Genomic DNA, 56,239 nt, shown 5'->3' with positions numbered 1-56,239 from the left:
GCGACGTCGAAGAGGATGCGGGCGTCGGGCGAGCCGTGGCGGATCTCCAGCGGGGCGGTGACGGACTCGTTGATGTCCCTGCCGCGGAGGTACCCATGGCTGACCAGGGGGTAGCCGTTGAGGTCGGCCGGTGCACGGTTGAGGGAGCGCAGGGCCTGCTCGAAGCGTTTCAGGCGGGTGTGCGAATCGATGGTGAGCGTGAGGATGTCGGGTTGTGCCTGGTCCTCGAGTTCGCGCAGGAGGGCCTTCATCTCCTCGTGGCCGCCGACGCCGCAGCGCGGCTGGATGGCCACCCGGCCCGCGTCGCGGGCGTCCATGAGGACGCGGGCGGCCGTGGGCTTGCCGAGGGAGCGGACGTAGTCGACGGACTCCGCGAGGGGCGGCAGGGCGTCCGTGCCGGGGCTTCCGGAGTGCCCCGGCAGATAGCTGACCTTCGTCATGAGGCCACGGGCAGACGCTGCCGGTCGGCCGTGCGGCCCGACCGCAGCTCGTCGAGTGCGGGCAGGAGCTGGGACGGGTCCTCGAGGATGAGGTCGACGCCCAGGTCCTGGAGGCGCTCCAGGTCCCTGGGGTCCTTCTTGCTGCCGACGGAGAGGTTGCCCCCGACGATGACGGGGCAGGTGATGCGGCCGGCTTCGCGTGCGGCGGGCAGGTCGCGCAGGTCCTCGTGGACGTGGCCGTTGAGGCTGCCGATGATGACGGCTTCGGCCTCGGGGTGCTGCTCGCAGGCCTGGGCGAACTCCTCGACGGGCGTGCAGGTGCCGAGGTTCTCGACCTCGAAGCCGAGGCCGCGCAGGGCGTGCGCGATGAGGTGGTTGGCGACAGCGTGGCTGTCGCTGGCGGCGACTCCGAGGATGACGAGACGGCGTTCGCTGTACGACATGGGATTGCTGCTCCTTCGGGGGGTGACGATGCCGAGCGTGGTGGGGGCCCGCCGCTGGGCCGGGCCGGAGTCAGTCGTCGAAGGCGGCGAAGAGCTCGCGCTTGCTGACCGAGCGCAGCCGGGTGACGTCGTACTCCCCGGCATCGGCGGCCGCGAGGGAGTCGAAGACGTAGTTGATCGCCGGGATCAGGCCCCACACCTCGTGGTACGGGGGCCAGCCGGGGTGCCCCGCCTCGGCGTCCTGCTGGCGGGCGAAGAGGTAGTCGGCCCAGGTGCGGCTGGAGGGCGCGCGGTGGTGGTAGTCGTGGACGACGGTGTCGCCGGTGAGGACCAGGTAGCGCGAGGGGGCGTGGACGAACAGCATGCGCAGGGTCCAGCGGGCCCAGGCCAGGGTGCGCCGCCCGGCGGGGAGGGCCCGGTCGGGGGCGGCTTCGCCGATGAAGATGGCGTTGGTCAGGGACGCGAAGTACTCGCGGCCGCGCCGGACTTCGGTGCCGGCCGGGGGGAAGGTGTGCTTGACGCACAGGCGCAGGGTGTTGCTGACCTGGAAGAGCGGGATCAGCGGGACGAACCAGATGACGAGCAGGGCGTCCCAGGTGCCGGTGGCGATCGTGGCGGCGGCCGCGGCACCGTAGAGCGCCACGGAGGTGACCTTCTCACTCGTCGCCGACTTGTTCCAGAAGGAGCGGGTCCGGGCGACGGCGAAGGCGAGGTGGAAGCGCGGTGAGCCGAGCTTCGCCAGTACGCGGCGCCACATCTGACGTCGCGTCATGCCCGGGTGCAGGCCGAGGCTGACGAGGAACGCCTGCACGGTGGGGTCGCGAAGGGTCATGTGGTGAGCGGCGTGGTGGTCGCTGACGTGCTCGCGGCTGTACCGCTCGAAGTTCTGGATGATCAGCAGGCTGGAAGTGGCCCGGCCGATGGCGGCGTCGAGGGTGCGCTTGCGGTACATGTTCTTGTGGGAGCACTGGTGGTAGACCATCATGCGCAGGTTGCGCATGCCGTGCAGGGTGAGGGCCCACCCGGGCAGCAGCAGGAACAGGAACCAGGACCCCAGCGCCCACCCGGTCGCTCCGACGGCGGCGCCCGCGACCATCGCGGCGACCGCGGCGACGAGGTGGTAGGTCGGCGACCAGCCGAACGGGGCCTGTCCGGCCAGGGGTTTGCCCGTGAAGACGGTGAGCGGGGACTGGAGGAGCCCTGGCAGGCTCCTCATGGTCTCTCTCGGGTCGGGGGACTCGGCGGTGGCCGGGCCCGCCTGCCGCGGATGGGCATCGGTAACGGACACGTACTCTCCTGGATCGATCCGGGTCTGTCATTCCTGGACTTCCTGGAATGGCCCTCCGGCGCCCTCCGGAGGACGGACAAGGGCGGCGGCCGTGGGAATCGACGTCGCGGAGCATGAGCGACGCCCCCGGCCCCGATATCGATCGGGACCGGGGGCGGAACGTCCGGCCGCCGCCTGGAAGATTTCTATCGAACCTCGCAGCCGGCGGCCATTGGACTTTCGTTGAAGAGCTGGTGCGCGTAGGAGACCAGCCCGGCCTGGAGCCGGGACTCGACGCGGAGCTTGCCGAGAATCTGCGCCACGTGCGCCTTGACTGTGCCCTCGGTCACCTGAAGTCGTGTGGAAATACTGCGGTTTGAATGACCGGCCCCCAGCAGCAAGAACACCTGGCATTCCCGGTCGGTCAGCAGGCCGATACGACGACGCTGTTCGAGCCACGATTCCTGCTCAACGGTTTCAGTGCCGATCATGCCTTCCACTGCAACAACACCCCCATTTAAGCGCAGCATCCGAGCACCTACGGATGAAAGAATAACCAGCCTACAGTTCGAGAACTCTTTGCCTCGACAAAAGCCTCGTAAAATGTGTGCCCCATGCATGGACATTTCACCTGATTGCCTGCGATAGGCGTACCTAACGTCGGCGAAAACTCCGGGGTTACCCACTGGGGGAAAGTTGAAACTAATCCTTAGTTTCAACTTTCCAGCCGCCTTTCAACCGGCTCGGTGACCGGTTTTCCCGCCGATCACAGAAGGTCGACCCACGCACACACAGCGCAACGGTGAGCGGGAAACGGCGGCCGCCCCGTACGGACCTCACCGGCGCATTCCGAAGACTCTTCACCGGCCCGGACGGGAGCCGATCGATCGATGCTGACCGAGCACTCCGACACCACCGCATTCCACGGCCCGGCGCCGCCCCGCCCGCCGGCATCCCGGTACAGCAGCACTCTTCCCCTCTTCCCCCGGGCGCCACACCTCCGGAATTCATCCGGAAAATTCAGGGAAATTCATGGGGGAAATTCTGTAGCACCCGCCCCCCGGGAGAAGCCGTTATGTGCCGCGGGCAGGCTCTTCACTCAGGACCAGATCCAGCAGGCCGGGGAAAGCCGCGTCGAACTCGGGCCTGCGCAGCCTGTTCAGACGGCGTGAGCCCGCGTCGCGCTGCTCGACGACCCCGGCCTGGCGCAGCACCGCGAAGTGGTGGCTGCGCGTCGCCTTGGTGACCGGCAGGTCGAACGTGCCGCAGGCCCGGCTCCAGTCGGGCCCGCCCGCGAGCTCCCTCACGATGGTGCGCCGCACGGGATCGGCGAGGGCCGTGAGCGCGTCGCTCAACGTCACGTCGGCGGGATGGACGTGCGAAAGGCTCCGCGCCCGCCGCGACCGGGCACGCCCTCCGGCCGAAGCGGACCCCTCGCCCGCGCCGTACTCCTCACCCGGCGGGCGGGGAGCGGGACTTGACGAAGTGTTCGACTCGGGTCTTACATTCATAGTGATCGACCTCCGTCTAACACTTTATGTCGTCCCAGGAAGCACGGTGGTGTGTCATGCCCGGCCGTTCGCCGTCCCGCCAGGTCGCGGCCGCCGGGAGCGAACCCCCGGCCGCCGTCTCCCGGCCCACCGGCCCCTTCGCCCTCTTCGCCGTCTGTCTCGGCTTCTTCATGGTCCTCATGGACAGCAGCGCCCTCAACGTCGCGCTGCCCGCCGTCCGGGAGGATCTCGCCGGAAGCCTGACCGGCCTGGAGTGGATCCTCAACGGCTACACCATCACCCTGGCCGCCTTCCTGCTCAGCGGAGGCTCGGTCAGCGACCGCTGGGGCGCCCGGCGGGTGTTCGGCGTCTCCCTGCTGGGATTCGTCGTGACCTCGGCGGCGTGCGCGGCGAGCCCGGACCTGGGCTCGCTGGTCATCGCCCGGGTGCTCCAGGGCATCACCGCCGGCGGGCTGCTGCCCGCGTCCCTGGCAGTGATCGCCGCCATGTACCCCGACGCCGCCCGGCGGGCCAGGGCGCTCACCGTCTGGGGCGGGGTCAGCTCCCTCGCGCTCGTCTTCGGCCCCGTGCTCGGCGGAGTGCTGACCACGGCCGTCGGATGGCGTTCGGTCTTTCTGATCAACGTGCCCATCGGGCTGCTGGCCTGGTGGCTGACCAGGCGGCAAGTGCCCCTCTCCGCCACCCGGGAAGCGTCCCTCGACCCGGCCGGTCAGGCGCTGGCCGTCCTGGTCGTCGGCTGCGGCATCGGCGCGCTGATCGAGGGCGGCGACCGGGGCTGGACCGACACCGTGACCTGGGTGCTGCTGGTGGTCACCCTCGTCGCGGGCGCGGCGTTCGTCGCGGTCGAGCGCCGCGTGGCGGCCCCCGTACTGCCCCTGGACCTGCTCGCCCGGCCACGGTTCGCCTGCGGCCTGGTCATCGGCGCGCTGTTCCAGTTCGGTGCCTACGGTGCGCAGTTCGCCCTCTCGCTGCGGCTGCAGAACGCCTGGGGCCTCGACGCGCTCGGCGCGGGGCTGTCGTTCGTGCCCTTCGCCGGGATGTGGGCCTTCGCCTCCTTCTTCCTGGCCCGCGCGGTCACCCGCACCGGCCCGCGCCCGCTGCTGATCGGCGGCGCGCTGGCCGCCGCGGCCGGCGCCTGCGCGCTGCTGCCGCTCGGCGGAGAACTCAGCTGGTGGGTCTTCTTCTGCGGCAGTGCCCTGCTCGGGCTCGGTGCGGGACTGATGGGGCCGAGCCTGCCCGCCGTGGTCCTGGGCGCACTGCCTGCCGACCGCTCGGGCCTGGCCTCCGGCGCGCTCAACGCGCTGCGCCAGATCGGTGGGGCGGTGTCGATCGCCCTCTTCGGCGTCCTGCTCGACGGCTCCCCGGGACCGGCGGGGCTACGGATCTGCCTCGCCCTCGTCGCCCTCGGATTCCTGGTCGTCGTCATCGCCGTACCCGCGGCGCTGCCCTCGCCCTCCCGCGCCCGCACCCCGCGGACCAGCCGTCCCTGACCCCGCCCTCCCTGCATACCGACCCGGAAGGAATCATGCGCGCTGTCGTCGTCACCCAGTACGGAGGCCCGGAGGTCCTCACCGTCGCCGAACTGCCCGGTCCGGTGCCCGGGCCGGGCGAGGTGGTGGCCCGTCCCTCGGCCATCGGCGTCAACTACAAAGACGTCTACGAGCGCGAAGGCCGTGCGAAGCCGGCCCCGCCCTTCACCCCCGGGTCCGAGGGCGCGGGCACGGTGACGGCCGTCGGCGAGGGCGTGACCTCCCTCGCGCCGGGCGACCGCATCGCCTGGTGCGCGGCCCCCGGCAGCTACGCCGAGCAGGTCGTGGTGCCCGCGCGGGCGGCCGTCCCCCTGCCGGCGGACATCACGGACGAGGACGCGGCGGCCCTGCTGCTCCAGGGCCTGACCGCCCACTACCTCACCACCTCCACCCACCCTCCGCACGAAGGCGGGACGGCGCTGGTCCACGCGGCCGCCGGAGGCGTCGGCCGCCTGCTGACCCAGCTGCTCACCCGCCGCGGCGTCAAGGTCATCGCCACCGTCTCCACCCCGGCGAAGGCCGCGGCCGTCCGGCCCCTGGGCCCCTGGCGGACCCTGGTGACCGCCGGTGGCACCGGCATCGCCGCGCAGGTCCGCGACCTGACCGGCGGTCGCGGCGTCGATGTCGTCTACGACGGCGTGGGCCGCGACACGTTCGAGGCGGGTCTCCAGTCCCTGCGCCCGCGGGGCACGTTCGTCCTCTTCGGCGAGGCCTCGGGCCCCGTGCCCGCCTTCGACCCCCGGTTGCTCGCCTCCCACGGCTCTCTCTTCCTCACCCGCCCCACGCTCAACGACCACGCGACCGACCCGGCCGAGCTCCGAGAACGCTCGGCGGAGCTGTTCGCCTGGCTGCGCGGCGGGGAGATCGACGTCTCCGTCGGCGGGCGCTACGGACTGGAGGACGCGGCCCGGGCCCACCACGACCTCCAGCAGCGCAGGACCACCGGCAAGCTCCTGCTCCAGCCGTAGCGGAGGCCGGCGGTCAGCTGCCGTGCAGCTCCTCGATGACCGGGGCGAAGGCCTCCATGCCCGGTTCCAGGACCGTGATGTACGAGAAGCCGTACCGCTCCCGCTGCTCGCGCAGTTGCCCGGCCATCTGCGCGGTCGTGCCGACGAGGAGGATCGGGACCTCCAGGGCCTCGTCCTCGGTGAGGTGCGGGACGCGCTGGAGGAACGAGCGGATCACAGCCCTGCGGTGGCCGGTGGGCACGACCATCTGGATCAGGAGGTTGAGCTCGGCGGGTTCGGCGCGGCCGGCAGCGAACCGGCGGTACGCGGCGACGCGCTCCTCCAGTTGTGCGGCCGTGAGCACGGTCGGGATGCTGCTCGGGGCGCCGGGCTCGGTGCGGGCGCCGGAGAAGGCCGCGACGTCCGCGTGCGCGGCCATCAGCTTCAGCACGCGGTCGCCGTTGCCACCGATCAGATAGGGCGGGCGGGGCCGCTGCAAGGGCCGCGGCCGGTGGCCGGGGAAGGCGAAGAGGCGGTCCAGTTCATCGACGGTGCGCCGAAGATGCGACACGCGCTCGCCGGGCGTCCCGAACGGCAGGCCAGCGGCGTCGTGTTCGGCCTTCGCGTAACCGGTGCCGAGGCCCAGCTCCAGGCGGCCGTCGGTGAGCGCGTCGGTCGCGGCCGCCTCACGGGCGAGCAGCGCGGGGTTCCAGAATCCGGCGTTGAGCACGAACGTGCCGAGCCGCGGCCGCTCGGTCGCCTCGGCCGCGGCGACGATCGCCGGGAAGGGCGCGGGCATGCCGAGGTGGTCGGGGAGCAGGATGACGTCGTAGCCGAGCTCCTCGGCCCTGCGGCACTTCTTGCGCCACTCGCCTCCGTCGGAGGGGGTCATCAAGTTGACACCAAAGCGGAATGGGCGGGTCATGGCCTCTCCTCAGGGACGACGGGCGTTCAGGGGCCAGGTGTCGGCCAGCCGGTCCACGGCGGCGACGACCGGGGCCGTCCCGTCCTCCGCGCGGATGCGGGTGCCCAGGGCACGGGCCCGCTCCCGGTAGGACGGGTCGGTGGTGACGCGCAGCAGGGCGGCGGCCAGGGCGTCCGCGGTGAGGCGGCGCAGCGGTACGGCCGGGGGCGCGACGCCCAGGGCGGTGAGGCGGCCGGCCCAGAAGCCGGTGTCGAGCTGGAGGGGGAGCACCACGGCGGGCACCCCCGCGCGCAGGGCCGCCGCCGTGGTGCCCGCGCCGCCGTGGTGCACAACGGCGGCGGTCTCCGGGAAGAGCGCGGCGTGCGGGAGTTCGCCGACGGTGAGCATGTCGTCGCCGTCGGCCTCCAGTCCGCTCCAGCCGCGCTGGACCACTCCGCGCAGCCCGGCCGCGCGCAGGGCCCGTACCACCGTTGCGCCCACCCGCGCCGGATCGCGCACGGGGATGCTGCCCAGCCCGACGAAGACCGGTGGCGGGCCTGAGTCCAGGAAGTCCCGGACGTGCGGGGGCAGTCCGGTGCCGGGCGGGTCGTGCTGCCACCAGTAGCCGTCGACGGTCAGCTCCGGGCGCCAGTCGCGGGGGCGGGGGACGACGAGCGGGCTGAAGCCGTGCCGGACGGGCCAGCGCTGCCGTTCGCGGGTGCGGCGGGCCGCGCGGGTGCTGCTGGGCGGCAGGCCGAGGCGAGCCCGCAAGGTGCGGGCGGTGCCGGAGTAGACGGCGTCCACGACGGAGTTCACGGCCCGCGCGGCGATCCGGTTGCCGGCCGGGCCCAGGGAGCGGGTGCTCAAGACGCTCGGGGCGAACTCGCGGGTGGCGTGGAGGGGCTGGAGGTAGACGCCCATGCCGGGCAGCCCGAGCCCCTCGGCGAGGGTGTGGCCGAGGAGTTGCAGGGAGCTCGACACGAGCAGGATGTCGGCCTGCTGCGCGGCCGCCAGCAGGCCGTCCGCCATCTGTCGCGCGCCCTGCCGGGCGAGCAGGAAGGCCCGGGCCCGCTGCTCGACGTCGGTGGCACTGCCCCGCAGCGCGCGCCCTCGCGGGGTGTCCAGCTCCGCCCGCGGGTCCACCGGCAACGGGTGGAAGCCGATGCCCGCGTTCTCGGCGAGGGACGCGAAACGGGCGTGGGTGACCAGGGTGACCCGGTGCCCGGCCCGCTCCAGAGCGTGCCCCAGCCCGGTGTAGGGAGCCGCGTCACCGCGCGAGCCGGCGGTCAGCAGAGCCACTCTCATCGGTCCGCTCCCCGCTGGTGACGCCTCGACGCGGTGAGCATGATCTCCCGGACCCGGTCGAGGTACTTGGGCACGCCCGCCGCGGCCGCCGGGGTGTCCGGCATGCTGACCACCAGGTCGGCCCGGTCGGGAAGCCAGTTGAACCACATCGACACGCCACTGGCGTTGTCGGGGCCGGTCAGGATCGTGGCGTCCGCGTGGAGGTAGTCACGGGAACCCGGCGCCGCCCGCCCGTCCAGATAGGACGCCATGGGCGGGATGGCCGGGATGTCGCCCTCGTCCAGCAGCAGTTCGAGCGCCCGGTGCACCGGCACGTCGTACGCCGCGCGGGCGCGCTGGAAGCCTTGCTGTGCGGCGGTGATCGCCCCGGCGAAGGCCGGGGAGGCGGGCAGCCGGAACAGCAGCGGCGCGAGGTTGACCAGCCAGCCGTGGACGTGGAGCAGCCGGGGGTGGGCCCTGGTCGACACGGCGGTGAGCACGCGGTAGACGTCGTTGCCGGTGAACTCCCACTGCGCGAGGGCCAGCGCGGCGAAGGCGCCCGCGCCGAACCCTCCGCCGTGGTGGGCGCAATACGCGCGGAACGCGCGTGCCTGTGCACCGGTGAGCACGGGGTACTGGATGCGGGTGCCGGGCAGCAGTTCACCGGCATCGTTGCCCAGCCCGACCGGAAAGCCGGGGAAGCCGCCGTCCCCCGCGGCCAGGAACTCCGACCACACGGCGAGCTCCGGCGCGGTTGCCGTCAGCGAGGCGGAGCGCTCTTGCTCGCGGCGGTTGTAGTCCAGGTAGCCGGGTGCCGGTGGCAGGTGGACCGAGGTGTTGCCGCGGGCCGCCTGGTACCGGGCGCGGACCTCGTGGAACAGCAGCGCCAGGGAGTGCGCGTCGGTATAGGCGTGGTCGATCGCGAAATACACCGTGGAGGTCGTGTCCCGGCGGATCACTCCGGCGAGGAATCCCAGCCGGCTCGCCGTGGCCTGCTCGTCGATCCGCCGGTGCAGGTGGGCGCGCAGGTCGTCCGCGCTCGTGAACTCGCCCACGCGCACCGGACGCACCGTGAGGGAACCGGGCTGCAGGCGGAAACCGGGCAGGTTCTCGCTGTCCGGCTCGTACCAGGTGTGGAACGCCTCGTGTCTTCGCGCGAGCCCTTGCCACGCGCCGGTGAGCGCGTCGAGATCGGCCCGGCCGTCGAGCTCGAACGCCAAGGCCACCCAGGGCGACTGTCGCCGGCCGGCGGCGCGGTTGGCGGCCGTCGACTGCAAGTGGGCCCGCTGGAAGTACGACGCGGGCACGTCGTGCCGTACGGGCTCCCGGCCGACGGCCGGTTCGAACTCGACCACTTCGCCCGGCTCGGGTCGCCAGTCGAGGATCTGGGTCATACGCACGGTGAGTCTCCTCCTCCAAGGAACGTCCGGTCCTGAGCGGTCTTGCCGACGTGCGGTGCGGGTCCGCGCCCCGAAGGGGCGCGGGGAACTGCCCGACCAGCCCCCGGCCCGCAGATGACGCACCCCGCTTCCCGCGGAGCGCTGAGAGGCGCTCGGCTACGCGGGCATGGGCACGGCTTCGGCACGGTGGCCGTCCGCGACACGGGCGGCGGCGTGCGCGGCGGCCACCACGAAGCGGCCGACGTTCGCGCGGGCAACGGCCGTGTCAGGGAAGCGCGCTGACACGTGCACGCCGCGGTCACTCCTGGTCAGCCACACGTACACCTCGGCATGGCCGTGGATGCGGCTGCGCAGCATCACGTCGTCCGGCCGGGGCGGGGCGCCCGGCACGCGGCGTACGTCGAGGTAGGACACGACGAACCTGGGGTGGATCTCCCTGCGCAGCATCCGGCTGATGTGGGGCAGCGAACTGCCCGGCCCCGGCCTGTGCCTGCGCAGTTCGGCGGCGGCGAGGGCGACGGTGCCGGCGAAGGCCGCCCCGGGAGCCGCCGGGATCCGCACCGGGTGCAGCCCGACGAACCAGCCCGGCGCCGCTCGCCACCGGTCGGGCCGGGTGTTGGCCAGGTTCACCACGGACAGGTGCCGCTCACCCGAGACCTCCGCCGCGGCGAGCGCGAGGCAGGCGAGCAGCCCCGCGGCGGTGCTGCCTCCGCCCGCGCGTGACGCGGCGGCGAACCTGGCGGCCGCCGGCCCGTCGAGAAGCCGGCGGTAGGTGCTGCACTGCGCGTGCGGCCCCTCCGAGGCGCCGAGCGGCAGCGGGAAAGCGGGAGTCCGGCCGTGAGCGCCGCCCAGCAGGGCCCGCCAGGGGGCCGTGCGCTCGGGCCCCACCGGCAGCCGGCCGGCCAGGCTCCGTTCCTCGGCCCCGAAGTCCAGGAACGTCGGACCGGGCACGTCCTCCGCGCTGCCTGCCAGGCGGTCGCGGACCTGCCCCGGGATCATGGCGAGCGTGTAGCCGTCCACGACGCCGTGGTCCGCCCCCGCGAACACCGTCACTCCGGCCGCGCCCTCGACCGTCGCGAAGGCCACCTGCGGCCAGCCCAGGGGGCTGACACTGCGGTCGAAGAAGGCCTCTATCTGCCGCCGGACCGACGCGCCGTCGGCGAAGTCACCGACGTCCTGCCGTCGCAGCGTGACCGCACTCGCAGGGAGCGTGCGGCGTACGCAGCGCCCCGGGGCCGGCACCAGCTTGCTGCGCAGGTGCTCGTATCCGCGCAACCAGGCCGAGAACGCGGAACCCACCCGGTCCAGGGCGGCACGCCCCACGCCGAACGACACCCCGACCCACGCCGGATCCACGTGCCGCGGCCCCCGTGCGGCCGCGGCGCGCACGTGGTGCTCGTGGACGAGCGCGGGCGCCCGCGGGTCGTCCGCCCAGGCCGAGGCCGGGGCGGACGGTGTCCAGAACACCAGCCGGCCGGCGGGCACCGTACTGTCACCCAATTCTGTGAATTCCAAGACTTCACCGGCCCGAAACAGTGCGACGCCGGCCCCGAATCACCATCACGATGCTCTCCTTATGACACCTCGGTGCGGCCGCTGAAGCTAGCGGACGGCGATGAAACCAAGATGAAAGAGAGCCCTCTTGTTGCTCATGGAATGCGCTGGTAGCGTCCGCTCCCGTCAATTCGTTCAGCGCTACGCCGGCTTCTTGGCCGGCCGGCGGAGGGGGAATTCATGAATTCACCGGCAGACACCGGATCATTACCGGCCGCAGGCAGTGCGGAACCGTCCACGGACTACGCCGCGCTGCGCCGCGACCCGGAATACGCCGAGCTGAACCGCGCGCTGCTCGACCTGGTCCCGGTCGGCTCCGGGCCGGCCGTCCTCGACCTGGGGTGCGGAGACGGAGCCGTCAGCGAGCAGCTGCTGCTGCGCGACCCGGCCATGTCCCTGGCCGCTGTCGATCCCGACCCGGCCCTGCTCGACGCGGCACGGGCCCGCCTGGGTGACCGGATCCGCTTCGCCGTGGGCGACGCGGCCTCCGTCTCCCGGCTGTTCCCGCCGGACGCCTTCGACACCGTCGTCCTGGCCAACTGCATCCATCTCGTCCCGGACCTCGGCGAGGCGCTCGGTGCGATCGGGCGGGTCCTCACCGGCGGCGGCCGCCTGGTGTTCAACTCGGCCTTCTACTCGGGCGCGGAGACCGCGGCCGACCTGCCGGCGTACGCCGAGCTGGTCGGCACGGCCCGCCGCCTCGCCCGCAAGCGCGGACTCCCGCCGGCCCGGTCGGCCGGCGGCCGCCCCGCGGGGCTGCGCAGGAGCGCCGCGGACTACCAGGCCGCCCTGGCCGCGGGTGGTTTCACCGGCGTGGTCACCACCGAGCGGGTGTTCACCCTCGGCCGGCGCTTTCTCGCCGCACTGTGCTCGACCCCGATGTTCGCCACCGCGGCCCTGCCCGGCATCGACCGGCATACCGCCGCGGAACTGCTCGCCGAGGCGCTGGAACAGCAATACGAGCGGGCCCCGTTCACCATCACGCGGCGCTGTGTCTACTTCTCCGCGACCAAGCCGTAGAAAATACCGGGAAAGGAATTCACCATGACCGAGGTACTGGACGTCGTCACTCAGGCCATCATCGATATCCGGCCGGACCTGGCCGCATCCCGGACGGAAATCACCCGCGAGTCGGCACTATTCTACGCCGCTGATCCCGGCCGGCCGATGCTGGGACTCGACTCCATGGAAGCGCTCGAACTGATCGCCGTACTGGAAGAGGAATTCGGGATTCAGCTGGGGGACACCAAGATCAGAATCGTCGACCTCCGCACGGTCGGAGACGTGGTCGACGCCATGTCGGCGGCGTTGTGACGTCCGGAGCGCCGGCGCGCAACCGCGTCCTCGTGACCGGCATCGGCATCGAGTCGTGCGCGGGCGGCACACCGGAGGAGTTGTGGGGCGCCCTGTCCGCGGGACGCCCCGCGACCTCGGCGCTGGAACTGGAGCAGCCGCTGCCGTGCCAGGTCGGCGGCGTGGTCCGGGGGTTCGACCCCCGGGAGCACATGTCCGTCCAGCAGGCCCGCCGCACCTCGCGCTTCCAGCAGTTGTTCTTCGCCGCGGCGATGAAGGCACGGGCGGACGCGGAGCTGCGCACGGCGCCGGGGGCGGTGTACGCCGGCACCGGCGGCGGCGGGCTCGATGAGGCCGCGCAACTCGTGACCACGCTGCGCCGGAGCGGGTGGCAGCAGATGAACCGGCTCGGCCTGCTCCGCCTCCTGCCCAACCAGGCCGCCGGGCTCGTCGCCCAGGAACTGGGCGTCACCGGACCGGTCATCACCCTCTCGACCGCCTGCGCGGCCTCGACGGACGCCATCGGAGCCGGGATGCGCGCGGTGCGCGACGGCACGGCCGACGTGGTCCTCGTCGGCGGCGTGGAGAGCTGGCTGGACGTGCCGGCCCTGGCGTCCTTCGCCCTGCTGGACGCGCTCTCCCGGCGGCCGGCGGCGGAGGCGGCGGCCGCGTCCCGGCCGTTCGACCGCGACCGCGACGGCATGGTGCCGGCCGAAGGCGCCGCCGTACTCGTGCTGGAGTCCGAACGGTCCGCGCTGCGCCGCGGCGCCGGCGTGTACGGCGAGGTGCTCGGCGCCGCGTCCACCTGCGACGCCCACCACCCCCTGGCTCCCCGGGAGGACGGCGCGATAGCGGCCAGGACGATCCGCACGGCCTGCGCCGACGCCGGCCTCGACACCGACGCCGTCGACCTGGTCAGCGCGCACGGAACCTCGACACCGCTCAACGACCGGGCCGAAACCGCGGCCGTCAAGCTCGCGTTCGGCTCCCATGCCCGGAACCTGGCGATCACGGCGCCCAAGTCGGTCATCGGCCACGCCTGCGGCGCGTGCGGAGTGCTGGAGAGCGTCGGCCTACTGCTCGCCATCCGCGAGAAGTTCGTGCCGCCCACCGCGAACCTGGACAACCCCGACCCCGACTGCGACCTGGACTACACGCCGCTCGTGGGCCGGCCCGCCGCGATCGACGTCTGCGTCAAGCAGAACTTCGGCTTCGGCGGCCACAACTCGGCGGTGGTGTTCGGCGCCGCGTGAGCGGCCGGGGCGCCGGCACCGCAGTCATCGCGCGGGCGCCGCTCCGCCGGGCCCGGCCGGCTGCCGGGCGCCACTGGACGCCCGGTAGGTACGGGCGAGGTGGGCCTGCAGGCGGGCGTGGCGGAACTGGTAGACCGCGCCGGCCTGGCGGAGCACGCCCCGCTGGTATGCGTCCTGGAGGAAGGCGACGACGTTCCAGGGCAGCCGGCCGGTCAGCGGCAGCCAGATCCGGGCGAAGACCACCCACTGGCCCCAGGCGGTCAGGCTGAGCCCGTAACCGAGGCCGCCGCCGATGCCGCTGATGAGGCCGAGCTTGACCGAGGACGGAACGTTCCACACGAGCGGGCCCAGGAGCGGCGACAGGGGCCGGATCATCGCCCAGGCTCCATAGCCGACCAGGAGGCCGAAGACGGGTGCCCAGACGATGAACTGCGCGGTGATCGTTCTGCGGTTCGTGCGCAGCAGGCCGGCCGGATTGACGGCGGACCGGATGTCGAGGGGAGTTTCGAGGAGGGCCACGAGCCCGAAGACGGGGCCGGCCGCCAGCGCGAACACGATCCCGAAGAACGCGCCGTTGGCAAGTCCGGCGCGCAGGGAGGCCTGGAGGCCGATGAGGTTGAGGAGCGCGACGATCCCTCCCTGCAGAAAGCCGTAGCCGAAGCCGAGGAAGAGCCCGAGCAGCAACCCGATCAGGCAGCGGGCGGCGGTTCCCCGCCAGGCCGTCCCCCTCGCCCCGCTGAAGATCCTCATGCCCATGTCGGCCGGCCGCACCACCGTGTCCCGGGCCGCGACCATGAACCAGTACACGATCCCGAACATGCCCCCGGAGACGGCCCCCACCACCAGCCCCTCCGCGAGCAGGAATCCGACGGGGTCGATGAAGACGCCGACGGCGAAGTGGACGAGCTCCATGGTCAGGCAGACCACCAGCGCGGTCACCAGCGTGCGGGTGGCACGGGGCAGTCCCGAACCGAACCGCCACCACTCCAGGTCGGGGGTGTCGAGCCGGGTCAGGTGGCGGGCGAGGTAGCCGAGCCAGTCCTGGGCGCGTTCCGGGTCGAAGCCGCGGCGCGAGCCGCCGGCCGGGCGGTGCTCCGGTCGGCGCCGGTAGGCGGAGGCGGTGAAGTTGTCGAGGAGGTGGTCCTCCAGCTCCTCGGGGCCGCCGAACCGCCGGGTGTCCAGAAGGACGGCCGGGTCGCGGCCGGGGGTGTCGCTGTAGACGGCCCGGGCGAGCGTGACCATCAGCGGCGTAGAGAGCACCGCGGCGAGGCCGGCACCGGCCCGGCTGCGCGGCTGCCCGCTCAGCTCCTTCAGTACGGGGTCCCACGCGGTGGTCATCGGATCCCCGCCGCGGGCCTTGCGCGTGGCGCGCGGCAGGTAGTCCGCGAGGTCGCTCAGGGCGAGGTCGGCCAGCTCCACCGCGGCGGCGGAGGTGAGCACGTCGGTCTCCGCCACCGCGGCGGCGTACTCCGCCGGGCGGCTCGTCAGCAGCAGGGGAAGCGTGGTGGCGTTGAGCGCCTCCAGGGCGGAGCGGTGCAGTCCGCCGGCGATCTCGTCGAAGCCGTCCAGCACGGGGAGCACCCGGCCGGTCTCGACCAGGGCGGCGGCCAGGCTCAGCCCGCCGGGCGCCGGGGCGGCGAGACCGGGATGATCGCGGGTCAGTTGTGCGGTCAGCCAGTCCCGCAACGTGATGGCGGTGGGATCCCAGCCGCCGATGCTGAAGATCACCGGTACGGCCTCGGTGCGGGCCCTCGACGTCAAGTAGTCCAGGACGAACCGCATGGTGAGGATCGTCTTCCCCGAACCGGGCCGGCCCAGCACCACCAGCCGCCCGGACGGGATCCGCCGGTACACGCCCACGATCGCGTCGAGTTGCCCGCTGAGGTCCAGCGGGCCGTGCTCGCCCCCGGCGGGCAGACGGCGGATGTTGGCCCAGTGGTCGGTCAGCTCTTCGGGAACCGGCTGCCAGCGCACCGGCAGCGGGTAGGGATCGTGCACCTGCCGCTGCTCCTCCTCGCGCTGCCAGCGGGCGGCCACCGCGTAGGCGAGTTGCTCGGCGACGTCGGCCAGGGTCTCGCGCAGGGCCGAAGCCGGCTGCCCGGTGGCCGGACCGGGGGCGCCGGCCGGTCCGGCGGGGCCCGCCGAGGTGCCGCGCGCTGCTGAGTCGTCGCGGGCTGCCGACTCGCCGGGCCCGGTCTCGTGCGCGCCCCGGCGGACGGCGGCCGCCAGCAGCTCTTCGCGTTCCGCCGGTCCCAGCCCGAGGGCATCGGCCAGCAGCCGCACCGTGGTCACCCTGGGGTCGGCGCGCTCTCCGGTCTCCAGCCCGCGAATGGTCCGCACGCCCACCCGGGCGCGCTCCGCCAGGGTCTCCTGGGTCATTCCCGCGTCGTGCCGCAGCCGCCGTAACAGCGTGCTGAACTCACTGGCCACAGGTCACGGCCTCCCCCTCGAATGTGTTGTTCCCCCAGCTGAGGGACTCTAGCGCGGCCACCGGCCGCATACGGCCGGTCTTTTGGCCTGTCCGTTGTCCGGTGCCGGGGCCAGCGTCGGCGGCATCCACCAGACCCGCCGGACAGGAGAACGGGCAGTCACGATGCCGACGACCGGAGCCACCACCCAGCCGACCGCCACCCCGCTCGGACACCAGGAGCGCCAAGTGCTCTACGCGGTCGGCTGCGGCCTGAGAGACGACGAGATCGCCGCCGGCCTCGGCATCCCCGAGGATGCCGTGGCCGGACACCTCACACGGATCCTCCTCGGGCTCGGCCTGCGCGACCGGGCCGCGGCCATCGTCCACGCCTTCGACTGCGGTGTGGTCGCCCCCGGCCGCGGCCCCCGCAGCCAGGTGACGAGCCCGGTGCCGCCGCCCACCGCCCGCCGCGTGCCCGGACCGCGGATACAGATCTCGATGCTCGGACCACTGCGGGCATGGCGCGACGGACACCCCCTGGACCTGGGGCACCTGCGCCGGCAAGCCGTCCTGACCGCGCTGGCTCTGCGCCCGGGCCGGACGGTCAGCCGGCAGGAACTGCTCGACGGCGTCTGGGGCGAGGAGCCGCCGAACACGAACGTGATACCGGTGTACGTCTACCGGCTGCGCAAGATCCTGCACGCGGAAGGCGGCCCGGACCCGGCGATCGAGAGCGACCGGTACGGCTACCGGCTGCTCCCCGGGGCGGTCACCGTGGACGTGGCGCGCATGGAGGAGCTGGCCGGCGCGGCCGCCGCGGCCGAGCGGGAGGGCGACCTGGCCGAGGCGGTCCGGGTCTGCTCCCGGGCGCTGAGCCTGTTCCGCGGAGAGCCCCTGGCCGGTCTGCCGGGGCCGCTCGCCGAGCTGGAACGGCTGCGGCTCACCGAGCGCAGGGTCGTCCTCTTGCAGCGGAAGCTGGACTGGCAGGTGCGGCTGGGCCGGCACGCCGAACCGATCGCCGAGTTGTCGGCCCTGACCGCGGCGCAGCCCCTGAACGAACCGGCCGCCGCGATGCTGATGCGCGCGCTCTACCTCAGCGGCCGGCAGGCCGACGCCTTGACCGTGTTCGACCGCACCCGCCGCCGGCTGGCCGAAGAGCTGGGAGTCGACCCGGGCCCGGTACTGCGGCGGACGCACCAGATGATCCTGCGCGGGGACGAAGCCCGCCTCGGCCGCGCCGGAACCGCGCAGTGACCGGACCGGTACGGCACACGCGCGGCGAGGAGCTCCTGCTGGCGAGGATCTCCGCGGCAGCCGGCCGCGAGCACCTCGGCAAGCGGCTCGCCACCTACGCGGGCACCGCGCACCCGGCGCCCGCGAAGTCCCCGCGGGCCCGGGGAATCCGCAGTCTGCTGACCTTCGTCCGCTCCCGCAGGCCTTCCGCGGCGAAAGGACGCGATGACGCGCGACTGGACCTGTACGCGTACGGCTTGACGGTTGCCGTCAGGGGGCGGATCCATGTCGTCCGCTACGACACCACCGCCGTATTCCGGACGAGCCCCACGGACGGCCCGGCCCGTGCCGGCTCTGCCTGCACGCTCACCGATGCCGACGGGGAGCGGGTCGTGCTGCGCGGCAGGCCGGACCGGGGCGACGCGGCAGAGTGGTGGCCCGCGATCGAGCGGGGCGTCACCCGCGCCCAACTGCCCCGGGCACTGGCCGCGCTCGACCAGGGCGAGCGCCTGGCCTTCGGCGACATCTGGCTCACCAGGGAGAAGGCCGGGTGCGGAGCGGAATGGGCGCCGTGGCCGCAGGTCCGGTACAGGCGGACCCGGGAGGGAGCCGTCGAGCTCGGCATCGGCGGGACGTGGCACGGGCCGGGCTCCGCGGCGCCCGAGATCCCGAACGCCTTCCTCCTCCGCGCGCTCGTCGAGCGCCTCGGACCGGACGGCGTGCGCTGACCTCCGCCGGCCCGGGACCGGCCCGGCCGGTCCGTTTGCCGACGCAACATCAGAAAGGCCGCCCTCGCATCATGCGAGAACGGCCTCCGACCTGCGAAAATCGCTGGTCGGGACGGCGGGATTTGAACCCACGACCCCTTGACCCCCAGTCAAGTGCGCTACCAAACTGCGCCACGTCCCGGTGCTTGTCCGGCCCGGGCTCTCGCCCTTGCCGACCGCGCACGAGAACAATACCGCACTTCAGAGGGTGATCGCGCACGCCTTTCAGTGAGACGATCATCCCTGAATGTCTCGTTTGGGTCACTTATTCGATATACGCCGACCCTCTCCTCTCTCACGCGGTATTGACCGCCCTCCCGGCCCCCGTGGGACCATCGGGCCTTCGGACGTCGCTCGCGACGCGTGCAACTCCCCCGCCCCAGGAGGACAGTTGGCAACCTCGGACGCCCCGGCGACTCCCCCTTCCACCCTCTCCCGGCGCAGGTTCCTGCAAGCCGCGGCCGGTACCGCGGCGGCGGCCGGGGTCGTGGGGGCGTTGCCCGGGGCCGTGGCCGCGGCGGCTTCCGCGCCTGCCGGGGCGCTGTCGTTCACGGCCGCCACCAACGGGGCGGCCAGCCTCGCGCCCGCCGGGGACCGGCTGATCGCCGAGGTGCAGAACGTGCTGTGGTCCCTGCCCCGCAAGGGCGGGGAGGCCGTAGCGATCACTCCGGCCGATCTTGAGCCGACCCGGCCGGTGCACTCCCCCGACGGCCGGCAGCTCGCCGTCTGCGCGTACCGGGGCGGCGGCTTCCACATCTGGACGCTGCGGCCCGACGGCAGCGGGCTGCGGCAGGTCACGGACGGGCCGTGGGACGACCGCGGGCCCGCCTGGTCGCCCGACGGCACGCGGATCGCGTTCGCCTCCGAGCGCGGCGGCGACCCCGTGGCCGGGAGCCCGTACCGGGTGTGGGTGGTGGACGTGCGGACGGGCGCGCTCACGCAGGTCACCGGGGTGAGCGGGCAGGAAGGGCCGCTCCAGGACGGCGCGTGGGAGGACTTCGACCCGGTGTGGTCGCCGGACGGCGCCCGGCTGCTGTTCGTCCGCGGGCGCCTCGCCGGGAGCGCACTGGAGGCCCGTACGATCGCGTCCGTGTCCGCCGACGGGCACGGGCCGGTGCGGACCGAGCACACCGAGGCCGCGGCCGGGCAGATCATGACGCCGGCGATCGCCCCCGACGGCCGCCTCGCCTATCTCCGGACGACCCCCGCCCCGGCGGCCGGCTGCACGCTCGTCGTGGACGGCGCGCCCGTGGCCGTCGACGGGGACGTCGAGCCCGTGCCGCCGCGCTGGACGCCCTCCGGCGAGCTGCTGCTGACCGTCAGCGGGGCGTTCAAGGTCGTCCGCCCGCAAGCCCCGCGCGACGCCGAGGTCGTCCCCTTCACCGGCCGGCTCACGGTTTCCCGGCCGCGCTACCGCACCAAGCGGTACGACTTCGACGCCGGCGGCACGCACGCCGTGCGCTCGCTGCACTTCCCCGCGCTCTCGCCCGACGGCCGCCGCGTCGCGTTCGGCGCGCTCAACGCGCTCTGGGTGGCCGACGTGGCGGGCGGCCGGCCGCCGCGCCGGGTCGTCAAGGCCGACCCCGCCCGCTACCCCTTCGGGCCGGTCTGGAGCCCCGACGGCCGCTCCCTGGTGTACGCGGGCGACAGCGGCGGCCTGCTCGCCGCGCGCCGCCACGACCTCGCGTCCGGCGCGGACACCGTGCTGGCCGAGGGCGGCCGCGCGTACCCCGTCCTGTCGCCCGACGGCAGGAGACTGGCCGCCCTCGACCTGGCCGGGAACCTCGTGGTGCGCGACCTCGCCGCCGGTGAGGACCGGGTCCTGGCAGCCGCCCTGGGCGGCGGCGGGCTGCCGGGCCGGCCGAGCTGGTCGCCGGACGGCCGCTACGTCGCCCTGTGCGACCGCAACCGGCTGAACCAGCGGTTCCGCGAGGGCTACAACCTCATCCGCGTGATCGACACGGCCGGCGGCGGCGCCCGGCTGCACGCGCTCGCCCCGCACGTCTCGCTCAGCGACCGCTACGGCTCCGGGCCCGTCTGGTCGCCCGACGGGCGGCACATGGCGGTGATCGCCGAGTCCGCGCTGTGGCTGCTCCCCGTCCGGCCCGACGGCACGCCGGACGGCGAGCCCCGCCGGCTGACGGACGAGGCCGCCGAAGATCCCTCCTGGGCGGCGGACTCCCGCACGCTCCTCTACCTCTCCGCGGGCCGCCTGCGGCTGCTGGACGTCCACGGCGGCGCCGCCCGCACCGTCCGCGTCCCCCTCGACTACCGGCGCCCGGTGCCCGCCGACACGGTGGTGCACGCCGGCCGCCTCTGGGACGGCACGGGCGACACGGTGCGCGAGGACGTCGACCTGGTGATCCGCGACGGCCGGATCGCCGCCGTCGAGCCGCACCGGGCCCGGCGCGCGGCCGACCGCACCGTCGACGCGTCGTCCGGCACGGTCATCCCCGGGCTCTGGGACACCCACACCCACCCGTACCAGAACACCTACGGCGGCCGGCAGACCGCGCTCCAGCTGGCGTACGGGATCACCACCGCGGTCTCGTTCGGCGGCGGCGCCCACGAGCAGGCCCGCATCCGCGAGGCCGTGGCCGCGGGCGAGCTCGCCGGGCCGCGGCTGCTGGCCACCGGGGAGCTGCTCGACGGCGCGCGCGTCGCGTACAGCATGGGCCGCGCGCACCGCACCCGCGAGGGGCTGCGCCGGTCGCTCGCCCGCGCCGAGGCCCTCGACTGGGACTTCGTGAAGACCTACGTCCGCGCGCCCGGCTGGCTGATGGAGGAGGCGGCCCGCTTCGCGCACGACCGGCTCGGGGTCCGCTCCGGCAGCCACCTCCTGTCGCCCGGCGTCCAGCTCGGCCAGGACCTGACGACACACCTCCAGGCCACGCAGCGGCTGGAGTTCGGCCACGCGACGACCGCTTCGGGGCGCGCGTACCAGGACGTGGAGGAGATCTACACCCGCGGGGGCTTCCACCTCGTCGCCACCATGTTCACGTCCGTACCGCTGCTCGGCGAGGCGCCGGCGCTGGCGCGGGACCCGCGGGTGACGCGGATGATGCCGCCGTGGGACGTGGAGGTCGTCCGCCGGACCGCGGCCGCGCCGCCGACCGCCGACCAGCTGGCGACCCTGGAGCGCGAGACCGGCGTCTACCGCCGGGTGCTCGCGGGCGGCGGCCTCGTCGCGCTGGGGACCGACGCACCCCTGGTTCCCGTCGGCCTCTCCCTGCACCTGGGGCTGCGCGCGCTCCACCGGTACGGGCTGACCCCGGCGCAGGCGCTCCGGACCGCGACGGTGCTGCCGGCGCGCGTCTTCGGCGCGGACCGGGACCTGGGCACACTGGAGCCCGGCAAGCTCGCGGACGTGACGGTGGTGGACGGCGACCCGTTCACGGACTTCGACACGCTGGTACGGACGGTGTCGGTGCTACGGGGCGGGGTGCGGTTCGATCAGGCGGGCCTGGTCGACGCGTACGACGGCGCCGCCGGCTCGGTCTCGCCACCCGGGGCGCGGGGTGCGGATGCGTGGCTCGCCGTGAGCCGCCAGCTCCGCCGGGACTCGTGCTGCGACGTGGAACTCCATCTGTGACGGGGCGCAGCGGCGAGCAAGCCCCACGGCCTTACCGGCGGTGCCGGACCGGCTCAGGCCCGTAGGGACACCTCCGGCCTCGTCTCGGACGCCGCGGGCCGCTCGACCGTTTCCGTCGCCGGGCGGGCGGCCACCGCCCGCCACCACGGGTCGGCCGGCAGGCCGGTCGCCGGCTCGAACGGCTGCCCCGGGCGCGGCGTCGCCACGCGCGCCCCGTGGCGGCGGGCCGCCGCGACGGAGCCCTCGGCCGGCTCCTCCCACGGGTGCGGCGCGAGATTGAACGTGCCCCAGTGGATGGGCAGCATGACGCCGTGCGCGGCGTCGCCCTGGAGGTCGGCGTGGGCCTGCATGCCCTCCTCAGGCGTCATATGAATGTCGGGCCAAAACTCCGAATACGCCCCGATCTGCACCATCGTGGCGTCGAACGGCCCGTACTGGGCGCCGATGTCCTTGAAGCCGGGGAAGTAGCCGGTGTCGCCGCTGTGGAAGACGCGGTGCGCGGAGCCGGCCACGACCCAGGAGGCCCAGAGCGTGTGCTGGGTGTTGCGCAGCGCGCGGCCGCAGAAGTGGCGGGCGGGGGTGGCGGTGAAGGTGAGGCCGGCGACGCGAGCCTGCTCGTGCCAGTCGAGCTCGGTGATCCGGCCCGCGGGCACGCCCCAGTGCTCCAGGTGGGCGCCGACGCCGAGCGGTACGACGAAGTGCGCGCCGCTGCGGCGGGCGAGGGCGCGGACGGTCGGCATGTCCAGGTGGTCGTAGTGGTCGTGGGAGATGACCACGGCGTCGAGGGGGCCGGTCTCGCGCAGCGGCACCGGCACCGGGTGCAGCCGCTTCGGGCCGGCGAAGGCGAAGGGCGAGCAGCGCTCGGACCAGACCGGGTCGAAGAGCACCCGGGCCCCGTCGATCTCGGCGAGCACGCTGGAGTGCCCCATCCAGGTCAGCCGCAGGCCGGACGCGGCGGGGACGGCCAGGTCGGCCACGGTGGTGGGGTGGACCGGCACGGTGCCGGCGGGCGCCCGGCGGGCGCGCTCCTCCGCGCGGAAGTACGTGGGCAGGAACTTCAGCATGGCGCGGGAGGGCGTGCGCTCGGTGCCGGCGGGGTTGGTGAACACGCCGTCGGCGAAGTGCGGCGACCGCCGGATGCGTGCCATCCGCTCCCCGGACGGGTCCGCGCCGAACGCGGCCGGGCGCAGGGCGTCGAGCGGTGAGCTGGTGAGGCGGAAGCCGGTCACGGCACCTCCAGGACGAAAGCGGCCAGGTCACGCCATTATCCGCCCCGGCCCGGAGGGCTACCGGGCGGCCCTCGGCGACGGCTGGGCGGCCTTTCCGGGGAGCGCCGGTGAACGTGCGCCGGTGAGCTCTCCGGCTGCCGCCGCCCGGGCTCACCCCCGTGATATGAGCCCGGACGCGCGGCCGGCGCACTGCCGGGGACCCACTGTGCAGGGTCGTGCCCCCACCCGCACGTGATTTTTTACGGGGTCTTCCCCTCCGTTTGCGGGGCGCTCAGCCCGCTGACCCGGAGGGTGATGTTCAGCCGGCCGGTGAGCCCGAGCGCGGCGGGGCCGGTGCCGGGGTGAGTGCGGGGCACGCCGTGGAAGGCGGCGCGCGAGGGCCCGCCGAAGACGAACAGGTCGCCGCTGCGCAGCTCGACGTCGGTCCAGGGGCGGTTGCGGTTGCGGGTGTTGCCGAAGCGGAAGACGCAGCTGTCGCCGAGGCTGAGGGAGACGACGGGGGCCGTGGACCGCTCGTCGCTGTCCCGGTGCATGCCCATGGACGCCGCGCCGTCATAGAAGTTGATCAGAGCGATGTCGTACGGGGCGGCTGCGGGGGCGGAATCCGGAGGCTCCTCGCCGTACGCGTCGGTGACGGCCTGCGCGGCCATCCGCTCCAGCAGGGCGGGGAACGGCTTGACCGGCGTGCCGTCGCCGTCCACGACCGTGCGGGCGTAGCCGTACGGGTACCAGTGCCAGCCGAGGCAGACCATGCGGACGGACATCTGCCCGCCGCTGGGCATGCGCACGGTCCGCAGCCCGGCGGGCGGCCGGGCCCAGGTGCGGCAGGCGGCGAGCAGGCGCTGCTGGGCGGCGAGGTCCAGCCAGCCGGGGACGTGGACCGCTCCGGGCGCGATCTCGGCCCGGGGGCGGGGGAAGAGCTCGTCGTCCATGCCGCCAGGGTAGGCCGGGGCGCGCAGGACACCGACCGCCGGATGTGACGGGCATCACACGACGACGATGCGCCGCGATGTCACACATCCACCGGTCGGATCCGTCGTACGGGCGGAAGCGCAACCACTGCGACGGAGGAAAGCCATGGCCAGGATCTCTCTCACCCCGGACCGCACCCCGCTCATCCGGATCGTGGAGTGGTACAGCAAGCGCACCTACGGGAAGGTGCTGGAGCCGCTGATGGCCCTGTCGCACCACCGGCGCGTGCTGGTCACGACGTCCCGCTTCGAGCTGTCGGTGGGCCGGTGGAAGAAGCTCGACCCGCAGCTGAAGGCGCTGGCCGAGCTGGCGTCGGCGACGGTCATCGGCTGCTCGTGGTGCACGGACTTCGGCTACTGGCTCAGCCGCGGGCACGGCATCGCGCACGAGAAGCTGCGCGACGTGCCGGTGTGGCGGGAGAGCGACGTCTACACCTCGCTGGAGCGGGACGTGCTGGAGTACGCCGAGGCGATGACGGTCACCCCGCCGGCCGTCGAGGACGAGCTGGCGGAGCGGCTGCGGCAGAGCCTGGGCGACGCGGCGTTCGTCGAGCTGACCTCGATGATCGCGGTGGAGAACCTCCGCTCGCGCACCAACGCGGCCCTGGGCCTGCACAGCCAGGGCTTCAAGGACACCTGCGACGTACCGGCGGCCCCGGCCCGTACGCGGACGGACCGGACGCCGGCGGACCGCTAGCCCTTGCGCCCCACTCCCCCGTAGAAGACCGTGTCGTTGAGCTCCTCGGGGCTCGGGACCGGTCCGTCCGGGCGCCAGAGCGGGACGCGGACCACGCCCGGGTCCAGGAGTTCGAAGGCGCCGAAGAGCGGCTCGACGGCGGACCGGTCGCGCAGATTGAGGCCGGCGGTGGCGTTCTTGTACGCGCCGACGACGCTGTCGCGGGCCTTCACGTCGGTGTAGCCGCCGGCGTAGCCCTCGTACGGCTCGGCCGTGGCGTGCGAGAGCACGAGGTGGCTGCCGGCGGGAAGGGCGTCCGCGAAGGCCGCGACGATGCCCGCCGGGTCCTCCTCGTCGGTGACGAAGTGGAGGACGGCGACGAGGAGCAGGGCCACCGGCTCACCGAAGTCGATCAGTTCGCGCACCTCGGGGCGGGCGAGGATCGCCTCGGGGTCGCGCACGTCGCCGAGGACGAAGCCCGCCTGCCCGGTCCCGGTGAGCTTCGCGCCCGCGTGCGTGGCGACGATGGGGTCGTTGTCGACGTAGGCCACCCGGACGTCCGGGGCGATCTCCCGGGCCACCTCGTGGGTGTTGGGCGAGGTGGGGATGCCCGTGCCGACGTCGATGATCTGCCGGACGCCGCCGCGGACGACCTCCCGCACGGCCCGCTGGAGGAAGGCCCGGTTGGCGCGGGCGGAGAGCCGCACCTGCGGGTGCGCCCGGATGACGTGCTCGGCGGCCTGCCGGTCGACCTCGTAGTTGTCCCAGCCGCCGAGGTAGTAGTCGTACATCCGGGCCGGGTGCGGCCGGCTGGTGTCGATGTCCTCGGCCGCGAAACCCTGCTGGTTCATGCGGTGCTCCGATCCCCATGTCATGCCCGTGCCGGCGCGGTGCGCGTGCGGGCGTGCTCGGTGTCAGCGGTCTTACTCGCAGGCGGCGCCGGAGCCGGCGAGCAGGAAGTCCGCCGCACCCGCCTTGGCGCCGTTGATGAAGCTCTCCATCTCGTGACGCGTGTAGATCAGGGCGGGGCCCCCGGGGTCGGTGGACTGGCGCAGGGCGATCCGGCCGTCGCCCAGCCGCAGCGCCTCGACGCACGAGCCCCCGTTGCCGCCGCTCCACGGCTTGCTCCACCCCTCGGTGCCGAGGTCGGTGGCGGGCATGCCGTTGTAGATGCGATCCATGGTTCAGATCTCCTTACGAATCCCACCCAGGACTGCCTCGGTGGTCTGTGCCGGTGCGGCCTGCGCGCACATGCGGTCCAGCGCTTCCAGGAAGGCCGAGACGTCTTCGCGCTGGTCGAAGTACGAGGCGCCGACGAGGTTTTCGGCGTACGCGATGTCCGGGAGCTCCGGGAGCGGGAACCGGAAGATGTGGAACGGTCCGTACATCGCCGGGTGCGGCCCGGCGGCGAACGGCATGATCTGCAACCGTACGTTGGGCAGGGTGGTGGCCTCGGCGAGCCGGGAGACCTGCTCGCGCATGATGTCCGGCCCCCCGATGGGCCGGCGCAGCACGGTCTCGTCCATCACGACCCACAGCAGCGGCGCGCCCTCGCGGGTGAGCAGCGACTGCCGCTCCCGGCGGACCGCGACCGCGCGCTCGATGTCGGCCTCGGGGGCGTGCGGCATGCCGGCGCGGAGCACGGCGCGTGCGTAGCGCTCGGTCTGGAGCAGCCCCGGGACGTAGTGCGGTTCGTAGGCCCGGATGAGGTTGGCCTCGCCCTCCAGGCTGACGAACGCGCTGAACCACTCGGGCAGGACGTCCCGGAAGCGGTGCCACCAGCCGGGGCGGTTCGCCTCGCGCGCGAGGTCGAGGAAGCCCTCGACCTCGGCGGCGTCGGTGACGCCGTAGACGCGCAGCAGCTTCTCCACGTAGGGGAGCTTCAGGCCGACTTCGGCCTTCTCCATCCTGCGGACGGTGGCGTGCGTGACGTCGAGGGCGCGGCCCGCCTCCTCATAGCTCAGGCCGGCCTTCTCCCGCAGGTCGTGCAGCCGTTTGCCGAGGACGACCCGCAGAACGGTCGGAGCGCCCGCCGGACGCACTTCCGCCACTGTTCTCCCCCTCCATGCCGACCCACTGTCAGATGCGTGTCATATGCCCGCAGTCTGTCACGCGCGCCCCCGGAGCCGACAGACTGCTCTGACGATTCTGTAATTTACAGATTGAACCTTGCCACACCTCGGCGGTATCGCACATAGTTACGGCGTGGTCCCCTCCCATGACGCACCTTCGCTCGGGCGCTTCGGCTGTTCCATGGCCGCGCGTCTCCAGGACGCCTTCCACTTCCCGGCTCGTGGCGCCTCGGTGGCAGCCGCGCGAAAACGGGTCCTCGCGCAACTGCGGGAGTGGGGCGTCGACGAAGTGGCGTGCGACGACGCCCAATTGGTGGTGTCCGAGCTCTTCACCAACGCCGTCCGGCACACGGACAGCGCGAACGTCAGCTGTCAGCTGAGGGTGCTCGGTGCGCACCTGCGCATAGAGGTGGCCGACCAGGGCCGCACCCCGACGGAGCCGCGGGCGCGGTGCAGCGGGGCGGACGAGGAGAGCGGCCGCGGGCTGCTGCTCGTGGGCGCGCTGTCCAAGGCCTGGGGGGTCCGGCCCGACGACAGCGGCCGGGGCCGCGTCGTCTGGGCCGATCTGGCCGCCGGGCGGCCCACCCCCTGAAATTCCTCCCCCTTAAATCCCTCCCCCTTGAGTTCCCTCCCCCTCGGAGCGGCGCTACAGCGGCAGCAGGTCCGGCCGCTTGGGCTCCACGTGGTCCCCCGAGGACTCGCCGCGCAGCCGGCGGCCGATCCACGGCACCAGGTGCTCGCGCGCCCAGTGGATGTTGTCGCGCCGCACCTCGGCGGGCGAGCGGTGCCCCTCGTCCGGCCAGGCCTGGTCCGGGTCGGCCGGCACCTCCAGGCCGAGCACCTGGGCGGCCCGCAGGGCGACCCGCGTGTGCCCGTCGGGCGAGAGGTGGAGCCGGTCGTCGCTCCAGGCCCGGCGGTCCTGCACCGAGCGCAGCGACCACAGGTCCAGGACCGGGCACCCGTGCCGGTCCGCGATGGCGCGGACATGGGCGGTGTACGTCGCGATCTTGCCGCGCAGGTGCCGCAGCACGGGCATCCCGCGGGTGTCGAAGCCCGTGCACAGCAGCACGGTGCCCACGGAGGAGGCCAGCTCGGCGACGGCCTTCTCGTAGCGCTCGGCCACGTCGTCCGGGTCGCTGCCCGGGCGCAGGATGTCATTGCCGCCCGCGCAGAAGGTCACGAGCTCGGGGCCGAGCTCCTTCGCCCGGGGCACCTGCTCCGCGACGATCTGGTCCAGGAGCCGGCCGCGCACGGCGAGGTTGGCGTAGCGGAAGTCGTGCTCGGGGCGCTGGTCGGCGAGGAGTACGGCGAGTCGGTCGGCCCAGCCGATGAAGGTGTCGTCCGGCCCTGGGTCGCCGACGCCTTCGGTGAAGCTGTCCCCGACGGCTGCGTACGACCCGATCGCGCTCTTGCTGAATGATTTCGAATCGTCTGCCACGTCAGCACATCTTTCCTCCCCAGGAGTGACCTACGCCACCGTAACCAGGGGTTGACGTGCCGTGATGTATCCCACCCCCGAGAAGTCCCCGCAAGCGGAATACGTCGGCGCGGCTACCGCACGGAGCGGATTGCCCGTACAACCGGTGCCGTAAGGTCGTTGAGCCGCCTCGCCGACGACCAGCGCCGGCAGCCGAGAACCCAGGGAGCGCCCGTGACGCAGACGCCGCATGTGCCGTCCACCGAGCCCGAGCTCGCGGGGGTGCGCAACTTCCGTGATCTGGGCGGCCTGCCCGCGGCGGACGGCCGGCGGGTGCGGCACGGCGTCCTCTACCGCAGCGGGCACCTGGCCCACGCCACCGAGGAGGACGCCCGCTTCCTCGGCACGCTCGGCCTGCACACGGTCTTCGACTTCCGCAACGCCGCCGACATCGCGCTCGACGGCCCGGACGTCGAGCTCACCGGCGTCCGCAACGTGAACCTGCCGCTCAACGACCCGGCCCACGGCGCCGAGTTCTGGAACATGGTGCGCGCCCGCGACCTCGCGCAGATCCGTGCGGCACTGGACGGCGGCAGAGCGGCGGACCGGATGGCTCAGACGTACCGCGAGGTCATCACGGGCCGGACGGCCGAGCTCGGCCACGTCCTGCGCTCCGTCGCCGAGGACAGCGTGCCCGCGCTCATGCACTGCGCGGCCGGGAAGGACCGCGCCGGGCTGTCCGTCGCGGTCACCCTGCTCGCCCTCGGCGTCACCCGCGACGTCATCGAGGCCGACTACCTGGAGTCGAACGCCCCGCACCGGCGCTACCGCATGCGGCGGGCGCCGGAGGCGACCGGGCCCGAGGACCGGGAGATCGCGGAACTGCTGTCGCCGATGTTCGAGGCGCGCGCCACGTACTTGCGTGCCGCGTTCGACGAGATCGACGGCACCTGGGGCACGGCCGACCGGTACCTGGCCGACGGGCTCGGCCTGACCACGGCGGCCCGTGAGCAGTTGAGGAGCCGGCTCCTCACGGACTGACGCGGGCCCGCCCCGGACCCCGGCCGGACGGCTGAGTGATCGCACAGCCGCCCGGCTGGGGTTACTAGCGGTTCGCCACGGCCTGTTTCACCAGCGTCCGCCCGAAGTCCCAGAGGAGACCGCCCCCGCCGTGGGCGTCGTCCATGACGGCCGTGAAGGCGTCCACGAAGCGGTCCACCTCGCGCTCCCCGATGATCAGCGGCGGGATCAGCTTGATCACTTCCAGGTGGTCGCCGGAGACCTGGGTGAGGATGCGGTGCTTCTGGAGCAGCGGCACGACGACCATCTGCGCGAAGAGGCCCTTGCGGGCCGCCTGGAGCATCGCCCAGCGGCTGCGCAGCCCCAGCGAGGACGGCTTGCCGAACTCGATGCCGATCATCAGGCCGCGGCCGCGGACGTCGTGCAGCAGCTCGTACTTGCCGGTGAGCGCCGCGAGCCGGGTGCGCAGCAGGTCGCCCGTGCGCCGGGCGTTCGCGACGACCTGCTCGTCCTCCAGGACCGAGAGCACCGCGAGCCCGGCCGCCATCGCCTGCGCGTTGGCGCCGAAGCTCGCGGAGTGCACGAGGACCCGGTCCATGGAGGAGAAGACCTTCTTGAAGATCCAGTCCTTGCCGAGGGTCGCGCCCACGGGCACGTAGCCGCCGGAGAGCGCCTTGGCCACGCACACCAGGTCCGGTTCGACGCCGGCCTCGTGCTGGTAGGCGAAGAAGTCGCCGGTGCGCCCGACGCCGGTCTGCACCTCGTCGGCGATGAGCAGCGCCTTGTGCCGGTGCAGCAGCTCCTGGGCGGCGCGCAGGTAGCCGGGGGGCGCTTCGTGGACGCCCTTGCCCTGGATGGGCTCGACGACGAGGGCCGCGACGTCGCCGCGGGCCAGCTCCCGCTCCAGCGCCGCGAGGTCGCCGAGCGGGACGGCGGTGTCGGGCAGCAGCGGCGCGAAGCCGTCGCGGAAGCCGGACTCGCCGTTGACGGAGAGCGAGCCGGTGGTCAGGCCGTGGAAGGCGTGGTCGCAGTAGAGGACCCGCGGCCTGCCGGTGGCGTACCGCGCGAACTTCAGGGCCGTCTCCACGGCCTCGGTGCCGCTGTTGCCGAAGAACACCCGGTCCAGGTGGGGGGCGTACGACAGCAGCTTCTCGGCGAGGAGGCCGGGCAGCGGCTGGCAGTCGAAGCGGGTGAGGTCGGCGAGCGAGGCGTCGAGGACGTCGTGCAGCGCCTTGCGGACCACGGGGTGGTGGCGGCCGACGCCCATCACCCCGAAGCCCGCGAGCATGTCGAGGTAGTCCTGCCCGTCGGCGTCCCAGAAGTAGGCGCCCTCGGCCCGCTCGTAGACCTTGTCGAAGCCGATGGTGTGCAGCATGCGCGGCAGCTGGTGGTTGAGGTGCCGGGCGTGCAGGTCGTACCGCTCGGCGCCGCGCTCGGCGAGGAGCCGGGTCAGGTCGAAGCCCTTGGCGCTCGCGGCGGGGGCACCGGCCGTACCGGCGGTGTCGGCTGTCATGCGTCGTCGTTCTCCTTGACGGCCGCGGGGACGCCCGCGGCTTTCGTACGGGCCGGGGCCGGGGCCTTCTTGCGGGCGGCCGGGGCGTTCCGGCGGGCGGGGGCCGGGGCGGCGCTGCGGACCGGGGCTTCGCCCCTGCCGGCCAGGGCCGCCTGACGGGCCAGCGCGGCGCTGATCCGGCCGGCGATCTCGGCGGGGGTGAGCCCGAGGTCCGCCAGGACCTCGCTGCGCTTGGCGTGCGGCAGGAACTGCTCGGGGATGCCGAAGGTGCGCAGCGGCACGTCGACATCGGCGTCGCGCAGCGCCTGCCCGACGGCCCAGCCGACGCCGCCGGTGCGGCTGTTGTCCTCGACGACCGCGACGAGGCGGTGGCGCGCGGCGAGCGGGGGCAGGGCGGGGTCGAGGGGCTTGACCCAGCGCGGGTCGACGACGGTGCAGGGGGTGCCGCGGGCGGCGAGGAGCGCGGCGGCCTCCAGGCACACCCCGGCCATGGTGCCGACGGCGACGAGCAGGACCTCCGCCTCGCCCTCACCGGGCCCGGGGCGGGCGATGACGTCCATGCCCCCGGCGCGGGCGAGGGCCGGGACGGGCTCGCCGACGTTCTCCTTCGGGAAGCGGATCACGGTGGGGGCGTCCTCGACCTCGACGGCCTCGCGGAGCTGGGCGCGCAGCTGGTCGGCGTCGCGCGGGGCGGCGATCCGCAGGCCGGGCACGACTTGCAGCACCGACATGTCCCACATGCCGTTGTGGCTGGGCCCGTCGGTGCCGGTGACGCCGGCCCGGTCCAGGACGAACGTCACGCCGCACTTGTGCAGGGCGACGTCCATGAGCACCTGGTCGAAGGCGCGGTTGAGGAACGTGGCGTAGACGGCGAAGACCGGGTGCAGGCCGCCGGTGGCCAGGCCGGCCGCGGAGACGGCGCCGTGCTGCTCGGCGATGCCGACGTCCCAGACCCGGTCGGGGTAGGCCTCGGCGAACTTCGTCAGGCCCACGGGGTGCAGCATGGCGGCCGTGATGGCGACCACGTCGGGCCGCTCGGCCCCGATGGCGAGCATCTCGTCGCCGAAGACCGAGGTCCAGGACCGGCCCGCAGAGGGGGCCAGCGGCAGGGACGTGAGCGGGTCGATCACGCCGACGGTGTGGAAGCGGTCCGCTTCGTCCTCCAGGGCGGGCTGGTAGCCGCGCCCCTTCTCCGTGCGGCAGTGGACGAGGACGGGGCCGTGGAAGCGCTTGGCCCGGCGCAGCGCCGACTCGACGGCGTCGATGTCGTGGCCGTCGATCGGGCCGAGGTACTTCAGGCCGAGGTCCTCGAACATGCCCTGCGGGGCGAACGCGTCCTTGAAGCCCTTCTTGGCGCCGTGCAGGGACTCGTACAGGGGCTTGCCGATCAGGGGCAGGCCCTGGACGGCGTCCTTGCCCCAGGACAGGGCGCGTTCGTAGCCGTCGGTGGTGCGGAGCGTGGCGAGGTGGTCGGCGAGGCCGCCGATGGTGGGGGCGTAGCTGCGCTCGTTGTCGTTGACGACGATGATCAGCTGCCGGTCCTTGGCGGCGGCTATGTTGTTGAGCGCCTCCCAGGCCATGCCGCCGGTCAGGGCCCCGTCGCCGATGACGGCGACGACGTGCCGGTTCCAGCGGCCGAGGACCTGGTTGGCCTTGGCGAGGCCGTCGGCCCAGCCGAGGACGGTGGAGGCGTGGCTGTTCTCGATGACGTCGTGCTCGGACTCCTCGCGCGAGGGGTAGCCGGACAGGCCGCCCTTGCCGCGCAGCTTGGAGAAGTCCTGGCGGCCGGTGAGCAGCTTGTGGACGTAGCTCTGGTGGCCGGTGTCCCACAGGATGCGGTCGGCCGGGGAGTCGAACGAGCGGTGCAGGGCGATGGTGAGCTCCACCACGCCCAGGTTGGGGCCGAGGTGGCCGCCGGTGCGGGCGACGGCGTGGATGAGGAAGTGGCGGATCTCCTCCGCCAGTTCGGTCAGCTCCTCGGCGTCCAGGGTCTTCAGGTCGCGCGGACTGCGGATGTTCTCGAGCAACGACACGCGGGCCCCCTCCTCGTCTTGCGGCCTGGGCCGGGGCGGCCGCTCGGTCGCTGTTCCTACGGTGGCGGGTCGCCGGTTCAGGCGACGGTGACGTGCGGTGCCCCGCCGGGGGCGCCGTCGGCCGCCATGACTTCGGCGATCTTCATTGCTTCCTCGATGAGGGTCTCCACGATCTTCGACTCCGGCACGGTCTTGATGACCTCGCCCTTGACGAAGATCTGGCCCTTGCCGTTGCCGGAGGCCACCCCCAGGTCGGCCTCACGCGCCTCGCCCGGACCGTTCACCACACAGCCCATCACCGCGACGCGCAGCGGCACCTCCATGCCCTCCAGGCCGGCACTGACCTGATCGGCGAGCTTGTACACGTCCACCTGCGCCCGGCCGCACGACGGGCACGAGACGATCTCCAGCCGGCGCTGCCGCAGCCCCAGGGACTCCAGGATCTGCATACCGACCTTGATCTCCTCCGCCGGCGGCGCCGACAGCGACACACGGATCGTGTCACCGATGCCCTCCGACAACAGCGCACCGAACGCCACCGCGGACTTGATCGTGCCCTGGAACGCCGGACCGGCCTCCGTCACACCCAAGTGCAGCGGATAGTCACACTGCGCCGCCAGCTGACGGTAGGCGTTGACCATCACCACCGGGTCGTTGTGCTTCACCGAGATCTTGATGTCCCGGAAGCCGTGCTCCTCGAAGAGCGACGCCTCCCACAGCGCCGACCCCACCAGCGCCTCAGGCGTCGCCTTCCCGTACTTCTGCAAAAGCCGCCGGTCCAGCGAGCCCGCGTTCACACCGATCCGGATCGGCGTGCCCGCGTCGGAGGCCGCCTTCGCGATCTCCTTCACCTTGTCATCGAACTGCTTGATGTTGCCCGGGTTGACCCGGACGGCGGCGCAGCCGGCGTCGATGGCGGCAAAGACGTACTTCGGCTGGAAGTGAATGTCCGCGATCACCGGGATCTGCGACTTCTTCGCGATCACCGGCAGCGCGTCCGCGTCGTCCTGCGAGGGGCAGGCCACCCGCACGATCTGGCAGCCGGAGGCGGTGAGCTCGGCGATCTGCTGAAGGGTGGCACCGATGTCGGCCGTGACCGTCGTGGTCATCGACTGCACCGAGACGGGCGCGTCGCCGCCCACGGCGACCGGCCCGACCTGGATGCGCCGCGAGGGGCGGCGCACCGCGAGCGGCCGGGCCGGCACGCCGGGGAGCCCGAGGGACACGGGTCCCGCGGAGGTGGCCACGGCCGTCAGCTCCGGTTCCCGGCGACGCTCTCGCGGGCCGCGCGGATCGACTCCTTCAGCGACCCCATGGTGGCGAGGACCGCCGTCGGCTCGTACCCGCAGTGGGCCATGCAGTTGTCACAGCGCGGGTCCTTGCCGCGCCCGTACTTGTCCCAGTCGGTCTCCTCGATGAGCTGGCGGTACGTGGGGACGTAGCCGTCGCTCATCAGATAGCACGGGCGCTGCCACCCGAAGAGGGAGTAGTTGGGGATCGCCCAGGCGGTGCAGGGGAAGTCGACCTTGCCCTCCAGGAAGTCCAGGAAGAGCGGGCTGTGGTTGAGCCGCCAGCGGGCCCGGTTCCCCCCGGAGAACGCCTTCTTGAAGAGCTCCCGGGTCTGCTCGACGCCCAGGAAGTGGTCCTGGTCGGGGGCCTTCTCGTAGGCATAGGCGGGCGAGATCATCATCTCGTCGACCTGGAGGTCGTCATTGAGGAAGTTGAGCACCTCGATGATGGTCTGCGGGGTGTCGGTGTTGAAGAAAGTGGAGTTGGTGGTGACCCGGAAGCCGCGCCGCTTGGCCTCCTTGATCGCCGCCACCGCCTCGTCGAAGACGCCCTCCTTCGCGACGGACTCGTCGTGCCGCTCGCGCAGCCCGTCGATGTGCACCGCGAACGCGAAATAGGGGGACGGCGTGAACTTGTCCATCTTCTTGCGCAGGAGCATCGCGTTGGTGCAGAGGAAGACATACTTCCGCTTGGCCACCAGCTGCCGGACGATCTCATCGATCTGCGGGTGCATCAAGGGCTCGCCGCCCGCGATGGAGACCATCGGCGCCCCGGACTCCAGGACGGCGCCGACGGCCTGGGCCACCGGCATGCGCTGCTTGAGCACTCCGGCCGGATGCTGGATCTTCCCGCAGCCCTCGCACTTGAGATTGCAGGCGAAAAGCGGTTCCAGCTCGACGATCAGCGGGAACTTCTCGCGCTTCCTGAGCTTCTGTTCAAAAAGGTACGTTCCCACCCGGATGGACTGGCGGAGTGGCATGGCCATCTGGCTCACCTCCTGGGGAGCAGTAAAGAACGGTGCCATTCGATAAAAGCCGGGAGGACGGTGCGCAGAACCCGGAAAGCCGATATTCCACCGCGCAACGTCCCGATTCGGACGAGTTCATGTTCTGGAGCGTCCACGACCACCCGGACGGCCGCAACGGGGCGCGGCCCCGCGCGCACGGCGCTCCGGAGTGTGGCCGCGGACTCCATGTCCACCGCGAGCGCCCCTGCGGCGTGCAGGGCCGCCCGCTCCGCGCCGCGCACGACGTGGTCCGACCCGACGAGCGGGCCGGTGTGGATGACGCGCCGGGGCACGGCGCGCGCGAGCTCCTTGGCGAGCAGCTCGACGCCCGAGCACTCGGTGCGGCCCTCGCGGTCCCGGGTCTCGTCGGCGACGACCAGGTCGCCGGGGTGCATCCCCGGGGCCAGGCCGGCGCAGAAGCCCGTGGCGACGACGGCCGCCTCGCGCATCGCCGGCTCGCGCAGGGCCTCGGTGACGGCATGGTCCGCGGCCTGCGGCCCCATGCCGGTGCGCAGAACGGTCACGGGCCCGGCCGCCTCGCCGGGGCCGCCCCCGCGCAGCGCCAGGCGCTCGATGCCGAGCGCGCAGGCGACCAGCAGCGGTGGGGGGCCGGAGCTGCCCGTGCCGTACGTCATCACGCCTCCAGGCGGTCGGGGGTGAACAGCTCCCCGTGCACGTAGCGGCCCAGGGCCGTGAGGGGGAAGACCTGGCGGTAGAGGTGGTAGTTGATGGAGAAGTCCCAGGGGAAGCCCGTACCGGTGAAGTGCGGTTCGTCCCAGGAGCCGTCCGCGCGCTGGGTGTCCACCAGCCAGGTCACGCCCCGCTCGACGGCCTTGCCCTCGCGCTCGCCGGCGGCGAGCAGGGCCATCAGCGCCCACGCCGTCTGGGAGGCGGTGGAGTCGCCGCGCGCGATCCACTCGGGGTCGCGGTACGAGCGCAGGTCCTCGCCCCAGCCGCCGTCGTCGTTCTGCACGCTCTCCAGCCAGCGCACGGCCCGGCGGAGGGCCGGGTGCGAGGCGGGGATGCCGGCCGCGACGAGTGCGGGGACCGCCGAGCCCGTGCCGTAGACGTAGTTGACGCCCCAGCGGCCGAACCAGGCGCCGCTCTCCTCCTGCTCCCCCAGCAGCCATTGGACTCCGCGCTGCGTGCGCGGGTCGTGCCGCTCGCCGAGGAAGGCGAGCATCTCCACGACGTGCGCGGTGACGTCGGCGGACGGCGGGTCGACGACCTCGCCGAAGTCGCAGAACGGCAGCCGGTTGGGCAGCGTGCTGGTGTTGTCGGCGTCGAAGGCGCCCCAGGCGCCGTTCTTCGACTGCATGCCCAGGTTCCAGCGGGCGGCCCGCCGGACGGCCGTCTCGACGCGCGCCGGGTCGGGGTGGCGGACCCGCTTGAGGGCCAGCACGACCTCGGCCGTGTCGTCGATGTCGGGGTAGGTGTCGTTGTGGAACTCGAAGGCCCAGCCGCCCGGGGTCAGCCCGGGGCGGCGCACCGCCCAGTCGCCGGTGCGGTCGATCTGCTCGGCCAGCATCCAGTCGGCGGCCTTGACGAGCGCCGGGTGGTCGGGCGCCACGCCGGCGTCCGCGAGGGCGATGGTCGCCAGGCACGTGTCCCACACCGGGGACTGGCACGCCTCGATCATGCGGCTGCCGTCCTCGCGCCACACGGCGAAACGGTCCAGCGACTTCAGGCCCTCGCGCAGCACGGGGTGGTCCAGGTCGTAGCCGAGGAGGTGCAGGGCGATGATCGAGTAGACGGCGGGGGGCTGGATGCCGCCCCAGCAGCCGTCGTTCTCCTGGCGCTCGATGATCCAGCGGGCGGCCGTGTCGAGCGCGAGGCGGCGCAGGCGGCGCAGCGGGAACCGGCGGTAGTGGTGCAGGGCCTTGTCGAGGCGCTGGAAGGCGCCGTCCCAGCTGGCGGCCGGGGCGAGCGGGCGCGGCGGGTTCGGCCGGGCCGGGTCGGTGTGCAGCTCGTCCAGGGCGAACGGGGCGGGGCGCACGGGGCGCTTCGCGGAGACCACGGTGAGCGGCACGATGGTCTGCCGGGCCCACTGGCCGAAGTCGTAGAGGTTCAAGGGGAACCACTTCGGCAGGAACATGATCTCGGGGGGCAGTTCGGGGAGGTCCTCCCACCGCCACCAGCCGAAGAGGGCGAGCCAGATGCGGGTGAAGACCCGGGCGGCGGCGATGCCGCCCTGCTCGCGGATCCACGCCGAGGCGGCGGCCATGTGCGGGGCGTCGGGGGCGTCGCCGGCGAGCCGCAGGGCGACGTAGGCCTCGATGGTGGTGGAGAGCTCGCCGGGCCCGCCGAGGAAGGTGGCCCAGGTGCCGTCCGGGCGCTGCTCGGAGCGGATGTGCAGGGCGGCGGCGCGGGTGGTCTCCTCGTCCTGCACGCCCAGGAACTGACGGAGCAGCAGGTCTTCGGCGTCCATGGTGACGTTGGTCTCCAGGTCGCCCTTCCACCAGCCCTGCTCGTCCTGGCGGGAGAGAAGGTGTTCGGCCGCGCGGGCCGTGGCCCGCTCTGCGGCGGCGAGGACGCCGGGCGCCTCGCCCTCCGGGAGCGGGGGCTGTGCTGTGGTGGTCCGTGCGGTGGTGCGCTGTGCTGTGGTGCTGTCGGTGGCCGCGGCAGCGCGGGGCGGCAGGGCCCCGGTGCTTCCGTCGGTCGTCGCTGTCATGGTTTCCCCTTTTTTGCAGTGAGCTTCCTTCTCTGCCTTCCTGGGGGCTCCGTCGGCCGGCGCCGCAACACTGGCGCCGGCCGGCGACCGCGATCCGTTAGATCGGGTGAATGGGAATCATCTCTTTCGTACGACGACGAAGTCGGCGAGCGCCACCAGTTGGGCTCGGACTTCTGCGGGCATGTCAACTCGGTCGAGGGCTTCGATCGCGGTCGCGTGCTGGCGGCGGGCCTCCTGGGAGGTCCACTCCCGGCCGCCCGCCTCTTCGATCAACGCCGCGCGGCTGGCGAATTCTTCCTCGTCGAAGTCGGCGAGCTGGGCGTCGCTGAGCTTCGCGTCGGCCGCGAGGATCCCCGCGAGCCGCTCGGAGGCCTCCCCGCCCGCGGCGAGAGCGGCGACGACCGGCAGCGACTTCTTGCGCTGGCGGAGGTCGCTCCAGGTCTGCTTGCCGGTGGCCTCCGGGTCGCCCCAGATGCCGAGCAGGTCGTCCACCGCCTGGAAAGCCAGGCCGAGGTGGTAGCCGTAGGCCTCCAGGATGTCGGCCGTGCGGTCGTCGGCGCCGCCGAGGACCGCGCCGATGGAGACGGCGCAGGCGAGCAGGGCGCCGGTCTTGTTGCCCTCCATCTCCAGGCACTCCTCGACGGTGACCCGCTCGCGGTGCTCGTAGGAGATGTCCTGGGCCTGGCCGTCGATCAGCTTGCGGGTGGCGGTGGTCAGCCGCCGGGTGGCACGGCCGGCCTCGACGGTGCCGAGCTCCAGCAGGATCTCGTTGGCGAGCGCGAAGAGGGCGTCGCCGACGAGGATGGCCTGCTCGGGCCCGTACACCTTCCACACGGTGTCGCGGTGGCGGCGCTGCTCGTCGCCGTCCATCAGGTCGTCGTGCAGGAGCGAGAAGTTGTGCACGAGCTCGACGGCCACGGCGCCGGGGATCCCCACCTCGGGAGCGCGGCCGGCGGCCTCGGCCGAGAGCAGGGCGAGCGCGGGCCGGACGGCCTTGCCGCTGTCGCCGTGGGCCGGCCGCCCCTCGGCGTCGATCCAGCCGAAGTGGTAGGCGGCGACGGTGTCCATGGGCGGCGCGAGCCGTTCCACGGCGGCACGCAGCACGGGCGTGGCAAGCGTCCGTCCCCGCTCCAGCATGGCGTTGACGCCCGCGGTGTCGACAGCTGGGATCGCCGAAGTCACGGTCTCTCCTCTGGTGGTCGTGCTCGTGCGCGGCCCGGTCCGGGCACGCGACGCTTCATGGCTCGCCTCGGTCATACCGCCTCCCGCAGGGGGCTCACGTGCGGTCGGCCGAGCTCGGAGAGTGCCGCGCCGGCGGCGTGGACACCGCTGCGCACCGCGCCCTCCATGGTCGCGGGCCAGCCGGTGGCGGTCCACGCGCCGGCCAGGTACAGGCCGGGCGTGTTCGTGCGGGCGGTCGGCCGGAACCGGCCGACGCCCGGGGTGGGGGCGAACGTCGCTGTCCGCTCCCGGGTCACGAAGAAGTCCCGTACGCCGGCGCCGCGGGCGGCGGGCAACAGCCGTTCCAGCTCGGGAAGATAGCGGGCGCGCAGCTCGGCGACGGGCCGCTCGATGTCGTCCTGCGCGGCGGACTGGGAGACGGCCAGGTACTGCCCGCCCTCTCCCTTGGCGGCGAGCCCCGACGACTCGGTGCGGTCGAAGACCCACTGCACGGGCGAGCCCAGCGCGGCGAAGAACGGCTGCCGCAGGACCTTGCGGTCGTAGACGACGTGGAGGTTGAGGATCGGGGCGGTGCCGATCTCCAGCAGCCGGCCCGGCTCGTCGAGGGCGCCGTCGGGCAGCAGGCCGTGGGTCTCGCGCTGCGGCACGGCGAGCACGACCGTGTCGGCCGTGAGCTGCTCGGCGGTGCCGGGGCCGGTCTCGGCGCCGACCTGCCAGGTGCCGTCGGCGGCGCGGGCGATGCCGGTGGCGCGGGTGCGCAGCAGGGTGCGGACGCCGGCCGCCTCGAGGGCAGCGCGGGCGCGGGTGTCGTGCAGCTCGCCGAGGGGGACGTGGGCCCAGCCGATGTCGGCGGCGCCGGGGTCGGTGAGCAGGGCGGTCTTGAAGACCATGGTGGCGAGGCCGAGCGAGGACTCGCCGGCGGTGGCGTTGAGGGTGGCCACGCCGATCAGGTCCCACAGGGCCTCGACGGCGCGGGCGGACTGGCCCTTGCGGCGCAGCCAGCCGCCGAAGTCCGTGCCGTCGAGCGCGGGGTCCTGCGGGTCGAGGCCGCGCAGGGCCAGGGCGGCCCGGCCGACCGCGGCGCGCTCGGCGAGCGAGAGGTGCGGGTACGTGGCGAGGCTCTTGGCCAGGTGCAGCGGGACGGGGAGGGCGGTGCGGCGCAGCCGGCCCAGGCGGGGCTTGCCGGAGGGGTGGCCGACGTCGAGGACGGGCACGTCGAGGCGGTCCTGCAAGGGGGCGAGGTGCAGGGCGTCGATCCGGTCGAGGAAGGAGCTGTAGGCGGTGCAGCAGCGCAGGTAGACGTGCTGGCCGTTGTCGATGGTGAGGTCGCCGCGGCGGAAGGAGAAGGCGAGGCCGCCGAGCCGGGGCCGGCCCTCCAGGAGGGTGACGCGCACTCCGGCGTCGGCGAGCTCCAGCGCGGCCGTGATGCCCGCGAGGCCGCCGCCGACGACGACCGCGCGGGCGGGCGCGGCGCCGTCCCCGTCATCGGGGCCGCGGCCGGGCCCGGTTGTCGTGGCTGTCATGTGCCCACCCCTTCGGCTGCTGTCAGGGACGTGTCCGCAGGGCGGAGGGTTGCGCGCCGGATGACGGCCCGGATCAGGGGCATCAAGCGCGCCCCCCGGCGGTCCGCCGGTGGACGCTGCGGGCGTCGAGGCCGGACAGGCCGCGCACGGCGACGTAGACCTTCTCCCGGCCGGGCAGGGAGACCCGGCCGCGCAGGACCGCCTCGGGGTCCTCGGCGATCCGGTCGAGCAGCCGGCGGTAGATGCCGGCCATGGCGGCGACGCAGGCGCCGCTGCGGCGGTCGAGCATGGGCAGCAGCCGGGTGCCCTCGGCGAACAGGGCGCGGGCGCGCCGGACCTCGAAGTGGACGAGGCCGGTGAAGTCGGCGCCGGCCGGGGGGCGGGCGGAGTGGAAGCCCTCGGCGCAGCCGAACTTCGCGAGGTCGTCGGAGGGCAGGTAGGTGCGGCCGTTGGCGGCGTCCTCGCGGACGTCGCGCAGGATGTTGGTGAGCTGGAGCGCCAGGCCGAGGGTATCGGCGTATTCGGCGGCGCGCGCGGCGTCCCGCGCGCCGGGCACGGTGCCGAACACGCCGAGGGAGAGGCGGCCGATGGCGCCCGCGACGCAGCGGCAGTACACCGCGAGGTCGTCCCACGTCTCGTACGACTGGCCGCGCACGTCCATCTGGACGCCGTCGATGAGTTCGTCCAGCCCGCCGAGCGGGATGGGGAAGCGGCGCGCGGCATGGCTGAGCGCGACGGCCACCGGGTCGGTGTCGTCCTCGGCGATGCGGCCCTCCCTTATGCGGGTGAGCAGCTCGCGCGTCTCCTCCAGGCGGCGGTGCTTGGCGTCGGCGTCCAGCGGCCCGTCGCCGATGTCGTCGACGCGGCGCGAGAAGGCGTAGAGCGCCGACATGGCGCGCCGCTTCGCGGTCGGCAGGAGCCGGATGCCGTAGCTGAAGTTACCGGCCTGCTGGCCGGTGACCGCCTCGCAGTAGCTGTACGCGGCGAGCACCGGTGCGGACGCGTCGGGGGTTCCGTTCACGGTCCTGCTCACCCCTCTCTTCGCAGTGTCGCTCCCACCTCGCGCAGCAGGCTGAGCTTGGTGGGCTTGGGCGGTCCGGGCAGTACGTCGTGTCCTGCGGCGGCGACCGCACGGAGCGCGGCCCTCCCCCCGCCCACGAACCCCGCGAGCAACAGCTTCAACCTGCCGTGGACGCTACCCACCAGGGGGGTGCCTTCATTCAGCAGTTCCCGGGCGCGTTCCCCTTCGTACGCGACCAGGGCACGCACCGATGCGCCGCTGACCGGGCGCGCGAGGTCGGACTCGGTGACGCGGAAGCGCTCCATGTCCTCGGCCGGGAGGTAGACGCGGTCGCGGCCGAGGTCCTCGGCGACGTCCTGCAGGTGTTCCACGATCTGCAACCCGGTGCAGACCGCGTCCGAGCGGCGGACCCGCTCGGGGCTGGAGGTGCCGGTGATGCCCAGGACGAGGCGGCCGACGGGGTTCGCGGACAGCTCGCAGTAGGCGAGCAGATCGTCGTACGTACCGTAGCGGCGGACCCGCTGGTCCTGCCGGTTGGCCTCGATGAGCCCCAGGAAGGGCTCCGGGGTCAGCCCGCAGCGGCGGACGGTCGGGCGCAGGCGGCGCAGCAGCGGGTGGCGCGGGCCGGTGCCGGAGGTGGTGAAGACGCGGTGCAGGTCGGCCTCGAAGGCGTCCAGCATCGCGAGCCGGGTCTCTTTCGTGTCGTCCGGGCCCGGCTCCAGGCCCAGCAGCTCGGCGTCCCGCCCGCCGGGGGCCAGGTCGCCGTCGCCGATGTCGTCGACGAGGCGGGCGTATCCGTAGACGGCCATCAGGTCGTCCCGCCAGGCGCGCGGCACGAAGAAGGGTGCCACGGGGAAGTTCTCGTGCGCGGCCTTGTCGAGCACGGCGCGCTCGTGCGCGTCCGTCCCCGCCGTCACAGCGGGCTGCCCGGACCGGGGACGGCGTGCACGCCTCGGATCCGGAGAGGCCCCGCAGCCAATACAGCCATTGCCGTCACATCTCCCGTTCTACACTGCCGACCCAGAACATCCTATTTCGGACACGCCGCAGGGTAGACACCCCCTTCGGCGCCCCCTGCTCCCCCTTCGGCACCTGCCGCCGGACCACATCCGGCGGCGCCTCCGGGACCTTCCCCGGAGTCGTGGATACACCGGTATCGCACGCTTCGCCGCAATTCAGCACGGTACAGCGTACGCCGCACACCTGTCCGACGCGCGACCGGGTAGGTGCTTGATCCATACAATGCCACGCGGGCAGCGAATCAACCCTGCCAATAAGCCAGTTGATCGTTACGGAACGGTCAAGGCCCCTGCCGGAGCGCACCGGCAGGGGCCCGTGGACGACCGGTCCGCGCCCGGCCCGCGCGGTACTAGCGGGCCGTCTCCTTCTCGTACGCCCGGACCACTTCCTCGGTCGGGCCGTCCATCAGCAGCTGCCCGTGCTCCAGCCACAGCACGCGGTCGCAGGTGTCCCGGATCGACCTGTTGTTGTGGCTGACGAGGAAGACCGTGCCCGCCTGCTTGCGCAGCTCGCGGATGCGGGCCTCGGAGCGCTTCTGGAAGGAGCGGTCACCGGTGGCCAGCGCCTCGTCGATCATCAGCACGTCGTGGTCCTTGGCCGCGGCGATGGAGAACCGCAGCCGGGCCGCCATGCCGGACGAGTAGGTCCGCATGGGCAGCGTGATGAAGTCGCCCTTCTCGTTGATGCCGGAGAAGTCGACGATCTCCTGGTAGCGCTCGCGGATCTGCTCGCGCGACATGCCCATGGCCAGACCGCCGAGCATCACGTTCTTCTCGCCCGTGAGGTCGTTCATCATGGCCGCGTTCACGCCGAGCAGCGAGGGCTGGCCGTCGGTGTAGACCTTGCCGCGCTCGGTGGGCAGCAGCCCGGCGATCGCCTTCAGCAGGGTGGACTTGCCGGAGCCGTTCGAGCCGATCAGGCCGATCGCCTCGCCGCGGTAGGCGGTGAAGCTCACACCCTTGACGGCGTGCACCTCGCGCACGCCCGCGCTCGGCTGACGCCGCACGAGCCGGTTGAGGGCGGCGGTCGCGCTGCCGCGGCCGGTGTTGCCGCCGTAGACGCGGTAGACGATGTGGACGTCGTCCGCGATCACGGTGGGCACGCGGGCGGCGTCCGCCGCGGGGGTCGGGTTCTGTTCAGCCACGGCCGTACTGCTCCTCAGCCTTCCAGAAGTACACGAAACCGCCGATGCCGACCACGAGCGACCAGCCGACCGCCAGCAGCCACACGTGCGGCGGCAGGTGGATCCGGCTGTGGTCGTCGATCAGGGACCAGCGCATCAGGTCGATGTAGACCGCGGCCGGATTGGCCCCGATGACATCGATGACCCACTTCGAGGCGTGCGCCTTCTCCAGCGCCTCGACCATGTTGTACATCACACCGGACGCGTACATCCACGTCCGCGTGATGAACGGCAGGAGCTGCGCCAGGTCGGGGGTCTTGCTGCCCGCCCGGGCCAGGATCATCGCCAGGCCGGTGTTGAAGAGGAACTGCAGCACCAGGACCGGGACGATCAGCGCCCAGGACATGGTCGGCATGTGGCCGAAGCCGAGCAGGAACAGGAACAGCACGCACATCGACAGCAGCAGCTGCTGGAGCTGCTGCATCGCGAAGGAGATCGGCAGCGCCGCCCGCGGGAAGTGCAGGGCGCGCACCAGCCCCAGGTTGCCCGCGATGGAGCGCACGCCGGCCATCGCCGAGCTCTGGGTGAAGGTGAAGACGAAGACGCCGGTCACCAGGAAGGGGATGTACGTACGGATCCCCATGCCCTTGGACTGCTGCATCAGCACGCCGAAGATCAGCAGGTAGACGCCGGCGTTCAGCAGCGGCGTCGCCACCTGCCAGACCTGGCCCAGCTTGGCCTGGCTGTACTGGGCCGTCATCTTCGCCCGGGAGAACGCGACGATGAAATGCCGCCGCGCCCACAGCTGCCGGGCGTAGTCCGCCAGCCCCGGGCGGGCCCCGCTCACCGCGAGGCCGTACTTCCTGGCCAGCTCGGCGGCGGGCATGCCGTCGTCGGGTGATGGCGGGGCACTCATGGCGACCGCACTGCCGTGCGTTGTCTCGCTCACAGTTGACACTTTCGTCCTCAAGGTGCGCTGCCGGGGGTTCGCCCCGGCCCGCGCCCGGTGCTCATAGACAAGAGCTTGTCAGATCACGGGAGGCCGACCCAGCCGGGTCAGGCGCCACACGGTACGCCACTTCATGGGGCGCCGTGGACCACAGGGCGTCGTCCAGCCCTCCTTGAAGCCCCCGAACCACGCCCGCAGCGCGGGCAGGGAGGGCCGCCGGAGCAGGGTCAGCAGCAGCCACACCCCGAGGTAGACCGGGACCAGGGGGGCCGGCAGGTTGCGCCGGGCGAGCCAGACCCGGTTGCGGGCGACCATCCGGTGGTAGACCGCGTGCCGGCTCGGGGCCGTCGTCGGGTGGTGCAGCACCATGTCCGCGCGGTAGTCGATCATCCAGCCCGCGTCGAGGGCCCGCCAGGCGAGGTCGGTCTCCTCGTGCGCGTAGAAGAACTCGTCCGGCAGCAGGCCGGCCTCGGCGAAGACCCGGGTGCGGACCGCGTTGGCGCCGCCCAGGAAGGTGGTCACCCGCGAGGAGCGCATCGGGTCGGAGGCGCGCAGCCGCGGCACGTGGCGGCGCTGGGTGACGCCCGTGTCGGGGTCCGCGATCCGGAAGCTGACGATGCCGAGCTTCGGGTCGGCGGCGAACGCCTGCCGGCACAGCTCGGCGGTGTCCTGGCCGGGCAGCAGGCCGTCGTCGTCCAGGAACAGCAGGATGTCGGCCTCGCGCCCGGCGGGCCCGAACGCCTCGATGCCCACGTTGCGCCCGGCCGGGATGCCGACGTTCTCCGACAGCTCGACGGTGCGCACGCTCAGGCCGGGGACGGCGATCGGCGGCAGCGGGGAGCCGTTGCCGACGACCACGACCTCGATCGGGTCGCCGTCCTGCTTGGCGACCGACTCCAGCAGGGCACGCAGCTCCGCGGGGCGGTTGCCCATGGTGAGGACAACCGCGCCGACCTTGGCAGCGGGAGCGGAGGGAGTGTTCATCGGAGCCTGCTCGACGCGAGGATGGACACCAGGTGCAGCACAGTCTGCAACACCGCGACGGCCGCGAGCAGGACCACCGCGACACGCGTGAACAGCAGGTCGCCGTGGACGGAGTCCGCGATGCCGGCCGCCAGGATCACCAGCGACGCCTCGACGCCGCCGACCAGGCGGTGGAACTTCAGGGCGGCCGCGGCCTTGCGGGCCAGGGCCATGCCCGAGGAGCGGGGCGTGGCCGCTGCCTCCTCGGCGGCCGCCATGCCGCTGCGGGCGCGGGCCACGTCGACCAGGTCCGTCTCCGCCTTGATCAGGATCGCGCCGAGCGCCGCCAGCGTGCCGAGGAAGGCCCACTGCCACTGCGTGGCCGCGCCGTCCCGGTGCAGGACGTCGGCCGCCCGGATGCCGAAGCCGACGAGCAGGGCGGCCTCGGAGAGGTAGTGCCCCACCCGGTCCAGGTAGACGCCGGTCGTGGAGGTGACCTTGCGCCAGCGCGCGAGCTCGCCGTCCACGCAGTCCAGCAGCAGGTACAGCTGGATGAGGAGCGCGCCCAGGATCGCCCCGGCCAGGCCCGGGATCACCAGGGCCGCGCCCGCGGCGATGCCGGCCAGGATCATCAGGCCCGTGTACTGGTTCGGCGTGAGCCGGGTGTTGAGCAGGACCCGCGTGCAGCGCAGGGAGACCTCGCGCATGTACAGGCGCCCGGCCCAGTGCTCGCCGCTGCGCCGGTCCTTGAGCCCGCCGGGGTGGACGACCGGGCGGAGTTCAGCTAGTGACGGTTTTGGCATAGTCGGCGTAAGCGTCCCTGATCTGGTCGGTGGAGAGGGCGAGGTGCTCCAGGATCGTGTAGCGCCCGGGGCGGGTCTGCGGGGCGTACTCCACCGCCGCGACGAACTCCTCGGCGCTGAAGCCGATCTCCTGCGGCAGCACGGGCAGGCCGTGCCGGCGCAGCACCTCGACCATCAGCGCGGATTCCTCGCGGGCGCCGCGCAGGTACATCGCGAAGGCCGCGCCGAGGCCGCACTGCTCGCCGTGGCTCGCCGCGCGCTTGGGGTAGAGCAGGTCGAAGGCGTGGTTGATCTCGTGGCAGGCGCCGGAGGCGGGGCGGCTGTCGCCGGCCACCGACATGGCGATGCCCGTCAGGACCAGGCCCTCGGCCAGCACCTGGAGGAAGCCGTCGTCGCCGACGCCGCCGGGGTGGCGCAGCACGGCCTCGCCGGCCTGCCGGGCCATGGCGGCGGCCAGGCCGTCGATGCCCTCGCCCGTCTCGCGGTGGGAGAGCTCCCAGTCCGCGACGGAGGAGATGTTGGAGATCGCGTCGCCGATGCCGGAGCGCACGAAGCGGACCGGGGCCTCGCGGATCACGTCGAGGTCGATCACGACGGCGATCGGGTTGGGCACGCCGTAGGAGCCGCGGCCCGCGTCGTTGTCGAGGGTCGCGACCGGCGAGCAGAGCCCGTCGTGCGAGAGGTTCGTCGCGACGGCGACCAGGGGCAGGCCGATGCGCGCGGCGGCGAACTTCGCACAGTCGATGATCTTGCCGCCGCCGAGGCCCACGACCGCGTCGTAGTGCCCCTTCTTCATGGCGTCGCCGAGCTTGATGGCGTCGTCCAGCGTGCCGCCGCCCACCTCGTACCAGGAGGCGCCGGGCAGCGCCGGGGCGAGCCGCTCGCGCAGCACCGCCCCGGAGCCGCCGCTGATGGCGATGGCCAGCTTGCCGGAGCTGGAGATCCGCTGATCGGCGAGGATCTTCGCCAGATCGTCCAGCGCTCCGGCCCGGATGTCGACGACGACCGGCGAGGGGATGAGCCTCGTCAGTACTGGCACGCGATCCCCCGGCCCTTGGCGAGGTCGTCGTGGTTGTCGATCTCGACCCACTTGACGTCGCCGATGGGCGCCACGTCGACCTTGAAGCCGCGGTTGACGAGCTCCTGGTAGCCGTCCTCGTAGTAGAGGTCGGGGTCGCGCTCGAACGTGACCTTGAGGGCGTCCGCCAGGTCGGCGGCGGCCTCGCCCTCGATCAGGGTGACGCCGATGTACTCGCCGGTGGCCTCGGCCGGGTCCATCAGCTTGGTGATCTTCTGGACGCCCTTGTCCGGGTCCACGACGACCTTCATCTCCTCGTCGGCGAGCTGCTTCACCGTGTCGAGGGCGAGGATGATCTTCTGGCCGTTGCCGCGGGCGGCGAGCAGGGTCTTCTCGACGGAGACCGGGTGCACGGTGTCGCCGTTGGCGAGGATCACGCCGTCCTTGAGGGCGTCACGGCCGCACCACAGGGAGTAGGCGTTGTTCCACTCCTCGGCCTTGTCGTTGTCGATCAGGGTGAGGCTCAGGCCGTACTTGGCCTCCAGGGCCTCCTTGCGGGCGTACACGGCCTCCTTGCGGTAGCCCACGATGATCGCGACCTCGGTCAGACCGATCTCGGCGAAGTTGGCCAGGGTGAGGTCGAGGATGGTGGTCTCACCGTCCACGGGCACCAGGGCCTTGGGCAGAGTGTCGGTGTAGGGACGCAGACGCCGTCCGGCGCCGGCGGCCAGCACGAGGCCGATCATGCGGGTTCTCCTGTTTCGTCGTGTACTGCGGGTGCCCCGGAGGACACCCAGAAGCGGATGCTCTCGCTGAGCACCACGAGGGCGATGGCGGCCGCGAGGACCGTCAGCGCGATGGTGAAACCTCGGCCGTGCCACAGGGCGGCCGCGATGGTGACCGCCAGGACCCGACCCTCGTGTCCGCCGATCGCCCGCACCAGCCAGTGCGGGGGCGCGCCGGTGCCGCCGCGGATGCGGTACACCGTGTCGTAGTGATGGTAGGCGACCGCGGCCACCAGGCCGAAAGCCGCCGGGAGGGCCCCCGGGGCGCCGGACTGCGCCGCCAGTCCCAGGACGATGCCGTACTCCGCGCCGCGGAAGACCGGCGGCACCAGCCAGTCGAGGGGACCCTTCAGGGGCTGGGCGACGGCGACGCCGGCGAGGATCGCGTAGACGGCCGCCTGGAGGACAGCGCGCCACGTGCCGCCGCTGCCGGCGACCAGCGGGCCCAGGAGCAGGCTGGCGGCGGCGAGGACGGCCCAGAAGGGAGCGCTGTAGGCGCGGCCGGGGACCGTGCTGCCGAGGGTGGCGGCCGCCGCCCGGGCGACCGGGCCGGAGTCGGCGAGGTCCGCCAGCGCCTGCGCGGCGCGGTCCGTCCTCTTGGCCTTACGGGTCAGGGAGCGCAGGACGCGGCCCGCGGTGGTGTAGCAGGCGGCGAAGGCGCAGCCGATCAGCAGAACGTAGAAGACGGTGCGGGGCGTGGTGAGCGCGGTGAGGACCGCGATCAGCGCCCAGCGCTCGCCGATGGGCAGCACGATCATGCGGCGGACCCAGACGGTCCAGCCGACGCTGTCGAGGCGGCCGGAGAGCGCGGCCGTCGGGCTCGTGTTGGCCGTGGCGTCGTGGTTCGCCTCGTTGAAGGCGAAGTCGACGACGTGCCGGCAGGTCATGAGGATCATCGCGCCGAGCGCGAGCGCCCATACGTCGTCGTGGCTGCCGTGGCCGCCGCCGCGGGACGCCCCGAGGGCCAGGCCCGCGTAGAAGGCGTACTCCTTGGCCCGGTCGAAGGTCGCGTCGAGCCAGGCGCCGAGCGTGGAGTACTGGAGCGAGTAGCGGGCGAGCTGGCCGTCGGTGCAGTCGAGCACGAAGGAGAACAGCAGCAGCACGCCGGCGGCGATGAAGCCGCCCCGGGTGCCGGTCGCCGCCGCGCCCGCCGCGATCAGCGCGGTCAGCAGGGACGCGGTGGTGACCTGGTTGGGGGTGAGGCCCCGGCGGGCGCACCAGCGGGCGAGGTAGCGCGAGTACGGGCTGATGCAGAAGGTGGTGAAGAACCCGTCGCGGGACTTCACGGCGCTGCGCAGCCGTACGGCTTCGTCGTCGACGGCCGCGGTCTCGGCGAGGGTCTTGGCGCGGGCCTCGTCGCCGTCGGGCACGGCCGCGACGAGGACGCCGAGGTCGGGCCGGTGCACGGCCACGCCGTCGGCTTCCAGGCGGGCGGCGAGGAGGCCGGGCAAGTTCCCGCCGTCGTCAGCGGCGGCCAGCGCGTGCGTCAGGGACGCGCGCGCCTCGGGCTGGACGGAGAGGGCGCCCTCGGTGGCGCCGGCCGGGAAGCGGGGGTCGGTCAGGGCGAGGCGCAGGGCGTGCACGTGGCCCACGAAGCGGTGGTCCACCACAGCAACCCGCTCCGAGGCCGGGACGGCGGCCAGCGCCCCGGCGGCGTCCGCTGCCACGCGGACGTCGAAGCCGAGGGACCGCAGGTCCTCCTCCAGGGAGGAGCCGGCGGGCGGCGGACCGGTGAGGATGGCGGTCGACAGACGAACTCACTCCTTGCGGCGGACATGGCCGCCCCTGGGGCCGCGGGACGCGGCGGGCGGCGTTCGCGCCGGAAGCCCCGGGCGGGGGCCGGCACGTCGGCAGAGGCTATCGGATCACCGGAAGACGCCGTTCACCGCCGGTACACCACCGGCAGGCCCGCCATGGAGAGGACGCCCGGGCGACGCGTCCGGTTCCAAGCCGGGGCGGAAGTCCGGCGGAGCGCCCGGTCACCGGAATCGAACCCACATCGTGACCCGCAGTCCAGGCGCTAGGGTGCCGGTCATGACATGGCTGATCACAGGCGGTGCCGGGTACATCGGAGCGCACGTCGCCCGGGCGATGACACAGGCCGGCGAGCGGGTCGCCGTGCTGGACGACCTGTCCTCGGGCGTGCCCGCGCGGCTGCCCGCGGGCTGCGTGCTGGTGCGGGGCTCGGTGCTGGACCGCGAGCTGCTGGACCGTACGTTCGCGGAGCTGGGCGTGACCGGCGTGGTGCACCTGGCGGCGAAGAAGCAGGTCGGGGAGTCGGTGGAGAAGCCGCTCCTCTACTACCGGGAGAACCTGCACGGGCTGACCGTGCTGCTGGAGGCGGCCGTCGCCGCGGGCGTCCGCAGCTTCGTGTACTCCTCGTCCGCCGCCGTGTACGGCATGCCGGATGTGGAGCTCGTCACGGAGGACACCCCGTGCCTGCCGATGAACCCGTACGGCGAGACGAAGCTGGCCGGCGAGTGGCTGGTGCGGGCCACGGGCAAGGCGCACGGCCTGTCGACGGCCTGCCTGCGCTACTTCAACGTGGCGGGCGCGGCGGTGCCGGAGCTCGCGGACACCGGGATCTTCAACATCATCCCGATGATGTTCGACCGGCTCACCCGGGGCGAGGCGCCGCGGATCTTCGGCGACGACTACGCCACCCCGGACGGCACCTGCATCCGTGACTACATCCACATCGAGGACCTGGCGACCGCGCACCTCGCGGCGGCCCGCCGGCTGGCCGAGCGCACGGAGCCGGGCGACCTCACGCTGAACGTGGGCACGGGGCGGGGCGTCTCCGTACGGGAGATGGCCGACCTGATCGCCGCGGTGACCGGCCGCACGGAGCCCGCGCCGCTCGTGGAGCCGCGCCGTCCGGGTGATCCGGCGCGTGTCGTGGCGTCGAACGAGCTGATCGCGAAGGAGCTCGGCTGGAGCCCCGAGCACGACGTGCGCAGCATGGTCACGTCCGCGTGGGAGGGCTGGTGCCTGCATCACCCCGAGGCGCGGCAGAGCCTTCCGCAGGGCTGACGGCACCGCACGCAGGGTGATCGCCGCAGGTCGGCGAGACGCGCATCTTCGCAGGTCAGAGCACATGACAACGGTGTTCAGTGCCGCGTTGCCCGATACCCCCCACCCGTAGTTCACTGGGTCCCGGCCGGCAGCCGCCGGCCGGACGGGCACCCGTTTTCCGAGGGCGGCATCTCATGGGCGCAGGGCACGATCACGGTCACTCTCACGGGGGACCTCCGCCGGGTACGAGCGGCACGGCCGCGGCGGCGTACAAGGGGCGCCTGAGGATCGCGCTGGGCATCACGCTCACCGTGCTCCTGGCCGAGATCGCGGGCAGCGCGCTGACCGGCTCGCTGGCCCTGCTCGCGGACGCCGGGCACATGGCGACGGACGCGGTCGGGGTGGGCATGGCGCTGGTCGCGATCCACTTCGCGAACCGTCCGTCGAGCGGCCGGCGCACCTACGGGTACGCCCGGGCGGAGATCCTGGCGGCGCTGCTGAACTGCCTGCTGCTGCTCGGCGTGGGCGGGTTCATCCTCTACGAGGCCGTGGGGCGCCTGATGGACCCGGCCGACGTGCCGGGCGGCACGACGGTGATCTTCGGTCTGGTGGGCGTCGTCGCCAATCTGATCTCCCTGGCGCTGCTGATGCGCGGCCAGAAGGAGAGCCTGAACGTGCGCGGGGCGTTCCTGGAGGTCCTCTCGGACGCGCTGGGCTCCTTCGCGGTGGTCATCTCCGCAGTGGTGATCATGCTGACGGGGTGGACGCAGGCGGACCCGATCGCCTCGCTGCTGATCGGCCTGATGATCGTGCCGCGCACGCTGAAGCTGCTGCGGGAGGCGCTGGACGTCCTCCTGGAGGCCGCGCCGAAGGACGTCGACATGGACGCGATCCGGGCGCACATCATGGCGCTGCCGGGCGTGCAGGACCTGCACGACCTCCATGTGTGGACGATCACATCCGGAATGCCCGTGCTCTCCGCCCACGTGGTGGTCGACCACCTGGCGCTGGACTCGGTCGGGCACGAGAAGATGCTCCACGACCTGCAAGCCTGCCTGGGCGAGCACTTCGACGTGGAGCACTGCACCTTCCAGCTGGAGCCCGGCGGCCATGCGGAGCACGAGGCGAAGCTCTGTCATTGACGCCCCGGCCCGGTACGGCAGACTTGAGGGTCGAAGACCGACAACGAGGATGGTCAATGCCGATCACACCAGCCAATGGCCTCTCCGCCGACACCGCAGCGGTTCCCGCTCCGGAGGACTCAGCCGAACCGATCATGCTGGAGCTGGTCGACGAGGACGGCAGAACCATCGGCACGGCGGAGAAGCTCTCCGCCCACATCGCCCCCGGCAGACTGCACCGGGCGTTCTCGGTCTTCCTCTTCGACGACGAGGGCCGGCTGCTGCTCCAGCGGCGCGCGCTGGAGAAGTACCACTCCCCCGGCGTGTGGTCGAACACGTGCTGCGGCCACCCGTATCCGGGTGAGCCCCCGTTCGTGGCGGCGGCGCGCCGCACGGGCGAGGAGCTGGGGATCGCGCCCGCGCTGATGCGCGAGGCCGGGACCGTGCGCTACAACCACCCCGACCCGGACTCGGGCCTGGTGGAGCAGGAGTACAACCACCTCTTCGTGGGAATCGTGCGGGCCGAGCCGCGCCCGGCCCCCGAGGAGATCGCGGAGACCGCGTTCGTGACCCCGGACGAGCTGGACGCGCTGCGGGCGCGCTACCCGTTCTCGGCGTGGTTCATGACGGTGCTGGACGCGGCGCGGCCCGTGGTGCGCGAGGTCACCGGGGACGCGGCGGGCTGGTAGGCCCGCCGGCCGGCGCGGGGAGCGGCAGGGCGGCCCAGACCACCTTGCCGCCGCTCGCGGTGTGCTCGACGTCGCACATGCCGCCGGCCTCGGCGGAGATGGCCTGGACGAGCAGCAGCCCGCGGCCGCCGATGCGCTCGTCGTCGGCCTCCAGGGGCTTGGGCCGGTAGGGGTGGTCGTCCTCGACGGCCACCCGCACCCAGTGGCGGCCGATGGAGACCTCCACGGCGACCTCGGGCGAGAGCAGGGCCGCGTGCTGGACGGCGTTGGTGACCAGCTCCGAGACGATCAGCAGGAGCCCCTGGAACAGGTCGTCGCAGAGCGGCACGCGCTGGTGCCGGAGGAGGTCGCGGACGGCGTGCCTGGCCCGGGGGACGGAGGAGTGCAGCGCGGGAGCGGTGAAGCGCCAGGCTCCGTCGAATTCGACCGGGCTCCGGGGCGGGGCCTGCCCGCGGTCGGGCGGGACGCTCCCGAGGATTTCCATGTCCGATACCAACCCCTCACCATGGTCGACCGCACCCATGAGTGTTGGGAAGATGAGGGTCCGTACGGCGGGCTGACCACAAATCATCGGCTATCGACGGAGTTTGACCGGCTGCGTATGCCACGGTCACTCACGCGACTGTTCCTGGCCACCCTGTTCCGCGTTCCCTGAGCGGCGTGGAGTCAGGTATTCCGACAGGCCCGGCGGACGGCCCGGATAGCATCCGGCGCATGGAGCCTGCACTTCACCTGGACGTCGCCGGTGGCACCGCCACGGTTCGCATCGCCAACCCCGCCAAGCGGAACGCCATGACCACGGACATGTGGCGGGCCCTGCCCGGGCTGCTGGAGCGGTGCGCCGCCGATCCGGCCGTCCGGGTGCTGGTGCTCACCGGCGAAGGCGAAACGTTTTGCGCGGGGGCCGACATCTCCTCGCTGACCGAGGGCGCCGACCGCTCGCGGGACCTCGCGATCGCGGCCGAGGAGGCCCTGGCGGCCTTCCCCAAGCCCACGCTCGCCGCCGTGCGCGGCTACTGCGTGGGCGGCGGCTGCCAGCTCGCCGCCGCGTGCGACCTGCGGTTCGCCTCCGACGACGCGTCCTTCGGGGTGACCCCCGCGAAGCTCGGGATCGTCTACGGGCCCGCCTCCACCCGCCGGCTGGTCGAGCTGACCGGTCCGGCCACCGCCAAGTACTTGCTCTTCTCCGGCGAGCTGATCGACGCCGGGCGGGCGCTGCGGACGGGGCTCGTGGACGAGGTGTGGCCGCGGGAGGCGCTGGACCGGCGGGTCGCGGAGTTCGCCCGCGTGCTGGCCTCGCGGTCGCAGCTGACGCAGGCCGCGGCGAAGGAGTTCGCCGCGGGGCCCGCCTCCCCCGACCGGATCGCGCACTGGGCGGAGCAGGAGCGCGCCGGGGGCGACACGGCGGAGGGCGTGGCCGCGTTCCTGGAGCGCCGGCAGCCGCGGTTCGGGTGGACCGTGGGCGAGCGGACCCCGGAGTGCGCTGCGGAGCGCACCGCTTAGCACCGCGGACGGGCGGCCGGACCCCCGTGCCGGCCTTCCCGTCCCCGGGCCGCGGATCGACACCGCCCCGGGCCGCCTACGGGGCGCGCTGCCCGGCGAACCCGCTCAGCGGCCCTGGGGCCCCTGGGGCTTCACCAGCTGGGAGAGGTCCGCGGCCCGCCACTCGGCGACGAGGTCGGCGGGGGCCTTCTCCGGGGAGCCCGCGTCGTAGGGCGGCTGCGGGTCGTACTCGAGGAGCAGCTGGACGGACTGGGCGGCGCGGTCGCCCGCGATCCGGCCCGCGAGCGTCAGCGCCATGTCGATGCCGGAGGAGACGCCGGCGGCCGTGACGTACTTGCCGTCGAACACGACGCGTTCGCCGGTGGCCTCGACGCCGTAGGAGGCGAGCCGCTCCAGCATCAGCCAGTGCGACGTGGCGCGACGGCCCGTCAGCAGCCCGGCGGCGGCCAGGATCAGGGAGCCGGAGCACACCGACGTCGTCCAGGTGGTGGTGCGGTCGACGTGCCGCAGCCACTCGGCGACGGGCCCCGGGCCCATCTGGCCGCTCGGATCGGCCCCACCGGGGACGACGACGATGTCGGGGCCCGTGACCTCGGCGAGGGAGGCGTCGGCGACGAGGCCGAGGTTGCCCGTCTCGTTGCGCACGGGGCCGGGGCGCTCGGCGACGAGGACGACCTCGCTGCCCGGCAGGGGGCTGAGCGTGTCGAACGGGCCGATGGCGTCGAGGGCGGTGAAGCCGGGGTAGAGCAGGACGGCGATCTGCATGAGGTGCCTCGATTCTCGGGAGTCAGGCTGCCGTCAGGGGACGGAAGCGGCGCCGGTACTCGGCGGGTGAGGTGCCCAGGGCGCGGACGAAGGCGCGGCGCATGGCCTCGGGCGTGCCGTAGCCGCAGGCGCGCGAGACCTCCTCGACGCCGTCGCCGGTGTCCTCCAGCTGCCGGCGTGCGGCTTCCAGGCGGACCCGGTCGACGTAGCGGCCCGGCGTCATGCCGGTCTCGCTGTGGAAGGCGCGGGCGAAGTGCCGCGGGGAGAGGTCCGCGCGGGCCGCGAGCGCCTCGACGGACAGGTCGGCCGCGGGGTTCTCGACGATCCAGTGCTGGACGTCGCGCAGCCGCGGGCGGCTCGCGGTCTGGGCCGCGAGCGGGGCGCTGAACTGGGTCTGGTTGCCGGGGCGGCGCAGGAAGACGACGAGGTTGCGGGCGACGGCGAGCGCCCGTTCGCGGCCCAGGTCGTCCTCGACGAGGGCGAGGGCGAGGTCGATGCCCGCGGTGACGCCGGCCGAGGTGACGACGTTCCCGTCGCGTACGTAGATGGGGTCGGGCTCCACGCGGACGGCGGGGAAGCGCGCGGCGAGGGCGGCGCAGAACGCCCAGTGGGTCGTCGCGCGGCGGCCCTCCAGGAGGCCCGCGGCGGCGAGCAGGAACGCGCCCGTGCACACCGACACCACGCGCTCGGCGCGCGGCGCGTGCTCACGCAGCCAGGCGATGAGGCGCGGGTCGGGGGTGCGCGTGCCTTCGCCGCCCGGCACGAGCAGGGTGTGCGCGGCGGGGGCGTCGTGCAGCGCGGAGTCGGGCGTGACGCGCAGGCCGCTGCTGGTGCGCACGGGGCCACCGTCGAGGGTGGCGGTGTGCACGCGGTACGGGGTGGGGTCGCCGTTCCGCTGACCCGCTCCCGCGAACACCTCGGCGGGGCCCGTGAAGTCGAGGCTCTGGACCTCGTCGAACAGGACGATCAGCACGGAGCGGCGCTGCGGGCGGTGGCGCGTCATGGTCACCATGCTGGCCGTCCGGCCATATGGC

General features: G+C 73.1%; 51 protein-coding genes and 1 tRNA gene (1 of these 52 cut by a window edge). 15 read left to right on the top strand and 37 right to left on the bottom strand.

The features are described from left to right. From PS271_RS25590 to PS271_RS25570, 5 genes are all read right to left on the bottom strand, one after another. Positions 1 to 440: the 5' end (the start) of a methylaspartate mutase gene (locus PS271_RS25590; protein WP_398384962.1), read on the bottom strand. It extends 961 nt beyond the left edge of the window; only the first 440 of its 1,401 coding nucleotides appear in the window; the start codon lies at positions 438 to 440; the stop codon falls past the left edge of the window. Next, entirely contained in the window at positions 437 to 883 is a 447-nt protein-coding gene (locus PS271_RS25585; protein ID WP_398384961.1) for a cobalamin-dependent protein, read from the bottom strand. Before PS271_RS25585 ends, PS271_RS25590 begins: the two co-directional genes overlap by 4 nt. A gap of 70 nt (positions 884 to 953) precedes the next feature. Then, the gene (locus PS271_RS25580) at positions 954 to 2,171 is read right to left on the bottom strand and encodes a stearoyl-CoA 9-desaturase (RefSeq protein WP_398384959.1); all 1,218 of its coding nucleotides are present in this window, start codon (positions 2,169 to 2,171) and stop codon (positions 954 to 956) included. Between the two features lie 185 nt (positions 2,172 to 2,356). Further along, a complete protein-coding gene (locus PS271_RS25575; RefSeq protein ID WP_158673828.1) occupies positions 2,357 to 2,641 on the bottom strand; it encodes a response regulator transcription factor in 285 nt (94 codons plus the stop codon). A gap of 582 nt (positions 2,642 to 3,223) precedes the next feature. Continuing rightward, positions 3,224 to 3,511, bottom strand: coding sequence for an ArsR/SmtB family transcription factor (locus PS271_RS25570; protein ID WP_398384957.1), 288 nt, complete (start codon positions 3,509 to 3,511; stop codon positions 3,224 to 3,226). 206 nt (positions 3,512 to 3,717) lie between these two features. Between PS271_RS25570 and PS271_RS25565 the strand changes: the two genes are divergently transcribed. After that, positions 3,718 to 5,151 carry an MFS transporter gene (locus PS271_RS25565; protein ID WP_398384955.1) on the top strand — a complete coding sequence of 478 codons (1,434 nt, stop codon included), beginning with the start codon at positions 3,718 to 3,720 and terminating at the stop codon, positions 5,149 to 5,151. Between the two features lie 35 nt (positions 5,152 to 5,186). After that, positions 5,187 to 6,158, top strand: a complete 972-nt coding sequence (locus PS271_RS25560; RefSeq protein ID WP_398384953.1) for a quinone oxidoreductase family protein — start codon at positions 5,187 to 5,189, stop codon at positions 6,156 to 6,158. Between the two features lie 13 nt (positions 6,159 to 6,171). Here PS271_RS25560 and PS271_RS25555 read toward each other — a convergent pair whose 3' ends face one another. The 4 genes from PS271_RS25555 to PS271_RS25540 form a co-directional block, all read right to left on the bottom strand. Then, on the bottom strand, positions 6,172 to 7,062 hold the full coding sequence (locus PS271_RS25555) for an LLM class F420-dependent oxidoreductase (protein WP_398384952.1): 891 nt from the start codon (positions 7,060 to 7,062) through the stop codon (positions 6,172 to 6,174). Between the two features lie 9 nt (positions 7,063 to 7,071). Next, complete coding sequence (locus PS271_RS25550) at positions 7,072 to 8,346, bottom strand: glycosyltransferase (RefSeq protein ID WP_398384950.1); 1,275 nt, start codon at positions 8,344 to 8,346, stop codon at positions 7,072 to 7,074. Next, positions 8,343 to 9,719, bottom strand: coding sequence for a condensation domain-containing protein (locus tag PS271_RS25545; RefSeq protein ID WP_398387056.1), 1,377 nt, complete (start codon positions 9,717 to 9,719; stop codon positions 8,343 to 8,345). The genes PS271_RS25550 and PS271_RS25545 overlap by 4 nt, the downstream gene beginning before the upstream one ends. Positions 9,720 to 9,881: 162 nt before the next feature. Beyond that, positions 9,882 to 11,225, bottom strand: coding sequence for a hypothetical protein (locus PS271_RS25540; protein ID WP_398384948.1), 1,344 nt, complete (start codon positions 11,223 to 11,225; stop codon positions 9,882 to 9,884). A gap of 234 nt (positions 11,226 to 11,459) precedes the next feature. Between PS271_RS25540 and PS271_RS25535 the strand changes: the two genes are divergently transcribed. Genes PS271_RS25535 through PS271_RS25525 form a run of 3 tightly spaced genes read left to right on the top strand, consistent with a single transcriptional unit; the run spans position 11,460 to position 13,825 of the window. Then, positions 11,460 to 12,299: a class I SAM-dependent methyltransferase gene (locus tag PS271_RS25535; protein WP_398384946.1), complete on the top strand. Its 840-nt coding sequence runs from the start codon at positions 11,460 to 11,462 to the stop codon at positions 12,297 to 12,299. Between the two features lie 24 nt (positions 12,300 to 12,323). Next, entirely contained in the window at positions 12,324 to 12,593 is a 270-nt protein-coding gene (locus PS271_RS25530; protein ID WP_398384945.1) for an acyl carrier protein, read from the top strand. Beyond that, on the top strand, positions 12,590 to 13,825 hold the full coding sequence (locus PS271_RS25525; protein WP_398384944.1) for a beta-ketoacyl-[acyl-carrier-protein] synthase family protein: 1,236 nt from the start codon (positions 12,590 to 12,592) through the stop codon (positions 13,823 to 13,825). Before PS271_RS25530 ends, PS271_RS25525 begins: the two co-directional genes overlap by 4 nt. Before the next feature lie 24 nt (positions 13,826 to 13,849). On the opposite strand, the gene PS271_RS25520 is transcribed toward PS271_RS25525, so the two are convergent. Continuing rightward, positions 13,850 to 16,255, bottom strand: coding sequence for an NACHT domain-containing protein (locus tag PS271_RS25520; protein ID WP_398384942.1), 2,406 nt, complete (start codon positions 16,253 to 16,255; stop codon positions 13,850 to 13,852). Positions 16,256 to 16,418: 163 nt separating this feature from the next. Between PS271_RS25520 and PS271_RS25515 the strand changes: the two genes are divergently transcribed. After that, positions 16,419 to 17,489 carry an AfsR/SARP family transcriptional regulator gene (locus PS271_RS25515; RefSeq protein ID WP_398384941.1) on the top strand — a complete coding sequence of 357 codons (1,071 nt, stop codon included), beginning with the start codon at positions 16,419 to 16,421 and terminating at the stop codon, positions 17,487 to 17,489. After that, on the top strand, positions 17,486 to 18,196 hold the full coding sequence (locus tag PS271_RS25510; RefSeq protein ID WP_398384939.1) for a DUF6585 family protein: 711 nt from the start codon (positions 17,486 to 17,488) through the stop codon (positions 18,194 to 18,196). Before PS271_RS25515 ends, PS271_RS25510 begins: the two co-directional genes overlap by 4 nt. A 104-nt stretch (positions 18,197 to 18,300) precedes the next feature. Here the strand turns inward: PS271_RS25510 and PS271_RS25505 are convergent. Beyond that, a tRNA-Pro gene (locus tag PS271_RS25505) sits at positions 18,301 to 18,377 on the bottom strand. A gap of 249 nt (positions 18,378 to 18,626) precedes the next feature. Here PS271_RS25505 and PS271_RS25500 point away from each other — a divergent pair. Further along, positions 18,627 to 21,827 carry an amidohydrolase family protein gene (locus PS271_RS25500; protein ID WP_398384938.1) on the top strand — a complete coding sequence of 1,067 codons (3,201 nt, stop codon included), beginning with the start codon at positions 18,627 to 18,629 and terminating at the stop codon, positions 21,825 to 21,827. Between the two features lie 53 nt (positions 21,828 to 21,880). Here the strand turns inward: PS271_RS25500 and PS271_RS25495 are convergent, their stop codons facing one another. Both PS271_RS25495 and PS271_RS25490 read right to left on the bottom strand, forming a co-directional pair. Beyond that, positions 21,881 to 23,056: an MBL fold metallo-hydrolase gene (locus PS271_RS25495; RefSeq protein ID WP_398384937.1), complete on the bottom strand. Its 1,176-nt coding sequence runs from the start codon at positions 23,054 to 23,056 to the stop codon at positions 21,881 to 21,883. Between the two features lie 239 nt (positions 23,057 to 23,295). After that, a complete protein-coding gene (locus PS271_RS25490; protein WP_398384936.1) occupies positions 23,296 to 23,988 on the bottom strand; it encodes an alpha-ketoglutarate-dependent dioxygenase AlkB family protein in 693 nt (230 codons plus the stop codon). A 145-nt stretch (positions 23,989 to 24,133) separates the two neighbouring features. Here PS271_RS25490 and PS271_RS25485 point away from each other — a divergent pair, with 145 nt between their 5' ends. Then, positions 24,134 to 24,724 (top strand): carboxymuconolactone decarboxylase family protein, encoded by a 591-nt coding sequence (locus PS271_RS25485; RefSeq protein WP_398384934.1) that lies wholly within the window; start codon positions 24,134 to 24,136, stop codon positions 24,722 to 24,724. On the opposite strand, the gene PS271_RS25480 is transcribed toward PS271_RS25485, so the two are convergent. The 3 genes from PS271_RS25480 to PS271_RS25470 form a co-directional block, all read right to left on the bottom strand. Then, positions 24,721 to 25,554 (bottom strand): SAM-dependent methyltransferase, encoded by an 834-nt coding sequence (locus PS271_RS25480; RefSeq protein ID WP_398384932.1) that lies wholly within the window; start codon positions 25,552 to 25,554, stop codon positions 24,721 to 24,723. The two genes, PS271_RS25485 and PS271_RS25480, sit on opposite strands and share 4 nt — an antisense overlap. A 72-nt stretch (positions 25,555 to 25,626) precedes the next feature. After that, a complete protein-coding gene (locus tag PS271_RS25475) occupies positions 25,627 to 25,884 on the bottom strand; it encodes a DUF397 domain-containing protein (protein WP_058042627.1) in 258 nt (85 codons plus the stop codon). A gap of 3 nt (positions 25,885 to 25,887) precedes the next feature. Continuing rightward, the gene (locus tag PS271_RS25470) at positions 25,888 to 26,754 is read right to left on the bottom strand and encodes a Sco1979 family transcriptional regulator (RefSeq protein ID WP_120758631.1); all 867 of its coding nucleotides are present in this window, start codon (positions 26,752 to 26,754) and stop codon (positions 25,888 to 25,890) included. Positions 26,755 to 26,908: 154 nt separating this feature from the next. On the opposite strand from PS271_RS25470, the gene PS271_RS25465 reads away from it, so the two are divergent. Then, the gene (locus PS271_RS25465; RefSeq protein ID WP_398384930.1) at positions 26,909 to 27,367 is read left to right on the top strand and encodes an ATP-binding protein; all 459 of its coding nucleotides are present in this window, start codon (positions 26,909 to 26,911) and stop codon (positions 27,365 to 27,367) included. 54 nt (positions 27,368 to 27,421) lie between these two features. Here PS271_RS25465 and PS271_RS25460 read toward each other — a convergent pair whose 3' ends face one another. Beyond that, positions 27,422 to 28,213: an SGNH/GDSL hydrolase family protein gene (locus PS271_RS25460; protein ID WP_398384928.1), complete on the bottom strand. Its 792-nt coding sequence runs from the start codon at positions 28,211 to 28,213 to the stop codon at positions 27,422 to 27,424. A gap of 213 nt (positions 28,214 to 28,426) precedes the next feature. On the opposite strand from PS271_RS25460, the gene PS271_RS25455 reads away from it, so the two are divergent. After that, a complete protein-coding gene (locus PS271_RS25455; RefSeq protein ID WP_398384927.1) occupies positions 28,427 to 29,233 on the top strand; it encodes a tyrosine-protein phosphatase in 807 nt (268 codons plus the stop codon). Between the two features lie 64 nt (positions 29,234 to 29,297). Here the strand turns inward: PS271_RS25455 and PS271_RS25450 are convergent, their stop codons facing one another. The 17 genes from PS271_RS25450 to PS271_RS25370 form a co-directional block, all read right to left on the bottom strand. After that, positions 29,298 to 30,725, bottom strand: coding sequence for an aspartate aminotransferase family protein (locus PS271_RS25450; RefSeq protein ID WP_398384925.1), 1,428 nt, complete (start codon positions 30,723 to 30,725; stop codon positions 29,298 to 29,300). After that, a complete protein-coding gene (dxs, locus tag PS271_RS25445) occupies positions 30,722 to 32,758 on the bottom strand; it encodes a 1-deoxy-D-xylulose-5-phosphate synthase (RefSeq protein WP_398384923.1) in 2,037 nt (678 codons plus the stop codon). Before dxs ends, PS271_RS25450 begins: the two co-directional genes overlap by 4 nt. 77 nt (positions 32,759 to 32,835) lie before the next feature. Beyond that, a complete protein-coding gene (ispG, locus tag PS271_RS25440; protein ID WP_398384921.1) occupies positions 32,836 to 34,005 on the bottom strand; it encodes a flavodoxin-dependent (E)-4-hydroxy-3-methylbut-2-enyl-diphosphate synthase in 1,170 nt (389 codons plus the stop codon). A gap of 5 nt (positions 34,006 to 34,010) precedes the next feature. Continuing rightward, a complete protein-coding gene (hpnH, locus tag PS271_RS25435; RefSeq protein WP_030367668.1) occupies positions 34,011 to 35,033 on the bottom strand; it encodes an adenosyl-hopene transferase HpnH in 1,023 nt (340 codons plus the stop codon). A gap of 5 nt (positions 35,034 to 35,038) precedes the next feature. Then, complete coding sequence (locus PS271_RS25430; RefSeq protein ID WP_398384920.1) at positions 35,039 to 35,689, bottom strand: phosphorylase family protein; 651 nt, start codon at positions 35,687 to 35,689, stop codon at positions 35,039 to 35,041. Further along, the gene (gene shc / locus PS271_RS25425; RefSeq protein ID WP_398384918.1) at positions 35,689 to 37,725 is read right to left on the bottom strand and encodes a squalene--hopene cyclase; all 2,037 of its coding nucleotides are present in this window, start codon (positions 37,723 to 37,725) and stop codon (positions 35,689 to 35,691) included. The genes PS271_RS25430 and shc overlap by 1 nt, the downstream gene beginning before the upstream one ends. A 117-nt stretch (positions 37,726 to 37,842) precedes the next feature. After that, on the bottom strand, positions 37,843 to 38,862 hold the full coding sequence (locus PS271_RS25420) for a polyprenyl synthetase family protein (protein WP_268829355.1): 1,020 nt from the start codon (positions 38,860 to 38,862) through the stop codon (positions 37,843 to 37,845). Between the two features lie 116 nt (positions 38,863 to 38,978). After that, entirely contained in the window at positions 38,979 to 40,430 is a 1,452-nt protein-coding gene (hpnE, locus tag PS271_RS25415) for a hydroxysqualene dehydroxylase HpnE (protein WP_398384917.1), read from the bottom strand. A gap of 82 nt (positions 40,431 to 40,512) precedes the next feature. Continuing rightward, positions 40,513 to 41,463 (bottom strand): presqualene diphosphate synthase HpnD, encoded by a 951-nt coding sequence (hpnD, locus tag PS271_RS25410; protein WP_398384915.1) that lies wholly within the window; start codon positions 41,461 to 41,463, stop codon positions 40,513 to 40,515. After that, the gene (hpnC, locus tag PS271_RS25405) at positions 41,460 to 42,335 is read right to left on the bottom strand and encodes a squalene synthase HpnC (protein ID WP_398387054.1); all 876 of its coding nucleotides are present in this window, start codon (positions 42,333 to 42,335) and stop codon (positions 41,460 to 41,462) included. The genes hpnD and hpnC overlap by 4 nt, the downstream gene beginning before the upstream one ends. Positions 42,336 to 42,820: 485 nt before the next feature. Further along, the gene (locus PS271_RS25400; protein ID WP_398384913.1) at positions 42,821 to 43,615 is read right to left on the bottom strand and encodes an ABC transporter ATP-binding protein; all 795 of its coding nucleotides are present in this window, start codon (positions 43,613 to 43,615) and stop codon (positions 42,821 to 42,823) included. Next, on the bottom strand, positions 43,608 to 44,543 hold the full coding sequence (locus tag PS271_RS25395; protein ID WP_398384912.1) for an ABC transporter permease: 936 nt from the start codon (positions 44,541 to 44,543) through the stop codon (positions 43,608 to 43,610). The genes PS271_RS25400 and PS271_RS25395 overlap by 8 nt, the downstream gene beginning before the upstream one ends. Before the next feature lie 78 nt (positions 44,544 to 44,621). Continuing rightward, positions 44,622 to 45,527 (bottom strand): glycosyltransferase family 2 protein, encoded by a 906-nt coding sequence (locus PS271_RS25390; RefSeq protein WP_398384911.1) that lies wholly within the window; start codon positions 45,525 to 45,527, stop codon positions 44,622 to 44,624. Then, positions 45,524 to 46,309 carry a CDP-alcohol phosphatidyltransferase family protein gene (locus PS271_RS25385; RefSeq protein WP_398384910.1) on the bottom strand — a complete coding sequence of 262 codons (786 nt, stop codon included), beginning with the start codon at positions 46,307 to 46,309 and terminating at the stop codon, positions 45,524 to 45,526. Before PS271_RS25385 ends, PS271_RS25390 begins: the two co-directional genes overlap by 4 nt. Continuing rightward, positions 46,287 to 47,348, bottom strand: coding sequence for an iron-containing alcohol dehydrogenase family protein (locus tag PS271_RS25380; RefSeq protein WP_398384908.1), 1,062 nt, complete (start codon positions 47,346 to 47,348; stop codon positions 46,287 to 46,289). Before PS271_RS25380 ends, PS271_RS25385 begins: the two co-directional genes overlap by 23 nt. After that, a complete protein-coding gene (locus PS271_RS25375) occupies positions 47,336 to 48,073 on the bottom strand; it encodes a phosphocholine cytidylyltransferase family protein (RefSeq protein ID WP_398384906.1) in 738 nt (245 codons plus the stop codon). The genes PS271_RS25380 and PS271_RS25375 overlap by 13 nt, the downstream gene beginning before the upstream one ends. Continuing rightward, positions 48,070 to 49,863 carry a DUF5941 domain-containing protein gene (locus PS271_RS25370; RefSeq protein WP_398387052.1) on the bottom strand — a complete coding sequence of 598 codons (1,794 nt, stop codon included), beginning with the start codon at positions 49,861 to 49,863 and terminating at the stop codon, positions 48,070 to 48,072. The genes PS271_RS25375 and PS271_RS25370 overlap by 4 nt, the downstream gene beginning before the upstream one ends. Positions 49,864 to 50,146: 283 nt before the next feature. Between PS271_RS25370 and galE the strand changes: the two genes are divergently transcribed. The 3 genes from galE (at position 50,147) to idi (ending at position 52,937) form a co-directional block, all read left to right on the top strand. Then, on the top strand, positions 50,147 to 51,145 hold the full coding sequence (gene galE / locus PS271_RS25365) for a UDP-glucose 4-epimerase GalE (RefSeq protein ID WP_398384905.1): 999 nt from the start codon (positions 50,147 to 50,149) through the stop codon (positions 51,143 to 51,145). 176 nt (positions 51,146 to 51,321) lie between these two features. Next, complete coding sequence (locus PS271_RS25360) at positions 51,322 to 52,269, top strand: cation diffusion facilitator family transporter (protein ID WP_398384903.1); 948 nt, start codon at positions 51,322 to 51,324, stop codon at positions 52,267 to 52,269. A gap of 56 nt (positions 52,270 to 52,325) precedes the next feature. After that, on the top strand, positions 52,326 to 52,937 hold the full coding sequence (idi, locus tag PS271_RS25355) for an isopentenyl-diphosphate Delta-isomerase (RefSeq protein ID WP_356289078.1): 612 nt from the start codon (positions 52,326 to 52,328) through the stop codon (positions 52,935 to 52,937). Here the strand turns inward: idi and PS271_RS25350 are convergent. Further along, positions 52,912 to 53,421, bottom strand: a complete 510-nt coding sequence (locus PS271_RS25350; protein WP_120758451.1) for an ATP-binding protein — start codon at positions 53,419 to 53,421, stop codon at positions 52,912 to 52,914. The two genes, idi and PS271_RS25350, sit on opposite strands and share 26 nt — an antisense overlap. Positions 53,422 to 53,651: 230 nt before the next feature. On the opposite strand from PS271_RS25350, the gene PS271_RS25345 reads away from it, so the two are divergent. Continuing rightward, a complete protein-coding gene (locus PS271_RS25345) occupies positions 53,652 to 54,440 on the top strand; it encodes an enoyl-CoA hydratase/isomerase family protein (RefSeq protein ID WP_398384901.1) in 789 nt (262 codons plus the stop codon). 105 nt (positions 54,441 to 54,545) lie between these two features. Here PS271_RS25345 and PS271_RS25340 read toward each other — a convergent pair whose 3' ends face one another. Together PS271_RS25340 and PS271_RS25335 are read right to left on the bottom strand one after the other, a co-directional pair. Then, positions 54,546 to 55,205, bottom strand: coding sequence for a DJ-1/PfpI family protein (locus PS271_RS25340; protein WP_398384900.1), 660 nt, complete (start codon positions 55,203 to 55,205; stop codon positions 54,546 to 54,548). Positions 55,206 to 55,227: 22 nt separating this feature from the next. Next, positions 55,228 to 56,208, bottom strand: a complete 981-nt coding sequence (locus tag PS271_RS25335; protein WP_398384898.1) for a GlxA family transcriptional regulator — start codon at positions 56,206 to 56,208, stop codon at positions 55,228 to 55,230. Positions 56,209 to 56,239: the final 31 nt, after the last annotated feature.

It is taken from the genome of Streptomyces sp. SCA2-17, from assembly GCF_044336695.1.
The sequence above is the reverse complement of the archived record's forward strand: the minus strand, read 5'-3'. Positions and strand labels throughout refer to the sequence as shown.

Excerpts from the sequence above, each read along its gene's own strand:
- PS271_RS25585 (WP_398384961.1), bottom strand. The coding sequence starts at position 883 with ATGTCGTACAGCGAACGCCGTCTCGTCATCCTCGGAGTCGCCGCCAGC.
- PS271_RS25575 (WP_158673828.1), bottom strand. The coding sequence starts at position 2,641 with ATGATCGGCACTGAAACCGTTGAGCAGGAATCGTGGCTCGAACAGCGT.
- PS271_RS25565 (WP_398384955.1), top strand. The coding sequence starts at position 3,718 with ATGCCCGGCCGTTCGCCGTCCCGCCAGGTCGCGGCCGCCGGGAGCGAA.
- PS271_RS25560 (WP_398384953.1), top strand. The coding sequence starts at position 5,187 with ATGCGCGCTGTCGTCGTCACCCAGTACGGAGGCCCGGAGGTCCTCACC.
- PS271_RS25555 (WP_398384952.1), bottom strand. The coding sequence starts at position 7,062 with ATGACCCGCCCATTCCGCTTTGGTGTCAACTTGATGACCCCCTCCGAC.
- PS271_RS25550 (WP_398384950.1), bottom strand. The coding sequence starts at position 8,346 with ATGAGAGTGGCTCTGCTGACCGCCGGCTCGCGCGGTGACGCGGCTCCC.
- PS271_RS25545 (WP_398387056.1), bottom strand. The coding sequence starts at position 9,719 with ATGACCCAGATCCTCGACTGGCGACCCGAGCCGGGCGAAGTGGTCGAG.
- PS271_RS25535 (WP_398384946.1), top strand. The coding sequence starts at position 11,460 with ATGAATTCACCGGCAGACACCGGATCATTACCGGCCGCAGGCAGTGCG.
- PS271_RS25530 (WP_398384945.1), top strand. The coding sequence starts at position 12,324 with ATGACCGAGGTACTGGACGTCGTCACTCAGGCCATCATCGATATCCGG.
- PS271_RS25515 (WP_398384941.1), top strand. The coding sequence starts at position 16,419 with ATGCCGACGACCGGAGCCACCACCCAGCCGACCGCCACCCCGCTCGGA.
- PS271_RS25490 (WP_398384936.1), bottom strand. The coding sequence starts at position 23,988 with ATGGACGACGAGCTCTTCCCCCGCCCCCGGGCCGAGATCGCGCCCGGA.
- PS271_RS25485 (WP_398384934.1), top strand. The coding sequence starts at position 24,134 with ATGGCCAGGATCTCTCTCACCCCGGACCGCACCCCGCTCATCCGGATC.
- PS271_RS25480 (WP_398384932.1), bottom strand. The coding sequence starts at position 25,554 with ATGAACCAGCAGGGTTTCGCGGCCGAGGACATCGACACCAGCCGGCCG.
- PS271_RS25475 (WP_058042627.1), bottom strand. The coding sequence starts at position 25,884 with ATGGATCGCATCTACAACGGCATGCCCGCCACCGACCTCGGCACCGAG.
- PS271_RS25450 (WP_398384925.1), bottom strand. The coding sequence starts at position 30,725 with ATGACAGCCGACACCGCCGGTACGGCCGGTGCCCCCGCCGCGAGCGCC.
- hpnH (WP_030367668.1), bottom strand. The coding sequence starts at position 35,033 with ATGGCCATGCCACTCCGCCAGTCCATCCGGGTGGGAACGTACCTTTTT.
- PS271_RS25430 (WP_398384920.1), bottom strand. The coding sequence starts at position 35,689 with ATGACGTACGGCACGGGCAGCTCCGGCCCCCCACCGCTGCTGGTCGCC.
- shc (WP_398384918.1), bottom strand. The coding sequence starts at position 37,725 with ATGACAGCGACGACCGACGGAAGCACCGGGGCCCTGCCGCCCCGCGCT.
- PS271_RS25420 (WP_268829355.1), bottom strand. The coding sequence starts at position 38,862 with ATGCTGGAGCGGGGACGGACGCTTGCCACGCCCGTGCTGCGTGCCGCC.
- hpnE (WP_398384917.1), bottom strand. The coding sequence starts at position 40,430 with ATGACAGCCACGACAACCGGGCCCGGCCGCGGCCCCGATGACGGGGAC.
- PS271_RS25390 (WP_398384911.1), bottom strand. The coding sequence starts at position 45,527 with ATGAACACTCCCTCCGCTCCCGCTGCCAAGGTCGGCGCGGTTGTCCTC.
- PS271_RS25385 (WP_398384910.1), bottom strand. The coding sequence starts at position 46,309 with ATGCCAAAACCGTCACTAGCTGAACTCCGCCCGGTCGTCCACCCCGGC.
- PS271_RS25375 (WP_398384906.1), bottom strand. The coding sequence starts at position 48,073 with ATGATCGGCCTCGTGCTGGCCGCCGGCGCCGGACGGCGTCTGCGTCCC.
- galE (WP_398384905.1), top strand. The coding sequence starts at position 50,147 with ATGACATGGCTGATCACAGGCGGTGCCGGGTACATCGGAGCGCACGTC.
- PS271_RS25360 (WP_398384903.1), top strand. The coding sequence starts at position 51,322 with ATGGGCGCAGGGCACGATCACGGTCACTCTCACGGGGGACCTCCGCCG.
- idi (WP_356289078.1), top strand. The coding sequence starts at position 52,326 with ATGCCGATCACACCAGCCAATGGCCTCTCCGCCGACACCGCAGCGGTT.
- PS271_RS25350 (WP_120758451.1), bottom strand. The coding sequence starts at position 53,421 with ATGGAAATCCTCGGGAGCGTCCCGCCCGACCGCGGGCAGGCCCCGCCC.
- PS271_RS25345 (WP_398384901.1), top strand. The coding sequence starts at position 53,652 with ATGGAGCCTGCACTTCACCTGGACGTCGCCGGTGGCACCGCCACGGTT.
- PS271_RS25340 (WP_398384900.1), bottom strand. The coding sequence starts at position 55,205 with ATGCAGATCGCCGTCCTGCTCTACCCCGGCTTCACCGCCCTCGACGCC.
- PS271_RS25335 (WP_398384898.1), bottom strand. The coding sequence starts at position 56,208 with ATGACGCGCCACCGCCCGCAGCGCCGCTCCGTGCTGATCGTCCTGTTC.